The 52,101-nt window shown below is 64.3% G+C and carries 72 protein-coding genes and 1 pseudogene (1 of these 73 only partly in view); 24 read left to right on the top strand and 49 right to left on the bottom strand.

Annotation, left to right across the window (positions count from 1 at the left end; all coding sequences use genetic code 11):
* From GO986_RS18095 to GO986_RS17975, 26 genes are all read right to left on the bottom strand, one after another.
* Positions 1–306, bottom strand: the 5' portion of a protein-coding gene (locus GO986_RS18095) for a glycoside hydrolase family 19 protein (RefSeq protein WP_198170803.1). It extends 396 nt beyond the left edge of the window; the window shows 306 of its 702 coding nt (coding positions 1–306); the start codon lies at positions 304–306; its stop codon lies beyond the left edge, outside the window.
* Positions 293–763, bottom strand: coding sequence for a hypothetical protein (locus GO986_RS18090; protein WP_157460708.1), 471 nt, complete (start codon positions 761–763; stop codon positions 293–295). Before GO986_RS18090 ends, GO986_RS18095 begins: the two co-directional genes overlap by 14 nt.
* On the bottom strand, positions 756–1,217 hold the full coding sequence (locus GO986_RS18085) for a hypothetical protein (protein ID WP_157460707.1): 462 nt from the start codon (positions 1,215–1,217) through the stop codon (positions 756–758). Before GO986_RS18085 ends, GO986_RS18090 begins: the two co-directional genes overlap by 8 nt.
* A gap of 1 nt (position 1,218) precedes the next feature.
* Positions 1,219–1,536, bottom strand: coding sequence for a hypothetical protein (locus GO986_RS18080; RefSeq protein ID WP_157460706.1), 318 nt, complete (start codon positions 1,534–1,536; stop codon positions 1,219–1,221).
* Positions 1,537–1,636: 100 nt separating this feature from the next.
* Positions 1,637–3,880: a hypothetical protein gene (locus tag GO986_RS18075; RefSeq protein ID WP_157460705.1), complete on the bottom strand. Its 2,244-nt coding sequence runs from the start codon at positions 3,878–3,880 to the stop codon at positions 1,637–1,639.
* Complete coding sequence (locus GO986_RS18070) at positions 3,867–4,457, bottom strand: hypothetical protein (RefSeq protein ID WP_157460704.1); 591 nt, start codon at positions 4,455–4,457, stop codon at positions 3,867–3,869. Before GO986_RS18070 ends, GO986_RS18075 begins: the two co-directional genes overlap by 14 nt.
* On the bottom strand, positions 4,454–6,040 hold the full coding sequence (locus tag GO986_RS18065; RefSeq protein ID WP_157460703.1) for a hypothetical protein: 1,587 nt from the start codon (positions 6,038–6,040) through the stop codon (positions 4,454–4,456). Before GO986_RS18065 ends, GO986_RS18070 begins: the two co-directional genes overlap by 4 nt.
* On the bottom strand, positions 6,040–11,781 hold the full coding sequence (locus GO986_RS18060) for a tape measure protein (protein ID WP_157460702.1): 5,742 nt from the start codon (positions 11,779–11,781) through the stop codon (positions 6,040–6,042). The genes GO986_RS18065 and GO986_RS18060 overlap by 1 nt, the downstream gene beginning before the upstream one ends.
* A 43-nt stretch (positions 11,782–11,824) precedes the next feature.
* Positions 11,825–12,265: an Ivy family c-type lysozyme inhibitor gene (locus GO986_RS18055; protein WP_157460701.1), complete on the bottom strand. Its 441-nt coding sequence runs from the start codon at positions 12,263–12,265 to the stop codon at positions 11,825–11,827.
* A 156-nt stretch (positions 12,266–12,421) separates the two neighbouring features.
* Positions 12,422–12,952: a hypothetical protein gene (locus GO986_RS18050; RefSeq protein ID WP_157460700.1), complete on the bottom strand. Its 531-nt coding sequence runs from the start codon at positions 12,950–12,952 to the stop codon at positions 12,422–12,424.
* Between the two features lie 102 nt (positions 12,953–13,054).
* Positions 13,055–13,189, bottom strand: a complete 135-nt coding sequence (locus tag GO986_RS23280; RefSeq protein WP_255449416.1) for a hypothetical protein — start codon at positions 13,187–13,189, stop codon at positions 13,055–13,057.
* A gap of 218 nt (positions 13,190–13,407) precedes the next feature.
* Complete coding sequence (locus GO986_RS18045; protein WP_157460699.1) at positions 13,408–14,319, bottom strand: phage tail tube protein; 912 nt, start codon at positions 14,317–14,319, stop codon at positions 13,408–13,410.
* Positions 14,320–14,363: 44 nt separating this feature from the next.
* A complete protein-coding gene (locus GO986_RS18040; RefSeq protein ID WP_157460698.1) occupies positions 14,364–14,624 on the bottom strand; it encodes a hypothetical protein in 261 nt (86 codons plus the stop codon).
* Positions 14,625–14,633: 9 nt separating this feature from the next.
* Positions 14,634–15,071 (bottom strand): hypothetical protein, encoded by a 438-nt coding sequence (locus GO986_RS18035; RefSeq protein WP_157460697.1) that lies wholly within the window; start codon positions 15,069–15,071, stop codon positions 14,634–14,636.
* Positions 15,068–15,538 (bottom strand): hypothetical protein, encoded by a 471-nt coding sequence (locus GO986_RS18030; protein ID WP_157460696.1) that lies wholly within the window; start codon positions 15,536–15,538, stop codon positions 15,068–15,070. Before GO986_RS18030 ends, GO986_RS18035 begins: the two co-directional genes overlap by 4 nt.
* Positions 15,519–15,902 (bottom strand): hypothetical protein, encoded by a 384-nt coding sequence (locus GO986_RS18025; RefSeq protein WP_157460695.1) that lies wholly within the window; start codon positions 15,900–15,902, stop codon positions 15,519–15,521. Before GO986_RS18025 ends, GO986_RS18030 begins: the two co-directional genes overlap by 20 nt.
* 1 nt (position 15,903) lies before the next feature.
* Entirely contained in the window at positions 15,904–16,278 is a 375-nt protein-coding gene (locus GO986_RS18020; protein WP_157460694.1) for a hypothetical protein, read from the bottom strand.
* Positions 16,275–16,439, bottom strand: coding sequence for a hypothetical protein (locus GO986_RS18015; protein ID WP_157460693.1), 165 nt, complete (start codon positions 16,437–16,439; stop codon positions 16,275–16,277). The genes GO986_RS18020 and GO986_RS18015 overlap by 4 nt, the downstream gene beginning before the upstream one ends.
* Positions 16,436–17,032, bottom strand: a complete 597-nt coding sequence (locus GO986_RS18010) for a hypothetical protein (RefSeq protein ID WP_157460692.1) — start codon at positions 17,030–17,032, stop codon at positions 16,436–16,438. The genes GO986_RS18015 and GO986_RS18010 overlap by 4 nt, the downstream gene beginning before the upstream one ends.
* A gap of 2 nt (positions 17,033–17,034) precedes the next feature.
* A complete protein-coding gene (locus GO986_RS18005; RefSeq protein ID WP_157460691.1) occupies positions 17,035–18,186 on the bottom strand; it encodes a hypothetical protein in 1,152 nt (383 codons plus the stop codon).
* Positions 18,183–18,602, bottom strand: coding sequence for a hypothetical protein (locus GO986_RS18000; RefSeq protein WP_157460690.1), 420 nt, complete (start codon positions 18,600–18,602; stop codon positions 18,183–18,185). The genes GO986_RS18005 and GO986_RS18000 overlap by 4 nt, the downstream gene beginning before the upstream one ends.
* Positions 18,599–19,366, bottom strand: coding sequence for a hypothetical protein (locus GO986_RS17995; RefSeq protein ID WP_157460689.1), 768 nt, complete (start codon positions 19,364–19,366; stop codon positions 18,599–18,601). Before GO986_RS17995 ends, GO986_RS18000 begins: the two co-directional genes overlap by 4 nt.
* A gap of 143 nt (positions 19,367–19,509) precedes the next feature.
* Entirely contained in the window at positions 19,510–19,791 is a 282-nt protein-coding gene (locus tag GO986_RS17990) for a hypothetical protein (RefSeq protein WP_157460688.1), read from the bottom strand.
* Positions 19,792–19,862: 71 nt separating this feature from the next.
* Positions 19,863–20,687: a minor capsid protein gene (locus GO986_RS23510; RefSeq protein ID WP_157460687.1), complete on the bottom strand. Its 825-nt coding sequence runs from the start codon at positions 20,685–20,687 to the stop codon at positions 19,863–19,865.
* Positions 20,596–22,365, bottom strand: coding sequence for a hypothetical protein (locus tag GO986_RS17980; protein WP_157460686.1), 1,770 nt, complete (start codon positions 22,363–22,365; stop codon positions 20,596–20,598). The genes GO986_RS23510 and GO986_RS17980 overlap by 92 nt, the downstream gene beginning before the upstream one ends.
* Positions 22,366–22,437: 72 nt before the next feature.
* On the bottom strand, positions 22,438–23,124 hold the full coding sequence (locus tag GO986_RS17975; RefSeq protein WP_157460685.1) for a RyR domain-containing protein: 687 nt from the start codon (positions 23,122–23,124) through the stop codon (positions 22,438–22,440).
* Between the two features lie 56 nt (positions 23,125–23,180).
* Between GO986_RS17975 and GO986_RS17970 the strand changes: the two genes are divergently transcribed.
* Positions 23,181–23,423 carry a hypothetical protein gene (locus GO986_RS17970; RefSeq protein ID WP_157460684.1) on the top strand — a complete coding sequence of 81 codons (243 nt, stop codon included), beginning with the start codon at positions 23,181–23,183 and terminating at the stop codon, positions 23,421–23,423.
* Here GO986_RS17970 and GO986_RS17965 read toward each other — a convergent pair whose 3' ends face one another.
* The 9 genes from GO986_RS17965 to GO986_RS17925 all read right to left on the bottom strand — a co-directional run bounded on the left by GO986_RS17965 (position 23,424) and on the right by GO986_RS17925 (position 28,289).
* Entirely contained in the window at positions 23,424–24,602 is a 1,179-nt protein-coding gene (locus GO986_RS17965) for a terminase (protein ID WP_157460683.1), read from the bottom strand.
* 25 nt (positions 24,603–24,627) lie between these two features.
* Complete coding sequence (locus GO986_RS17960) at positions 24,628–25,122, bottom strand: hypothetical protein (RefSeq protein WP_157460682.1); 495 nt, start codon at positions 25,120–25,122, stop codon at positions 24,628–24,630.
* Positions 25,119–25,973 carry a terminase small subunit gene (locus tag GO986_RS17955; RefSeq protein WP_157460681.1) on the bottom strand — a complete coding sequence of 285 codons (855 nt, stop codon included), beginning with the start codon at positions 25,971–25,973 and terminating at the stop codon, positions 25,119–25,121. The genes GO986_RS17960 and GO986_RS17955 overlap by 4 nt, the downstream gene beginning before the upstream one ends.
* An 81-nt stretch (positions 25,974–26,054) precedes the next feature.
* Positions 26,055–26,306: a hypothetical protein gene (locus GO986_RS17950; RefSeq protein WP_157460680.1), complete on the bottom strand. Its 252-nt coding sequence runs from the start codon at positions 26,304–26,306 to the stop codon at positions 26,055–26,057.
* 140 nt (positions 26,307–26,446) lie between these two features.
* Entirely contained in the window at positions 26,447–26,671 is a 225-nt protein-coding gene (locus tag GO986_RS17945) for a hypothetical protein (protein ID WP_157460679.1), read from the bottom strand.
* A 6-nt stretch (positions 26,672–26,677) separates the two neighbouring features.
* Positions 26,678–27,061, bottom strand: coding sequence for a hypothetical protein (locus tag GO986_RS17940; RefSeq protein ID WP_157460678.1), 384 nt, complete (start codon positions 27,059–27,061; stop codon positions 26,678–26,680).
* Positions 27,058–27,453, bottom strand: a complete 396-nt coding sequence (locus tag GO986_RS17935) for a hypothetical protein (RefSeq protein WP_157460677.1) — start codon at positions 27,451–27,453, stop codon at positions 27,058–27,060. Before GO986_RS17935 ends, GO986_RS17940 begins: the two co-directional genes overlap by 4 nt.
* A 159-nt stretch (positions 27,454–27,612) precedes the next feature.
* Complete coding sequence (locus GO986_RS17930) at positions 27,613–27,828, bottom strand: hypothetical protein (RefSeq protein WP_157460676.1); 216 nt, start codon at positions 27,826–27,828, stop codon at positions 27,613–27,615.
* Positions 27,810–28,289: a VRR-NUC domain-containing protein gene (locus GO986_RS17925; protein WP_157460675.1), complete on the bottom strand. Its 480-nt coding sequence runs from the start codon at positions 28,287–28,289 to the stop codon at positions 27,810–27,812. The genes GO986_RS17930 and GO986_RS17925 overlap by 19 nt, the downstream gene beginning before the upstream one ends.
* Before the next feature lie 77 nt (positions 28,290–28,366).
* Between GO986_RS17925 and GO986_RS17920 the strand changes: the two genes are divergently transcribed.
* The 3 genes and pseudogenes from GO986_RS17920 to GO986_RS17910 form a co-directional block, all read left to right on the top strand.
* Complete coding sequence (locus GO986_RS17920; protein ID WP_157460674.1) at positions 28,367–28,954, top strand: ParA family protein; 588 nt, start codon at positions 28,367–28,369, stop codon at positions 28,952–28,954.
* A gap of 98 nt (positions 28,955–29,052) precedes the next feature.
* Positions 29,053–29,229 carry a hypothetical protein gene (locus tag GO986_RS17915; RefSeq protein ID WP_157460673.1) on the top strand — a complete coding sequence of 59 codons (177 nt, stop codon included), beginning with the start codon at positions 29,053–29,055 and terminating at the stop codon, positions 29,227–29,229.
* A gap of 206 nt (positions 29,230–29,435) precedes the next feature.
* A pseudogene (locus GO986_RS17910) lies at positions 29,436–29,639 on the top strand (IS4 family transposase); the annotation flags it as partial.
* Between the two features lie 207 nt (positions 29,640–29,846).
* Here GO986_RS17910 and GO986_RS17905 read toward each other — a convergent pair.
* From GO986_RS17905 to GO986_RS17880, 6 genes are all read right to left on the bottom strand, one after another.
* Positions 29,847–31,103, bottom strand: coding sequence for a hypothetical protein (locus tag GO986_RS17905; protein WP_157460672.1), 1,257 nt, complete (start codon positions 31,101–31,103; stop codon positions 29,847–29,849).
* Positions 31,104–31,490: 387 nt separating this feature from the next.
* Entirely contained in the window at positions 31,491–31,679 is a 189-nt protein-coding gene (locus GO986_RS17900) for a hypothetical protein (RefSeq protein WP_369409452.1), read from the bottom strand.
* A gap of 20 nt (positions 31,680–31,699) precedes the next feature.
* Entirely contained in the window at positions 31,700–33,190 is a 1,491-nt protein-coding gene (locus GO986_RS17895; RefSeq protein WP_157460670.1) for a hypothetical protein, read from the bottom strand.
* Between the two features lie 247 nt (positions 33,191–33,437).
* Positions 33,438–33,953 (bottom strand): hypothetical protein, encoded by a 516-nt coding sequence (locus tag GO986_RS17890; protein ID WP_157460669.1) that lies wholly within the window; start codon positions 33,951–33,953, stop codon positions 33,438–33,440.
* Positions 33,950–34,279 carry a hypothetical protein gene (locus GO986_RS17885; RefSeq protein WP_157460668.1) on the bottom strand — a complete coding sequence of 110 codons (330 nt, stop codon included), beginning with the start codon at positions 34,277–34,279 and terminating at the stop codon, positions 33,950–33,952. Before GO986_RS17885 ends, GO986_RS17890 begins: the two co-directional genes overlap by 4 nt.
* A 143-nt stretch (positions 34,280–34,422) precedes the next feature.
* Positions 34,423–34,593: a hypothetical protein gene (locus tag GO986_RS17880; RefSeq protein ID WP_157460667.1), complete on the bottom strand. Its 171-nt coding sequence runs from the start codon at positions 34,591–34,593 to the stop codon at positions 34,423–34,425.
* Between the two features lie 133 nt (positions 34,594–34,726).
* Between GO986_RS17880 and GO986_RS17875 the strand changes: the two genes are divergently transcribed.
* Positions 34,727–35,701 (top strand): tyrosine-type recombinase/integrase, encoded by a 975-nt coding sequence (locus tag GO986_RS17875; protein ID WP_198170800.1) that lies wholly within the window; start codon positions 34,727–34,729, stop codon positions 35,699–35,701.
* A 2-nt stretch (positions 35,702–35,703) separates the two neighbouring features.
* Here the strand turns inward: GO986_RS17875 and GO986_RS17870 are convergent, their stop codons facing one another.
* From GO986_RS17870 to GO986_RS17855, 4 genes are all read right to left on the bottom strand, one after another.
* Positions 35,704–36,015 (bottom strand): hypothetical protein, encoded by a 312-nt coding sequence (locus tag GO986_RS17870; RefSeq protein WP_198170798.1) that lies wholly within the window; start codon positions 36,013–36,015, stop codon positions 35,704–35,706.
* Positions 36,012–36,260 (bottom strand): hypothetical protein, encoded by a 249-nt coding sequence (locus GO986_RS17865; RefSeq protein WP_157460664.1) that lies wholly within the window; start codon positions 36,258–36,260, stop codon positions 36,012–36,014. Before GO986_RS17865 ends, GO986_RS17870 begins: the two co-directional genes overlap by 4 nt.
* Positions 36,257–36,901: a helix-turn-helix domain-containing protein gene (locus GO986_RS17860; RefSeq protein WP_157460663.1), complete on the bottom strand. Its 645-nt coding sequence runs from the start codon at positions 36,899–36,901 to the stop codon at positions 36,257–36,259. The genes GO986_RS17865 and GO986_RS17860 overlap by 4 nt, the downstream gene beginning before the upstream one ends.
* Positions 36,902–37,187: 286 nt before the next feature.
* The gene (locus GO986_RS17855; RefSeq protein ID WP_157460662.1) at positions 37,188–37,553 is read right to left on the bottom strand and encodes a hypothetical protein; all 366 of its coding nucleotides are present in this window, start codon (positions 37,551–37,553) and stop codon (positions 37,188–37,190) included.
* A 59-nt stretch (positions 37,554–37,612) separates the two neighbouring features.
* Here GO986_RS17855 and GO986_RS17850 point away from each other — a divergent pair, with 59 nt between their 5' ends.
* The 3 genes from GO986_RS17850 to GO986_RS17840 all read left to right on the top strand — a co-directional run bounded on the left by GO986_RS17850 (position 37,613) and on the right by GO986_RS17840 (position 39,289).
* Positions 37,613–37,879 carry a hypothetical protein gene (locus tag GO986_RS17850; protein ID WP_157460661.1) on the top strand — a complete coding sequence of 89 codons (267 nt, stop codon included), beginning with the start codon at positions 37,613–37,615 and terminating at the stop codon, positions 37,877–37,879.
* Positions 37,880–38,341: 462 nt separating this feature from the next.
* Positions 38,342–38,635, top strand: a complete 294-nt coding sequence (locus tag GO986_RS17845; protein ID WP_157460660.1) for a hypothetical protein — start codon at positions 38,342–38,344, stop codon at positions 38,633–38,635.
* Positions 38,636–38,695: 60 nt separating this feature from the next.
* Positions 38,696–39,289: a hypothetical protein gene (locus tag GO986_RS17840; RefSeq protein WP_157460659.1), complete on the top strand. Its 594-nt coding sequence runs from the start codon at positions 38,696–38,698 to the stop codon at positions 39,287–39,289.
* Between the two features lie 7 nt (positions 39,290–39,296).
* Here the strand turns inward: GO986_RS17840 and GO986_RS17835 are convergent, their stop codons facing one another.
* Positions 39,297–39,551 carry a helix-turn-helix domain-containing protein gene (locus GO986_RS17835; protein WP_157460658.1) on the bottom strand — a complete coding sequence of 85 codons (255 nt, stop codon included), beginning with the start codon at positions 39,549–39,551 and terminating at the stop codon, positions 39,297–39,299.
* A 153-nt stretch (positions 39,552–39,704) separates the two neighbouring features.
* Between GO986_RS17835 and GO986_RS17830 the strand changes: the two genes are divergently transcribed.
* Positions 39,705–40,277 (top strand): helix-turn-helix domain-containing protein, encoded by a 573-nt coding sequence (locus GO986_RS17830; RefSeq protein ID WP_198170795.1) that lies wholly within the window; start codon positions 39,705–39,707, stop codon positions 40,275–40,277.
* Positions 40,278–40,648: 371 nt separating this feature from the next.
* On the opposite strand, the gene GO986_RS17825 is transcribed toward GO986_RS17830, so the two are convergent.
* Entirely contained in the window at positions 40,649–42,157 is a 1,509-nt protein-coding gene (locus tag GO986_RS17825) for a hypothetical protein (protein WP_157460656.1), read from the bottom strand.
* Between the two features lie 124 nt (positions 42,158–42,281).
* Between GO986_RS17825 and GO986_RS17820 the strand changes: the two genes are divergently transcribed.
* The 14 genes from GO986_RS17820 to GO986_RS17755 are packed head-to-tail and all read left to right on the top strand — an operon-like array spanning position 42,282 to position 50,194.
* Complete coding sequence (locus tag GO986_RS17820) at positions 42,282–42,716, top strand: hypothetical protein (protein WP_157460655.1); 435 nt, start codon at positions 42,282–42,284, stop codon at positions 42,714–42,716.
* Positions 42,713–43,063 (top strand): hypothetical protein, encoded by a 351-nt coding sequence (locus GO986_RS17815; RefSeq protein WP_157460654.1) that lies wholly within the window; start codon positions 42,713–42,715, stop codon positions 43,061–43,063. The genes GO986_RS17820 and GO986_RS17815 overlap by 4 nt, the downstream gene beginning before the upstream one ends.
* Positions 43,060–43,314 carry a hypothetical protein gene (locus tag GO986_RS17810; RefSeq protein ID WP_157460653.1) on the top strand — a complete coding sequence of 85 codons (255 nt, stop codon included), beginning with the start codon at positions 43,060–43,062 and terminating at the stop codon, positions 43,312–43,314. The genes GO986_RS17815 and GO986_RS17810 overlap by 4 nt, the downstream gene beginning before the upstream one ends.
* Entirely contained in the window at positions 43,314–43,460 is a 147-nt protein-coding gene (locus GO986_RS17805; protein ID WP_157460652.1) for a hypothetical protein, read from the top strand. The genes GO986_RS17810 and GO986_RS17805 overlap by 1 nt, the downstream gene beginning before the upstream one ends.
* Complete coding sequence (locus GO986_RS17800; protein WP_157460651.1) at positions 43,457–43,648, top strand: hypothetical protein; 192 nt, start codon at positions 43,457–43,459, stop codon at positions 43,646–43,648. Before GO986_RS17805 ends, GO986_RS17800 begins: the two co-directional genes overlap by 4 nt.
* Positions 43,645–43,977 (top strand): hypothetical protein, encoded by a 333-nt coding sequence (locus GO986_RS17795; protein ID WP_157460650.1) that lies wholly within the window; start codon positions 43,645–43,647, stop codon positions 43,975–43,977. Before GO986_RS17800 ends, GO986_RS17795 begins: the two co-directional genes overlap by 4 nt.
* Complete coding sequence (locus tag GO986_RS17790; RefSeq protein WP_157460649.1) at positions 43,974–44,426, top strand: hypothetical protein; 453 nt, start codon at positions 43,974–43,976, stop codon at positions 44,424–44,426. Before GO986_RS17795 ends, GO986_RS17790 begins: the two co-directional genes overlap by 4 nt.
* Entirely contained in the window at positions 44,423–44,710 is a 288-nt protein-coding gene (locus GO986_RS17785; RefSeq protein ID WP_157460648.1) for a hypothetical protein, read from the top strand. Before GO986_RS17790 ends, GO986_RS17785 begins: the two co-directional genes overlap by 4 nt.
* Entirely contained in the window at positions 44,707–45,423 is a 717-nt protein-coding gene (locus tag GO986_RS17780) for a hypothetical protein (protein WP_157460647.1), read from the top strand. The genes GO986_RS17785 and GO986_RS17780 overlap by 4 nt, the downstream gene beginning before the upstream one ends.
* Positions 45,420–46,049: a DNA adenine methylase gene (locus tag GO986_RS17775; protein WP_157460646.1), complete on the top strand. Its 630-nt coding sequence runs from the start codon at positions 45,420–45,422 to the stop codon at positions 46,047–46,049. Before GO986_RS17780 ends, GO986_RS17775 begins: the two co-directional genes overlap by 4 nt.
* A 5-nt stretch (positions 46,050–46,054) precedes the next feature.
* A complete protein-coding gene (locus GO986_RS17770) occupies positions 46,055–46,255 on the top strand; it encodes a hypothetical protein (protein ID WP_157460645.1) in 201 nt (66 codons plus the stop codon).
* Between the two features lie 56 nt (positions 46,256–46,311).
* Positions 46,312–48,585, top strand: a complete 2,274-nt coding sequence (locus tag GO986_RS17765) for a DNA cytosine methyltransferase (protein WP_157460644.1) — start codon at positions 46,312–46,314, stop codon at positions 48,583–48,585.
* Positions 48,586–48,638: 53 nt separating this feature from the next.
* Complete coding sequence (locus tag GO986_RS17760) at positions 48,639–49,346, top strand: nucleoside triphosphate pyrophosphohydrolase family protein (RefSeq protein ID WP_157460643.1); 708 nt, start codon at positions 48,639–48,641, stop codon at positions 49,344–49,346.
* Positions 49,343–50,194: a hypothetical protein gene (locus GO986_RS17755; RefSeq protein ID WP_157460642.1), complete on the top strand. Its 852-nt coding sequence runs from the start codon at positions 49,343–49,345 to the stop codon at positions 50,192–50,194. Before GO986_RS17760 ends, GO986_RS17755 begins: the two co-directional genes overlap by 4 nt.
* 289 nt (positions 50,195–50,483) lie before the next feature.
* Here the strand turns inward: GO986_RS17755 and GO986_RS17750 are convergent, their stop codons facing one another.
* Positions 50,484–51,233 (bottom strand): hypothetical protein, encoded by a 750-nt coding sequence (locus GO986_RS17750; protein ID WP_157460641.1) that lies wholly within the window; start codon positions 51,231–51,233, stop codon positions 50,484–50,486.
* An 11-nt stretch (positions 51,234–51,244) separates the two neighbouring features.
* Positions 51,245–51,691 (bottom strand): hypothetical protein, encoded by a 447-nt coding sequence (locus GO986_RS17745; RefSeq protein ID WP_157460640.1) that lies wholly within the window; start codon positions 51,689–51,691, stop codon positions 51,245–51,247.
* A gap of 218 nt (positions 51,692–51,909) precedes the next feature.
* Between GO986_RS17745 and GO986_RS17740 the strand changes: the two genes are divergently transcribed.
* Positions 51,910–52,101, top strand: a 192-nt coding sequence (locus GO986_RS17740) for a hypothetical protein (RefSeq protein WP_157460639.1), incomplete at its 3' end; no start/stop codon positions are given.

Genomic DNA, 52,101 nt, shown 5'->3' with positions numbered 1-52,101 from the left:
CCCATTCCCCATCCGCCCGCCGTACACCATGTCGCCCAGCGCCTGCGGATTGAACTGGAAGGGCAGGGCCGCACGGACGCTGGGAAAGCGGCCTGGCCACACCTGCACCAGGCGCGTCGCCCGGTAATTCAGGTTCTCCTCCTGCGGAATCAGGCCGGACTCGTGGGTCAGCTGACCCAAGGCCATGGCTACCACCAGGCGCGAGGTGAGACCGTACCGGGTGAAAGCCTGCTGGAGCTTGGTGGCCGCCACGTCTGGGCGGGGGTGCCGGGGGTTCAGGGCGCGAACAACGTCAGGGGTGATCATGGGTGTCATCTCCTTCCAGGTAAGCCACGCGCGCCCGCAGGCGGGTGTTTTCTTTCAGCAGTTCGGTCACGCGGGCGGCCAGGGCTCGGAGCTGCCCCGTGACGGCCATGAGCCGGGTCGTGATGGTCAGCAGCGCCAGATTCCCCAGGGCAAATGTCAGGGTCAGCGGGGTGCCACTGAAGTGCCCGCGCGCCAGGTTGCCGATCAGGCTCAGCCCCAGGCAGAGGTACGCCAGGCGCTGCACGGGCGTGAACTCCGCCCAGCGCAACTGGAACGCCCGCGCGATGTTCATGACGATCAGGGCGCGCAGCCCCTCCTGCACGATGGGCGGGCCCAGTTCCGTGTCCGCGATGTCCGCCACCCAGGCGCTGTACATGTAGGCCAGGACCATCAGCACGTAGAGCACGGTGATGGCGAGCGCACGCGGCCACCCCCCTTTGAGAGTCGTCTTACGCATCGTCCTCACCGTCCTTTTTCTTGTTCCGCACCTTTGAGGCGTCGTAGCTGATGCTGACGCCTTTGAGTTTGGCCACTGCTTCACCCAGACTGAGCACCACCCCATACCCAGCCTTCAGGACGTCCTGGCCGGCATACGCGCCCAGAATCCCCAGGCCGATGCTGGCCCCGCCGCTGAGATTCCGGCTGGTGAAGTAGTGGAAGACGAAGTCCAGCAGAAGGGGCATGCACATGCCGCCCATCACGCCCAGGCCGACGTTGCCCCAGAAGCGCACCGGTTTGATCGGGCCCCGGTTGGCCTTGCTGGCTTCCTTGCTGACGGCTGTAAAGAGGGAAGCGCCGAACACGAAGAGCAGGCTCCACAGTTCGTCGGTGGTCAGGGGGAGGCCGGTCCCTGGGGCGAGTTCTTTGGCCGCCAGGGTGCCGGCAGTCATGACGATCAGGAGTTTGTCCATCTCAGGGCGCCTCCTTCAGGCGCAGCCAGCGCAGGTACTTGTCGCGGCCTTCCACCCACCAGGAGGCCGGTACCCGGCGGGTGAGCTGCTGGCCGGGCCGGAGGGTGAAGAAACCAGGGGGACTGTCGGGCTGGGTGCCCGTGCGGGACACGAAGCGGACGTAGGCCCGGCCCCCCGGCGGACAGCTGGGCGGCACCCGCACGGTGACGAGGCGGCCAGGAAAGCTCGGCTGGGCCGTGACGCGCGCGAGGCAGGTGGGCGTGGGGGCAGCACTCAGACTGAGCGCCGCCACGAACAAGACAGGAAGAATCAGACGCAAGGGCGCTCCTCCGAGGGCCGGAATGACGCTGCCCCCGGTGGGCAGCGGGGGCAGGGAACGTGGGCATGGCTTCAGGATTGGGCGGCGCGTGACACCCCACTCAGGCCGGTGGAGCGTGCCAGGTCATGTCTACGGTCATGTCGCGCACGCCCGCCACCGTCGTGTCCTGCGCCCCGTTGGCCCAGGCGTTCAGTTGCAGTCGCCCAGACGCCGCCCCGTTGCCGCTGCCCACCACGCGGGCATACATCTGCCGGATGGTCGGCTGGGGGTCAGTCCCCGCCGGGGCCGTCTCATACGCCACCAGGCGCCGCACGATCTCGGCCGGCAGGAACCCCGCGCCGAAGGTGTGCAGCGTGATGTACCCACTCAGCGCCGCGCTGCCCCCCTGAGGCCGCAGCATTCCGAACAGCCGCACCAGGCCGCTCTCCTCTTTCACGTACCGCAGGGGGTCCCCGCCGGGGACATTCTCAAAGCCCTGAATCGCTGGGGGCGCCGTGGGCAGCGGTACCGGCTTGACCAGCCCCATCGTGCCCTGCCCGTTGTCCTGCACCACCGTCCAGCTGCTCGGCACGATGGGGTTCACCGTCGCTCCCCGCCAGCGCATGTTCTTGGTGGTGCTCTCGATGTCCACGCCGATGCTGCTGGTGGTGAGTTGCAGGTCCGGCAGATCCACCGTCATGTCGTCACAGGCCCGCAGGGTGTAGCCCCGCCCGTTGTCGGCCGGCGAATTGTTCGCCTGCAGCACCTGCGAGGTGCCGATGGCGCCGCCGCTCAACACCCAGCCCCGCGAGTTGTTGAACAGCACCGCACTGGCCCCGCTGCTAGTCCCGTACGTGCCCCCATCGGCCGGCAGGATCTTGTTGCCCACAAAGCGGCTGCCACTGTAGCTGCGGGCACTCTGGCCGGCCACGCCGCCTTTGGTGCCACAGTTGTTGAACTCGACCAGGTGTTTACCGTAATTCCCGGCGCCCCCCTCATCCCGGTTGCGGCCCTCCACGTTCAAGCCCTCGACGGTGCACGTCGCAGCGTCCTCGACAATCAGCGCCTGGGCCACCGCGTTCATGTTCAAGCGTTTCAGATGCAGTTGGCTGGCGGCGTCGGTCGGGTTCGTGGGGTCCAGCAGGCTCAGCCACAGGCACGGCACCCCCGTGTTCCCTGCCCAGCTGCCGTCCGCGATGTAGATGCTGTCGCCCAGCTTTTCCAGCCGCACACCGCCCCGCACTTTGGGCGCGATGATGCGCAGCAGGAACATGCCGTTGTTGCCAGTGTTCGTGCTGTAGATGGCCCGCCCGTCCGGATTGGTCGCCACGAACTGGCCGCCGTCAATCAGGACGTCCGCGAGGTTGTCGCTCGCCGTTGGCTTGAGAATCAGCGCGTGTTTGGCGCAGGGGCTGCCCGTGGTCGGCAGAATCGCCAGGTCCAGGAAGCGGTAGCCGTACTCCGTGCTGCTGCCGGGAAAATCCTGTGAGATGCGGCTGGACACCTCCAGAATGCTGGCCGTACCCGGCGTATCGGTGCCGTAGCCGATGTAGCCGCCGTACTGGTTGGCGCCCCAGTCCAGGGTGACGGCCCGGTTCAGGGTCAACAGGATGTCGGTGCGGCCGTCCGGGCGCGTCCAGGGCGCGACGGGCCAGTATTCCAAGGCGCCGCCCGTGGTCTTGCTGCCACCCCGGATGATGGCGCCGCGCGGCGCCGCGTCGAACAGTTTTTGCAGCTGGGGCGCGGTGTTGCTCACCGGCTCCCGGTACCAGTCGGCGTGCAGCTGGAAGGGGTCATGCAGCCGCTGCCAGACGTAGGTGCTGTCCACATGGGCGAAGCGCAGGCCGTTGTCCACCGCACCCGCCACGCTGAGCAGGGCCCGCACGAAGGTGCCGCCCCGGCGCCGGTCGTCCACCGTTACGGTCGTGGCACCAGTGGCCAGCGCGCGCAGGGCGGTGATGTCCGCCACCCGCGCCACGCTGGTGGCAATGGTGGGCAGCATAGGCTGACGGGCGGTGACACTGCTGCCGGACCAGACCACCAGTTCGCCGGTGGCCGCCACCTGATAAGTGCCGGCGGCCTTGCCAGTCAAGTTGCTCTCGGCGGCGACCAGGCCGGTAATGCCCGCCGCCGTCGCCGCCTGCTGAATCGCACTGCTAATAGCCCCCTGGTACCCCGCCAGGCTGGTCCCCAGGTTCTGCAAGCCCGCGTCGACCGCCTGTTTCCTGGCTTCGAGGCCACTGGCCGCGGCGTCCAGTTCCAGGCGGCGCAGGCGCGCCAGTTCGGCCTCTTGATGGGCAATCTGAGCGGCCATATCCAGCTTTTCGGCGTCCACAATCACGCCGACTCGACTAGCTGATGTCATCGTAGTCCACCTCCAGAATTTGATACGTGATGCCGGAGAACGGCGCTGTATACGTGCCGGGCACGAAGCTGTACCCGTCCAGCGGCACCAGGTCCACGAAGTCGTCCCCGCCGCCGATGATCTCGGCGGCGCCCAGCACGTACAGCCCGTCGTCCTGTTCCAGTGGCGTCGGCCGGGGCCGCTGGTCATCCGGCCCCAGGTGGTACAGCGGCGAGAGCAGGTCGTAGGTCATGCTCAGCTTCCAACTCTGGCCGGCAAAGCCCTCTTCCGGGGGATCAAACACCGAGAGGCGCAGCACCGGCAGGAACCGCGCGCCGTCGTAGAGGCGGGTGGCCAGCCGGAAACGGCGCTCCATGATCGCCAGTTGCTCGCGGGCGTCCTGGGCCGAGACCCCACGCACCGTCGTCGTCACCGTCACCTGCGCGGGGGTGTATTGCCCGGGAGTCCCGGTGGCATACGGCCGCCCGGTCACCGGCAGCTGCTGCACGTCACCGGTGGCCTGCCGGCGGGGCAAAGGAATCCGAGTCTCTTGAGGCACCAGCGCGATGGCGCCGTTCACCATGAGGCGGTGCCTCATGGGCCGGCCTTCGCCGCCCGGATGGCGGTCAGGGTGGCTTCATCCAGCGCACGCCGGGCCAGGAAGCGGGTCGCTGCACTTTCGGCGGACTCCCGCTGCCCGGTTTGCACGACACTTACGCCCGGTTCGCCCAGTTTGATCATCAGCCGCACCACCTCCACGGGCGCCTCATACACGTCGCCCAGCAGGCGGCGCAGACTGAGTGTCGGGCGCGGCGTGACAGGCCACGGCACCCGCACGCTCGCCGGGTCCCGGCTGGGCAGGATCAGGTGGTAGGTGGCCAGTTGAGCCAACAGGCCAGTGTCAAGGACCTCGGGGCGCAGCTCGGCCAGGTTAAGGAGGGTGTTTTCAGGGATATAAAACCGGAAGGCGGTGCCGGCAGGCAGCGGCTCGCCACGCGTTTCCACCATCTCCTGCAAGGTGGCTTTCCCTGTTGCTCCGTTGTAGCGCCCGAAAGCGTTCTGCACGAGCGCGCTGCCTGGTACTCGGATCTCCAGTTTGCAGCCGGCCTGCTGGGCCTGATCCACGTCCCACACCGCGTCAATCACCAGGCGCTGCATCGGGGCCTGTGTCACCAGTTCTACCCAGGTTTCTTGGCCAGGAGACGTGGTGTAGGCGTCCCAGCCGGCACGGGTGCCACTGGCATCAGCCGTCAGGCGGTCGGTGAGGAGAGCCAACTGGGCCGCCGTGGGCTGGGCCACCCGCAGCAGGTTGAGGGTGAACGGCACGGTGGCCCAGCTCGGCACGCTGGGGTCCAGGGGCACCTCTTTCCAGGCCACGCCGTACCGCGCTTCGTGCTCGGTCTGGACCTCGTGGGTGATGGGCGTGCCGTCGTCCCAGGCGCCGACGTTGAAGAGCACGCGGGTGACGAGGGCCTCCGCGTCTGCGTCTTCAAAGGTAGCGGTCACCGCGCGGCCGGGCGTGGTCACCGTCTCGGTCAGGCTCAGCACGTCACCCGTGCCCGTGGTCAGGGGCCGCCAGAAGAGAAAGCGGTGTTCGTTCACGCCCCAGGCCTGCCCCCCCTGCGCGGAGAGGTAGTCAAGAACGGCCGTCAGCGTGCGGTTTTTGGCCTCCACTTTCCCCAGCGGCACGCCCACGTCAGGGATCAGGGCGGGGTCCAAGAGAATCGCCTGCCCGAGCTGCCCACTGTCAAGGACCGCCTGAATGGCCTGCCGGGCCTGGGCCCCCACATCGCCTTCCGCGAGGTCTACCGGTACCCGCACTTCCCCACAGCGCTTCTTCAGACCCGCCGCCTTGAAGTTGGTATGGCCCCAGCTGACCATCGCGTTGCCGCTCTTGACCACCACGCCCGCCCAGCGCCGCGTCCAGACGCCGGCGGTGTCCTGGGTATCCAGTTCCAAGAGGTCGCGGCCCTTGGCCCCCAAGGTGGGCCAGATGGCCTGAAAGGTCAGCTCTAAGCAGTCACCGTACCCGTTGTGTGAGGCTTCCAGGCCGTCAGCGGGAATGTTGACCTGCTGCGCGGCCGTGGCGTGGCTGGCAGAGCGCTCGTGGCGGAAGGTGCCGTCCCAATCACGCACGGTCAGGCGCCAATTGATCAGGGGCAGAGTGCTGGGGGCGATCATCAGCGGCTACCCAGCGTGCCGGAGTTGTGGGGGCCAGCGAAGCGCTCAGCAGCAGCGTACTGAAGTTCGGCGGCGCGGTAGCTCAGCCGGGCCGCGTCCATCATCAGTCGGGGCGCTTCGTTGGCCCCTTTCAACAGGTCGCGCGCCGTGTTCAGGATGTCGAGCGCCACGGTCGGCACGCCCGCCTGCACAGGCCCGGTGCTGTAAGCCGGCCCACCGGATGAGTTACCACCACCAGTGGTGGGCGTAGGCGGCAAGGCCTTGTCAATCGCACTTTTGATGGGCTTCAGAACACCTTCCAAAGTCTTGGCAATGCCAGGCAATGCCGCCCCGATCTGGCCGATGATGCCGGTCACGTCCCCACCGCTAGCCAGGGTGGTGGTCAGGTCGGTCAGCAGTTTGCCTAGGGTGCCCTTCAGCACCGCGCCCTGAATCAGCGCCTGGGTGACAGCGTCGATCAGCGCGCCGCGCACCCCTTCCCGGATGCCGGTCAGCAGATCGCCCGTGCCAGAAAGAAAGCTCCTGATGCCATTCTGGAAGCCGCCCAACACCCCAGATTCGATGGCTTTCGCAATGCTGGCCGCTGTTTCGTTGATGGACTTAATCACTTCAGGGCCGCCCCCAAACACATCGGCGAGCAAGCCCCGGCTCCGGGTGGTGAAGCTGCTGAACGCATCCGCATTGATCAGCGAGAACTGCTTCTGGAAGTCCTCGCGGGCCTTGGCCGCCTCTGCCTTCGCGCGTGCAAAGCCGGCGAAGGCGTCGATCAGGCTGCCCAGCACCTTCACGGCCGCGCCCACCCAGTTGCCCTGGGCGATGTCCATCGCCACGCCCTTGACCAGTTCGAAGGCTTTGACGGCGCCGTTGATGTTGGCCGCCAGGTTGCCGTTCCCGCTGGCTTCGGCCAGATTCGCGAGGCGCCCGGCCAGGTCGGTGGCGTACTGGCCGTAGGTGTTCATCTTGTCAAGGAATCCAGTCAGTTTCAGATTCGGACTCATCCCGCGCAGCTCTGTGGCTAAGGCGCGGTAATGGGCGGCGAGGTCTGCGCGGCCTGCCAGTTCTGCCACCTTGGCCAAGGCCTCCAACTTGGGCAGCGCCTCTACGGCGGCCCCCAGGAAATCCCGAAGACCCACACTGCCCTCTTGATAGCCCTGCATAAGCTTCAAAAGGTTCACGGTGGTGTCGGCTGCCTGCTCATCAGCAGAAGTGCCCACCTCGTCCAGTGCAGCGCTGACAGTTGGCGCCGAACTGAGCACTTCTTGCGCAAAGGCCCGCCACCCAGCTGCCGCGTCAGCATCATTGGCCCGCTCAGCAGCCTGCGCGTACTGTTCCAGCACCAGCACCAATTCCAGTGCGGCTTCGGCGGCCTCCCCCGCTCCTATACGGCCCTGTTCGTACCCCTCCACGATTTCTCGGGCGCGCTGCACGGCATCCGCTGCCTGCTGGTCTACCTCGCCGGTTGCTGTGGCACTGGTCACCACCAGATCGGTGACGGCCTGAATGCGGGCACGAGTAGCCTCCAGATAGCTGTTGGCCAGTCCATCCAGATCGGTACCGCGCGCGAGGCTGGCCAGACGCTCTAGCATTGGCAACTCTGCTTCTAGAGCCTTGATATAGGCCAGTGGGTCACCGCCCGCTTCGTAAGCGCCATCAGCCGCACTGAGGACACCCGCTACTTCTCCTACGCGGTCATTCAGGCTACGAGCGCTTAAGGTGTCGCTCAATTTAGCCCGTAGGATGTCCCAAACGGGATCGTCGGCTAGAGCGCCGATAATCTCGCGCGCCAGATCAGAGCCAATGCCACCCAGTTCGGGGTCGTTCACTAGGGCGTCAAACTGCTCCCAGAATTGCTCTCTGCCCTCAGTGCCAATGTCATTAAAAGCGTTGCTGCCTACCGCCTGAATGACCGCGCGCAACTTTTCCTCAATGGCCCCAGGCTGATAAAACACCTCGTCCAATAAGCGGCCCGCCGCCTGTCCCGCCAAACTCTGTTCCAGGGTGGGGTCTGTGTTGACTGGCGCCTCATTCTGCGCGCGGGCCTCTTGAAGGGCGCGGCGCCCCCGGAAGGCGATAGCGTCCAGACTGTTGCCGCCCAGATCTGCTTCCAGCTGGGTCAAATTGTCACGCACATACTGTGCGGCTACTCCCGCTGCCCCACCCTTCTCAATCAATTCATCCAGCAGCTGTACATATCCGGTTTGGTGCGGGTCAAGGTCCTGGGCAATTAATTCCGACAGCATCCCGGTCAGACTGGTAACAGAGGTCTCTGCTGCGGCTGACGCGGCCTGGTCGGCATCAGCCTGTTCTTTGATCTGAGTAATGCGCTCGGCGCTCGTGCGGATCATGGTGGCTGCCGCTACGCCCTGATTCACCAATGCCCAGGTACTGCGGCGGGCCGCTTCGGCGTGGTCGTTTTCATAGAGGCCCGCCTGCCGGGCGGCAGCGCCCAAGGCATTGAAGCTCACCAGTGCTTCTTTGCGCCGGGCATCGTCAAACGTCCCGGCGGCCACCTGGGCCCGGATACCGTCAGCCAGCTTGCTGTACTCAGTGCGCAGGCGACGTACAGCGTCCGTTTCAGCGGCGCGCGCCGTGTCCACCCGCGCGTCTTGCTGATTGCGCGCTGTGGCCAGATCGATGTGGTATTCATCTCGGCTGTTGTTCAGGTCCTTGTTTTTCAGAGAGACGGGCAGACTGCGGTTGTTGATAATGCCGGCGTCCCGGTCGGCCTTCTCGCGGTCCAGTACAACCCGCTTGGCATCCAGAATGAGCTTGGCGTAGTAGGTTTCCACGGCCAAGCGCTTGGCGAGGTCCCCGCCCGCCTTGCGCAGATCCTCGTCTCGCAGGCGTTCCAGCTCTTTCAGCTCCAGCTTGGCGTCCGTGAGGCGCCCCTGACGGCTGGCCGCATTGACGGCGGCAGCCCGCGTCTGCGCCTCAGCCGTCCGGCGGTCCTCGGCTTCGTCCACCGCCCGCAAGACTTGCCGTGCCTGAGCCACTCGGCTCATAGCGTCAATCTGAATTTGGCTGTCCTTAGGTGCGCTCTGAGCGACCTTCTCCTGCTGGGTGATGAATGCTTTGAGTCCCGCAATGTACTCGGGCAGACCCTTTTTCCCAGCATATTCGTACTGGGTGTTAAGCGCCTGGAGCACGTCCACTGTGCTTTTCGTGCTGGTCTTGACCCCATCAATGGCGCCGCGCGCCGTCTTCGCCAGCGCAGCGTAATCTTCCCAACCCTTGCCCTGACGGCGGGCAACAGCGATGGCCTGATCCTCAATGGCCTTGAGGTCACGAATAGCCTGCTCGCGGTTGATCAGTTTCAGATCCAGACGAGCCTGGATGGCAGTCACTTTGGCGGTCAGGTCCTTCGCGATGTCGGCCACCGAAGGGGGAGCAGCTGTGCCGCCGAACCCAGCGAAGTCAGTCGGCGCGGGTTTGGTCGGGGTTGACGGTGGAGTAGACGCGCCCCCAGGCAGCGGCTTACTGCCCAGAGCCCCGCCCGCACCGGCCGCCGATCCGAGGACCGGGGTGGACGGAGTGGACGTGGCCGCCGCTGCCATGAACTTCCTCCAGATTTTCTCGGCGTACTCGTCAGGGGTGGGATAGCCAGGTCCAGCATTTCCGCGCCCATACCAATCTTTTGCAGCTTCTTTGATGGCCTTTTCGAGGTCGCCTCCGGCTTCGCTGAGCCGCTTCTGGAGATTGGCCAGCATGCGCGTCTGCGAGATGGCCTCCTGAATTTCAGGGCTTCGCATGAACTGCGCAGGGGTTACGTCGCGGCCCAACGCCATGAAGTCCCAGCCTTCCCCCTTCACGCCCCTGTTGTCCATGTTGCGCTTGGCCCACGCCGCTGTGTTGCGGCTCGGGTCATACCGCGCGTCGCTGTAAAGCAGATGCTGGGGCATGACCTGGTACTTACCCAAAGCTCCCGAGTCGGGATTGAACGCCCCATAATTGCCTGCGCTTTCCTGGCCAAAGATGGCCGTCAGGAGTGCTTTCAGGGTGTCATCCGTGGTCATCTTGCCCAGCACGTCTCGCGCTGAGTTGGCGGCTTGACCAGTGGCGGCTGCATCTCGCGCCGCGTTGGCAGCGAGGTTGGCCCTATAGAGTCCTTCTGAAATACCCAAGCGATCACGAATGCCTTCGGGAACTGCGGCCACCATGCCCGCTACCGCCTCGCGCACCGTCAGGATCAGATCGGCAGCGAGATTACCCAGCGCACCCATGATGCCGTCGCGGATGCGGCGGCCCAGAACGGCGCCGGCCTCCATGAGCTTGGCTCCAGAGTTCTCAAAGGTCTCAGCCAACGCCTTTAAGGCGGCAACCGTATCGGTTTTAATGGTGTCCCATGCCCCCTGCCAGTCACCCTGCAGGAGCTTGCCTGCCGCACTAAAGATGGCCCCCACCATATCCATGCCTGCTCGCACATATCCAGCTACGAGCTCAAAGACGCGATGTACCACGGGCCAGATGGCTTCCCACGCCGGGATGAACACTGTTTGAACCAGCCAGCGCAGAGCATGGAAGGCACCCTTCAGGAATTCACTGAAGCTGGTCACCAGCGGCATGACGCCGCGTAGAACGTTCTGGACCGCCGGCTGAATGCTCTGCCAGGCCGGGAGGGCCACCCGCTGCCACACATCCCGCACCACGGTCAGGGCGTCGCGGATACCCGACTGGATATTGGCCATGACGGGCGCGAGGCGCTCGCGCAGGCCCTCGGCCTCGCGCCCCGCCCGGTCCCGCAGCACTTGAAAACCCTGGACCAATTCAAGGGTGAACGTCCGGACGTCCTCAAAGGTGACGCCCAATGCCCCGAACGCGGCACCGATGGCAGTTGCCACGCCGATAACGGGCAGCGCAGGGGCCAGCAGTGCCACCAGCGCTGCCCCCCCCGCCACCAGGGCGCCGATCAGCACACCGGTCAGTGCGCCGCCTACGATCATGATGGCCTGCTCGTTGTCACGTGCCCAAGCCTTCAGGTCAAATCCCTGAAAGTAGGATTTGACCTGCGCGAGGCCTTCGTTGACCTGTCGCATAACGCCCTTGAGGTCAAAGCCTTCAATCAGACTGTTACCAATACCCACCATGGTCTGATCAAGGTTGTCTTTGAAATTTGCCCACATCCCCAAGAGGGTCTGAGACTGGCGCTCCATCATTCCGCCGTATTTACTTTGCATTCCGCTTAGCAGTGCAGGAATGGCTTCGGCAGCGCTCAGGGTGCCCCGTTCAGCCATCTTCATGGCCTCTGGGATGCTCACACCAATCTTGTCGGCCAGCATCTGCCAGGCCGGAATCCCCGCCTCTGCCAGCTGGCCGATCTCTTCGGCACTGACCTTGCCCTTGGCGCGAATTTGCCCCAGGGCACGCGTGATGCGCTCGATTTTCTCGCTCTGCCCGCCTGCGGCGTCCCCCACGGCAGTCAGCAGGGGGATAATCTGCTCGGCACTGAACCCGAAGGCCAGCATCTGTTGAGCGCTGGCCTGAAGCCCTTTCAGTTCGAAGGGCGTATTCGCAGCAAAGTCTGCTAGATCTTTTAGGAAGGCACCAGTCTTCTGACTGCTACCCAAGAGGGTTTCAAAGCTGGCGGCGGTCTGTTCAGCCTGACCAGCGGCCACAACCGCTGAGGTGCCAAAATTCAGGGCCGCTTGACTGAGTCCCTGAAGCCCTTGCGCCAGCATCTGCACATTGGCCGCGCCACTGACAACCGCGTTGATAGAAAGAAGGATGCTGTCCACGGTGGCCATGCCTTCAGGGTCAGGCAGGGCGTGACACTCACGGGGTCAATCCTCAGCGCAAGCGGGGCACACTCCCGCCATAGAAATTGATGATGGCCCGCTGGAGGTCTTCAGGATAGGCGCGGGGATCCATGAAGCGCCCTTCTTCGAATGACATGTACCGGCCTTTGGACTGGATCATCACCACCAGGGCGTCACGCTTGACGTCATAGGCCAGGATGGCGGCTTCAGACCCGCCCAGATGTGGAGCGTTCCCTGTCAGGTAATACACCGTCCGATTTTGGTCGCTCATGATGGGGCCGCTGACGGTTAAATTCTTTTGTAGCAACTCGTATAGCCCTGGAGTAATGAGCGCCTGCACGCGAGCCTTGAACACAGGCTTCTGGAACAGTTTCACATCAAAGGCGTACTGCCCTGTATTCCTAGTAAGGTCAGCCAGCTGGGCGGCATGGGCAACAGGCAACAAGAGTGCCAACAGCAGCAGAAGGCGCATCCTCGCACGGTACATCGCGCGTCGCGCCCCTGCTACTCATTTGCCGCAGCCTACCTCCGGCCTGCGTTCATCTGTTCCTGTGCCCGGCGCCACCACTCATCCATGGCGGCCTCGCCTCTGGCGTAGTAATACACCCCCAGATTCAGGTCCCAGTCTTCAGGGCTCATATGCATCAGATGGGCCGGTGTTACTCCCCAATGATGCGCCATCTGATCCAGCGGCACTGCCCAATTCCTCAGGAAATCGGACGTTAGAGGCGGCATCGACCTCGGTCACCGGCTTGACGCCGCTGTGCTCCCGGATCGCGTTGACCAGCACAGTGAAGTCCGGTCCCATGCCGAACGTACGGTGGGTTTCTTTGCCCCGGTAGCGCGCTAGCAGCTCTTCAAACTCGGGCTCGACCAGAGATTCACGCACCAAATCACGGTTTCCTTGCTCACTGGCTTGAGCGATAAGCGCCAGCGCCTCGGGAGTATCCTCGTCGCTCAGTTCATTGGGGCGGCCTTGGCTATTCATGATGCTTTTGAGCAGTTCGCCGCCCTTGTTGGCATGTTCTGCCCCAGCCTGCGCGTACCGGCCCGCAAAGGCTGCAAGGGTAGCCCCTTGCATGATGGCCTGCATGTCAGCTTTACGAATTGTGACTGTCAGGTCCATTCCAGGAAGAAGGACATCCTTGAAGAAGGTCATACACCCAGTTTTGAAGGGGGCGTGACACGAGAGACCCTGAAGCACAGAACCCCTGCTTTTGAGGGCAGGGGTCCACGGCGTCTGGGTCCAGGGGCGAGAGGCTTAGTTCAGGGCTGTCAGGAGTGCCGCGATACCAGTGAGCAGACCGCTGAGTGCTGCAATTAAGGCAGCGATTTCAGTGGGTGTCAATGGCTTTCGACGGCGTTTTGGTGTATCCTTGCGTTGCTTTTGACGCATAGGATCACCTCCTTTCTGAACGCCCCGGACCCTACATCCGGGGCGTTCAACGCTCGAATGTGATGTCCTCTCGTCCTGGATTGTCATGCGCCGCGTCCTCTCGGACGCCCACAGCATAACACGATTTAAGAAAAAGATTGACCAGGCCGAGCTTTTTAAGCTACAGACTAAAAAGCCTCTTGGCACGAAGGCGCAAGAGGCTTCTGTTCACGTCGTGCTCAGGCAGGCAAGGTAATTGAGTATTCCGCCAAGGTGTCTTCGCTGACGCCCACAGCCTCATAGGGCACCACAATACGGTCAGTTCCCGCAGGCACGTTCACGCTGTTGACCTCAGCCGTGTTCACTGTGAATTTCAATGTCTTTGGTGTGCCACCAGGGAGTGTGAAGCCACTTTCGACCTTGACCAGCGTGTTCTGCTCGTACGCATCTCGGAGAGCTGTGACGAGCGCCGGCAAGCTGAATGTGGTCGTGATCGTCGGGCTGTCAGTCCGTTCCCAGCCAATTGGGTAATTGGCCTGGGCGGCCGTCCCTGAGGCACCGTTGACTGTCCCGTTGGCACCGTCCACCACAGCCATCGGAACCTGAATATTCACGCCGCCCAGTTCAGGCTTGTACAGCACATCGTTGACTTTGAGCCAGAAGTGCTTGTACTGGAGTTGATCGTTTGGTGTGACTGGCAGCGCAGGCGCGGTGCCCAGGGCCTGGCTGCTCGTGACCATGAAGCTGATCTGCGCTGTAACGTTCGCACGGGCTCCTACCGTCAGCTGAATACTGCCGATCTGTACGTCTTTCGCCACACGATCCCCAGTAGGGTGTAATTGCCAGACTGTCAGGGGAATCCCTGGCGCCAACGCCTCCCAGTTGGTATCGGACGGCGTAATGACGCTCGTCGCCACTGGCCCGAGCACTTTCAGCAGCTCGCTCAGCGCGCTCATTGTCATTTCGACAGTGATCGTGCGGGCATCCGCCTGGACTCCCTGCACGCGGCTACGACGGTTGCGAATGCTGCCAATAGTGCCGGCATCTTTCGTTCTCAGCAACTGTTCGAGGGGCGGCATGTACTGCGTGGCCTTCAAGGTGTGCGTGGGCGTGGTGGCCGCCGTGCCGACTGCCGTTTGCAGGGCGATCATGATGGCACCGTACTGCCCAAGTCCAGGGCGCTGTGTCCAGGGCATTATTTACCGTCCTTCGCGCGCTTCTCAGGCGCTGGGGCATCTGGAGCCAGTGTCTGCCCAGCCTTCGCATCATCTTCGCTCTCAGGGGTGTCCAGCTTGGGGGCTGTGCTGGCCTTGTAGTAGCCCGTCGCCTTCAGGGCTTCAGCGTGCTCCAGACTGCGAGCGAGAACTTTTACACCAGGCCCCACCTTGCCCACGCCAGGGATTACCCCTTCGGGGGCGTCGGCCTTCCCTTCAAACCACTGTTCTTTGTCGCTCATAACACTCCTTTAAGCGGGTTCGTTCCATTGAATGACAACCTGCGATTGACTGAGGGTGCAGCCCTTCACTTCGGCTTCCTCCTCGCCGCGCCAGATGGTCGTGAGTTGAGGCGGGGCTTCTCGAAGCACACGCTGAATGGCGCGCACGATGCCCACACGGGCGTCGAAGGTGCTGAGGTAGTGGGCATTGGTTTCGCTGATTTCGAAGGTGGCGTTGACCAGGATCAGGGCCGAAATCTGCGCAGTCTGGCCGAGATCTGCTACCAGGTCTTTGTCGTCAAGCGGCCCCACGATGGTGAAGATCATCCAGGGCCCCAGGTCGTTCGTGGTCACGGCCCTCACGATGGGCGCGCGCCACTCGGCAATGGCGCCGGCGCCGCTCAGTTCGGCGTGCACCTCGCGGCCGATGTTTTCCAGCAGGATCTTGACGTTCTCGCTTGGCCTCATGGAGCAATCCTCATGCGCGCGGTGACAGCCTGCCGGGTCAGGCGGGGAATCTGCGCCCGCGTGCGCTCAATGGCCAGGCGGTCCCAGTCACGAGCGGGGATGATCACGCTGCGCTTGCGAAAGAAGCGGTTGCCAATGCGGAACACGAGGTAGGGAACATTCTTCGCCTCAATCTCCATGCCGCGGGCATTCACTCGGCCGTAGAACAGCGTGTAGAGCTCGACAGTGGCCCCATTAGGCGTGTCCCGGGCGAAGGCGCGCGTGTGCGTGATCAGGTTGCCCGAGCGGCGGCCTAGGGTACGGGCACTCTGAAACTGTAGGTTGGCCTTGGCCTCACGCGTGAGGACCACAGCCGTCTGCTTGGCGAGTTCACGGGCCACTTCCACCGGCACTTCGCCCAAGCGCTCCAGACGGCGCCGGAGGGTAGGGTTGCCGTAGAGGTCCAGGCTAGCTGTCAGACGCAACATAGGGCAGTCTCTGACCGGTGCGTGGGGGGTCGTCGGGTTGATCCGGCTGATAGGGAGCTTCACCCTCAGCGGGGTCAGCGGCCAGATAGACAGTGGCACCCGCCGGTTCGGTGGCCACCTGCAGCACCCGGTACCGGCCGGGGGGCGTGGTGTCGTTCAGCGTCACCGCGGCGTTGACGACCAGGTCACTGGCGAGGGGATTGAAGACCATCACCGTGTGGGTGGCCACCACGCTGACCAGGCCCTGCGGCCCAGTGCCGCCCCCAACGCCCACGCTGCGCCCATTAAAGTCAGGGCGCAGGCATTTGGTCACGGTCCCGGAGGGCGTGACCAGTTTGAAGAAGGGGCGAGCATCCACCCGCACGTCAGAACACCCCGTCCGTTGCCACACTGCCACTGCGGGGCGGCCAGCTCGTCTCGTCCGTCCGGGGCAACAGGTGCAGGATGCCGGCGATTGCGTCGGCCTGCATCTGCTGCTCTTCCAGGCCACTGAGCTTGCGATCAATGCGGGCGTTCAGGCCCTTGCTGACCTCGTACTCCGTGTTGTCGGTGATGAGGCGGGCGGCCGTTGCCCAGGGCCGGGGATGCACGGCCGTGTCCACCCGCAGCGCGTCCACGGACAGAGCCCGGGTGAGGGCGTCAGTGTCCAGGTTGCCCCCATACCCCTCGCCTAGGGCGTCCTGCAGGTGTTGTAGGCCTGCCGCCAGGCTCAGAGGGAATTCGGGGACGGTAAGGGTCATTTCCGGCCCGCCTTGGGTTCCTGAACGATCTTGACGACCTGGCGCGCGGCGTCAGGGGTCGGCGCCGGGACGGGCTGGCCGGTCACGACCGAACGCAGCCGGGCGTCCAGGTTCAGGACCTGGCCCAGCAGCGTTTCGGCATCCCGGCGCGCGCTGCTCATGCGGAAGCGTCCCCAGTGGGCACGATGCCCAGAGCCGCGCGGAAGAGATCCATGATCTCGTCAGCCTGGCGGACGCTCACGCCCTTGAGACCGGCGATCTGGTCGCGCAGGCCTTCGGGGAGAGTGAGAGGCGCAGGGGCGACCTGGGCAGTGTTCTGCGCCTCCGCCAACTGCACTTCCAGCGCGCGGAGTTGCTCTGCCCCCTGATCAATCTGCTCCACCAGGGCCGCGCGGTCGGTCTCCCACGCCGCCTTCTTCGTTTCGTACTGGTTGCTGAACTCAGCGTACCCTTCACGGGTTTTCTCGTGCTGGGCCTGCTCGTGTTCGAAACGCCGCTGAGCTTCTGACCCTTCGCGCTGGGCTGTGTCCAGATCGGCCTTCAGCCCAGCGTTGGCGTCCAGCAGTTCCTGAATGTCCACACCTGGCTCGGCAGGTGCCTGCGCCTCGTCATATACCGGGGCGCCGCTCACCAGTTGAATGGCCGCCGGCACCTCGGTAAACGGCTGCTCCGGCGTGGCCACGAACGGCCCGAAGGCCTCGCCCCGGTGCCGGTACGTCTGGCCCAGGGCCGTCACTTTCACACGGTCACTCATGCTCAGGCCTCGCTTTCGATGATGACCAGACGCTTGGCGTTGCGGATGACGGGCAAGCCGTTCTCTGTCCCCTCCGCCACCAGCTGGTAAGGATCGCCTTCTGGGCTGAACAGCCGCCCCCAGCGGCCCAGCGGCTCACCCCGCCAGGTGCCTTCCACCGTGGGAGCCACGTGGTAGTACCCCAGCGCCTGCTCCGGAATGGGCGTGCCCGACAGACTGACCAGTTGCCCGGTGGTGTTGCGGCCAATCACCGCAATCACGTTGTTGGGTGCCATCTGCACCCCGATGGTCTCGCCGGGCGTGGTGGGATCGATGACCTGTCCCTCGCGGCCGTACCCGATCAGGGTGGTGGACTGCGCCTGGTCCCCCGTGCTGGCGATCACGAAGCCGCCGTTGCCGTCGCTTTGCAGGCTCTGCGTGCGCCGGATCTGCACCGTGCGGATGTTGCGCTCCGGGCTGTACACATCGCTCACGATCTGAATGCGGTGCACGGGGTTGTCGATGATGACCTGCAGCGTGGCCTGACTGCAGACGATGCCCACGCTGCCCTTCACGATCTTCTCGGCGTCGCTGATCGCCTTCCAGAAGCCGGACGTGGTGCCACTCAGCTTGTTGGTGCCCGTCAGGCTGATCTTGTTGCCCGCCGGCACCTTGTAGTCCACCAGCAGGCGGCGGCCATTGAAGGTCCAGTCGATCTTGCCGCGCATCAGGGCCTGCATATTCAGGTACTCGGCGCTGTCGTCCAGCGACTGCACCACGCCCTTGGTGTAGAGGTTCAAACCCGCTTCGCCCATGAAGTCATTCACGCTGCGGCCCTGCGCCTGGCCCGCCGTGGCCAGCAGCAGCAGGCGCTGAAGGTTGCGGGCCGGCGCCTCGTCCAGCACCACCGACTGGGCCAGCTTGGCGGTCTTGTGGTTGAAATTGGTCAGCTGAATGGCGCTGCCCTGCGGGTACTTGCTGTCCATCCCGACGTGGCCGGCCATGACAGTCTGCACTTCCATCAGGCCGCCGTCGATGTCGTAGTCCGGCATCTGCACGCGGGGCAGGAAGCGGCCCGACAGATACTCGGAGGCCGCAGGCGGGGTGTTGGCAATCTGAATCAGGGCGCGTCCGGCGGACAGCGCGGCAATGACTTGAGCCCAGGTGAGGTTCATCGTTTGTCCTCGTAGGTCATGAACACGAAGCGGGTGGCCAGGGCGGTGCGGACGGTGGCGTTGGCCAGGGCACGGGGGCTGCCGCTCGCGTCGGGCAACAGGGTTTCGTACACCACGCCGCCGGCGTAGGCGCCGTAGCCGCTGGCCGCGTCCGCGCGGCTGTCTTCTTCCGCGTCGGTCTTCAGTAGCAGCTGGGGCTTGCCGGCCGTACCGGCGGCGGGGCCGCACAGGTAGACGCCCGTGGTGCCGTTGCCGGTGGGCTCAATGGCGGTGCCCGCCGGAATGCGGCGTGAGCCGGCGGTGCCGTACTTGGCGTCCGTGAACAGCGCGAAGTTGATCTGGACGCCGGTACCGAAGGTGTCCATGCTGCTGCGATCGGCGACAAAGGCCGGCAGCCCGTAAATCTTGAGGGTCATGCGGTTCCTCCAGGAGGGGTGGGATTGGCGGCGGCCTGCCGGTCGGCCAGCACCTTGGCGGCGTAACTGGAGAGGCCTTCGCCAGCGCCCGTGGCGCCGGCTTGTGGGGTCACGACCATTCCTGTGGTCTGGGTGGTCGCGGGGAAGAGGGACGTGAAGTAGTCCCCCCAGTTGGCCTGCGCGTACTCCCTGAGCACGCCCCGGTCGGTGTCTTGGCCGCTGACGGTCTCGATCACCCGCGCGTCGCGGATGACGTTGCCCTGCGCGTCCTTGACCGGCTGGCCGTTTTCGGTGCGGTCGCGCAGTTCAACCCGCAGGTTGGTGCCGCGCAACCGGTCTTGCAGCACGCTCAGGCGAGCGCCCGAGGCGTCGGTGATGGTGCGCAGCTGCTCACGCTGGGTGGCCTGTACCCCCTGGTCCAGCCGTTCCCAGACTTGGGCCGGCGTCAGGGTCTGCTCACCGTCGCGCAGCAGCGGCTGCACTTGCTCCCAGGTCGCGCGCTGCTCAGCCGTCAAGGCGAGGCCCCCCTGGGGCACGCGGTTACTGGTGTCGTTTGCGGCGTCCAGTCGCTCCATAAGCAACGTGGCGCCCTCACGGGTCTGCGGAATGTCGAGTTCCTGCAAGACAGACTCGAAGGTGCGCTTGAACGTGCGCGCCGCGCCGTTCTCACGCTCACGGGAGGCCACATCGCGCGCGGCGGCCTCGCCGGCAGCGGTGGCGTCATTGTTGTGGTCTTCGAGGTACTCCGTCCAGGACTTCGGCATTCAGGTCACTCCTTGAGTGGAAGAGGTGGGCCCGCCCTGCGGGCGTGGGGAAGGGGCGCCCTTGGCGCGTAGAGATAGGTTCAGGCGACGCGTGACACCCAAACAAAAACCGCCCCGGAGGGCGGCTCAACTTGCAAAGAGCATCATATAGAGCGGAGACTTGCAGCGAAATATTCCTTTGGGCTGCTGTTGTATTCATCTTTAAGAAGGCTAACTATATAGCTCTTGCCATTAAAATTAACTTTCGGCGAACCAAGATTCAGCTCCAAGCTTTGATACATCTCAAGGCCAGGGAAACCAATGAGTCCTACAATTGGTGGGGCAAATGAACCGATTGTAAGATCTCGTATCTCCTTTGGCGTGAGTGATGAAGGATCAAAATTAATACTCTTGCCGTTATAAACAAGTGTGGACTCTGCAATCAAATCGTAGCAGGGTAAGGAAACTGAAGAGGCTGGTAGAACTCCCGGCTCCTGTAATTGATACATGATTTACATTACCGCGCCCTCGGCACGGGCACCGCGCGGCACCGACACCTGATGGCTTGACCCGGCCACTCGCCTTCCTTCCACCGGCGCACCTGGCCATGCAGCAGCTGGTGGGGCCGCCGCACCCGATTGTCGAGGCGAGACCACCACACGTAGCTGGTCAGCCCTAGGGCCTGCTGACGGTCAGCCTCTGCGCGGGCCGCCGCAGTCAACAACTGGTCCTCGGCAATCAGAAGCGCCCGGTTCCGGCCGACCCCCAGGCGCTCTTCCAGCAGTCCGGCGGCCTGCTCAACGCTCAGCCCCTTCCGAATCGCCTCCCGCACCGTTTTGGCCGTGTCATCCCGGAAGCGTTTCTGCTCTTTCGACCAGTACCCGTTCATGTCTTTACGCTGGCGGTCCACCGCGCGGGCCTGCAGGGCTTTCGAATCATTGAAGGCTAGGCCAGGGTCGCTGATCCTCGCCAGCTCATCCACGCTCAGCACCCGGTCCCGAACAGCGGCACGAATGCTCCGGTAGACCTGCTCCGGCGGCATCCTGGTGACCGTACTCGCCTTGCTGATCAGCGCCAGCACCTTCGGCAACTGCACCCGCCGCTGCGCCTGGGGCAGGGCCAAGACCCGCTCCAGTTCCGCCTGGGCGTCGGCCAAGAGGTCTTTCCGGTACTGAGCCAACACGGCGCTGCGAGCGCTGGCCAGGTGCTGGCCTTCCTTCGCCCGGGCCAGCTTCAGGAGCCGGCGGTGCTCAGGTGTCAGGGCGGGCATCAGGGTCCAGGTCGGGGTCGGGCTCGTCGTCTGGGTCAGCTGGCGCGGTGGGTGGCGCCAGATCCAAGTCACGCTGGGCCGCCACATCGGCGTCCGAGATACCCAAGGCCGGGAAGCCAAGTTGCAGCGCCCGCGTCGCAATCCACGCCGCCGGCGCTGATTCCACAATCCGCAGGGCAATGGCCGGCGTGATGCCCTCTCTGGCCCGCGCGGCCCGCTCCGCCTCCACATCTTCCACGCCAATCCGCTGCAGGAAGTTCTCTTCGCTGATGGCGCCGGTCTCATGCAACTTCAGCGCGGCTTCGACTTCCTGGGGTGTGGGCTGCACCGCCGAGGCCCGCGCCTGCGCCCGCACCCGGTAAGCTTTCCCTTCGTCCACCCGCCCGGTGAAGTGCAGCCCCAGGGCCAGCACCGTGCCCAGCAGCCACCGGAGCAGGGCTTCCAGAGCGATCCGGGTCGGCTCCAAGCTGGACATGAAGTCGTTCACGGCCTGCTGCCGGCTGATGCCGTTGGCCGCCGCGTCCCCCGTGATCAGGACGTGCAGCTGCCGGGCCTCGTCATAGATCATCTCGCGCGCGGCGTACCCGGTGTCGGCGAAGACCGTGAAGGGCGTGGGCGCGCGGTGGTCAATGCTGGGTGTGGCCAGGCCGGCGTCCACAAGCTTGCCCGTACTCTCATCCACCTTCTTCATGACCGCGCCCTGCACGTAATTGATGGTGCCGGGGCCGCGCAGGTGTGGCCGCGCCTTCTCCCAGCGTTTTCCGCCCGGCGCGTCCTTGTCTTTGACCCACTCTCCATCGGGCATCTGGGCATTCAGCAGCGTGGTCTCAGTAAAGCCGCCCAGGTCAATGTTCCGGCTCCCCATCGTCAAGGTCTTGTCCAGCATCAGGTTCAGGCGCCGGATGCTGTCTGTCACCAGCTGGGGCAGCGTGACCTCGTACACCAGCAGGTCAGGCACGGGGTAGGTCACAGCCGGGGCGCCGTCCGCATCCGTCCCGCCGGTGAGCAGCTGAGGGTGAATCACCGCGCCGTCGCGGGTGCGTTCCTGCACCTCGTAGTGCGTCTGATTCCGGTCATCCGTCCAGCTGTGCACCGCGCCCGTGCCCTGGCCGTCCGTGGTGCGGGTCAGGGTGGTTTGCGCGTATTCGGTGGCATGGACCTTGATGCGCTTCAGGGCGTCGGAGAGGGCTAGGCCCGCCCGGATGCCCCGGCGAGCGCGGCCCCGCTCATCGGGCTCCAGATCATCAAGCGCATCCGCCGGGATGAACAGGCGCAGGTGGCCCTTGCCACTCCAGAGAGCGGTGTCCAGGGCCTTGTGGATCTGGAGCCACACCGCGCTTTCCTCCCACCAGTCCGTCAGGGCGGCCGTGTACTCGTCAATGTGAGCCACTTCCGCTGCCGTGGGCTTCTCGTCGGGCTTGAGCGCCCGCTTGGGGATGAAGTTCCACAGGGGCTCACGGCCTGCAATTCCGTTGCGGTGGCGCTCGACGACATCGCGCAGCAGGTTGCGGCTGACGAAGACGCGCTCGATCTCCTGGGCCACCTGCGCGCCGCCCTGACTCCCAGGGGCGGGCAGCGGGCCGCGCCAGCCCAGGCCGCCGAACCAGTGGTCGCCACGGAAGAGTTGATCGGTCAGCTTTAGGGTGGCGTCTCCGCTGCGTTTGTCAATCAGGGCCTTGCCGGCCTCCAGAATGCGCGCGGCCGGCGACGGCTGGTAGCCCGGAGGCAGGTGCAGGGCAGGCGCGGTCATGGGTCAAGCATCAGGGGCGGCGTGACAGCAAAAACCCCGCACTAGGCGGGGCTTCGGCAGTCAGGTGTCGATTTAAACGCGCTCTGGCCAGTGCCAAGTTCCGGGAGCGCGAGTGTCCTCGTCTTGATGTGCACTGCCAACAGTCAGCACACCGGGAATACGGTTGTTGGCACCCGGCGGAACCAGGAACGGATGACACTTCCCCGAGGCGGGCTGCGAAGCATCCGCACAGTTCAGGTCATTGCAGCCATCCAGGTACACAGTCAGGTTGCAGATGGTGTTCTGAGCGCTGGTTGGCCAAGCATTGACAACTGTGGCCGCGCGATGCTGGCCGTCAGCAAGAACGTAATGGACTTGGCGGCCGATGCTGGGCCTTTGCAGGGAAGCAGTAGTTGCCCTGGGTGTCAGATCGGCGGTGAGTGCCCCATGCGCCGCCTTCACCACCGCGCTGTACAGGTGGTCCTTGCGCTTCTGATCGTCTGGTAACTGGTCGTAGGGCACCAAGCAGGGGTGCGTCTTGGCATCAGGGTCTTTCGCGTCGCCGTAGACCCAACCGGTGGCCACCTTCTCCGCCATCCAGCTTTCGTGCTGCTGCGCGGGCGTGTTGCCAGCCAGGGCACCTTCAATCCCCTTAACGGCGCTGTCTTTCTGCCAGTCAGGGGCGGCGTCCCAGGGCACTTGAGACGTGTCCCCAATGCTCGCGCAGTAATGCCGATTGGCCTCATGCGCCAGGGCAGCCAGGGTCAGGATCAGCGTCATGTTTTTCACGCCTGCATCGTTCGCCCGAGCGTGACAGGAGCACGCTATAAAGGGATATGGCAAACGGATACTACGCAGTGGCTTTCGACGAACAGGAGCAATACAGGGGCGTGTGGCACGGACGCACACGTGAGGAAGCGATTCAGAACGTCAAGCTGCACTTGCTGGATACACGGATTTACGGCGACGTCGCCTTAGGTGATGCCGACGTAATGGATACACCAAATGATCGCGCTCAGTTCCCGGTGGGCGATAAGACTTGGTACTTAGAGCTAGGCCCCATCGACTTCGAACGCTGATCAGTACTCCCCGAGCCCGTAGCCGCCCCCACTCGGCGGCGGTGGCGCGTCCAGCTCCGGCAGCGGCGCAAAGGCGTACATCAGCGCCTCGGCATAGTCCGGCGAGCTCGTGCCTTCCCCGTACTTGTTCACCACGATCTTGTCGCTGGTCCCCATCTTCTTGAACGTCGGCTGGGACAGCTGCGCCATCAACTTCTGGAGCTCCGGGCTCTCTCGCAGGTGGTACAGGCTGATGCACTGGTCATCCTCCCAGGCCTCACCCTTCACTGACCGCAGCCACGTCCGCTGGAAGCGCAGGCGCAGGCGCCACCACAGCTCCGCCGCATAGTTCGCAAACCGCTGGCGGGCTGTGAGTTCCGGCCGGTCCTCGTACTCGGTGCCGGTCGGCTTGTTGCTGTTCGCCAGGCCCTGAATCGCAAACGGCAGCTCGGCCTTGTCCCGGTTCAGCGTGCGCGTAATGCCCGCTCCCACGCCCAACTTGTCGTATTGCAGGGCCAAGATCTGATCGCGCGTGGCCTCCTCGCGCACGTCGTCCTCGACACTCCCGCCCAGCATGGCCTGCACCTTCAGCACCGCTGGCCCAGCCGCCAGGGCGTACACCGTGCGGTCCCCTTCCTCACTGCCCACGTCCAGGCCCGCCTGCCGGGGCTGCTGCGGCGCCAGTTCCAGCTTCACGGCCGCCTGCACCCACTTCTGGGGAATGACCACGCCCGTCACGCTGGCCGTGTAGTCGATATCGATTTCCTGCGCGATGATCACGGGGTCATCAATACGCTCGACGGCCCACTCGTACCAGGGGTGCATGGTCTGCACCTGGCCCTTCTCGTCCAGGTACCGGGCCGTGAAGTTCTTGTCGGGATTCGCCCGCCAGGAGAAAGTGAACACGCTGATCTTGCCGCTGAAGCGCTTGCGGAAAAACAGATTGCCCACGCCCTTCGGGGTGCTGCCGTAGATGATCGTGCGGGTGTTTTCCGACAGGGCGCTGTCCACCGATTCGGCGCGCTCGATGGCCGCGTGTTCGTCCACGAAGTACAGCGTGTTGCGGCCCCCGCGCCCGATGTTGTCGCCGCTTTCACCGGTGACCGTGTTGCCGTTCTGGGGATTAATCAGGCGCATGAAGGGCGCGTGGGCCTTGCGCTTGTAGCCCCGGGGCTTGAGCCATTTGGGCAGCTTCTCCACGATGAAGCGGATCTTCTCGAAGATGCTAGATGCTGTCCATATCGCCCAGGCGGTCCACCAGCACTTCCTTACGGGACCCGATGCCGCCTTTGAAGTCTTTCCAGAAGAGCCAGTGGTGCACGTAGTAGGCGCAGAGCACCCAGGTCATGCCCTCGTCGCGGCTCTTTTCCGTTAGGCCGTTCTGCCGTCCGCGCACGCGCTCATCCAGCCAGGCCACGTACTCTTCCTGCCGGGGCCGCAGGCGCAGGGGGAGCACGCCGGGCAGGCCCTCCGCGACGTTGCGGGGGTCTAAGGTCCAGCAGAAGAGATTGATAAACCAGACGGGATCACGGCGGGCCTTCTCAATGGCGGCCAGGCGGGCTTCGGCGCTGGTGTTCAGGGTGCGCAGGGCGCGGGCTCGGCGGATCATCTCCGTGCGAATCAGGGTGCCGCGCACCGTGGCCCGGCGGATCACCGCTTCAGCGATAGCCGCCGCCCGTGAGGGGTAAATCAACTGCTCGTCAATCAGCGCGGCCGTCATTGGGCGTCCTCGCCCAGCAGGCGCGAGAGTTCGCCGGCCAGCTGCTCGTCGGACGCCTCTTCCAGGCCGGTGCCTTCCGGGAGGCCAGGGGGCGCGTCGGGCCCCTCTTCGTCTTTGCCCCAGAGGCCGTGGAACTTGCCCATCAGCTCCCGCGCGTGCTGGCCATCGTAAAGCTCGACGGTCAGCGCACCAGACGGGGAATACTTCGTTTTGCGAATGAGGTGCGAGAGGCCGCGGTCCCGGGCCACCGCGATGTCAGCAATGGCCACCTCTCGAATCTCAGGCGGGCCCGGCGCCCAGACTTCGGCCTTGGGGTTGCGCTCGAGTTGAATCTCGTAGCGCAGGGCCTGGTCCCGGCGCCGGACCTGGCCAGCGGCGTGCGCTTTGAGTTGGTCATCATCCAGCAGCGCCCTGTTGGCGTACTCCTCCTCAAAAGCAATGTCTTCTTGGAGGTCGGTCAGCAATTTACGGACGGGCACCCAGGTCATCGGCCGGTGCAGCTCGCGCTCGAAGCGGCACACATCAGCCAGGTCCGCACGCATGACCTCTTCTGTACGCGCACGCACTTCCTCGGGGCCGGCCCCGCTCTCGATCCAGCCCAGGCGCAGGGCCGTTTTGATCTCAGGTTTATTCAGGTTTTCGGAGCCGATGGAGTACGCGGTTTTCTTGCTGTAGCCGGCTTTCTGAGCGGCCCGTGTGGCGTTGGGCCGCTGCAGGTAAAAGGACACGAATTTTCGCTGCCGGGGATTCAGCAGCGCGTAGGCCTCGGCAAAGGTGGTGGGTGGAGCTGGGCTGCCGGTGGCCGGGGCAGCGCCCCCCGTGGGTGCGCTTGTGCGCGCCTTGCGCGTCATACCCCTATCGTGGGGCCGCGCGTGACGCAAAAAAGCCGCGCTGGACGGGCGCGGCGGGTGAGCGGTATCAGGCGGAGCGCTTTACTCCTCATCCCAGTTGATGGGGCTGACCACCGGCGTCTGCTCGCGTTCTCGCTGTTCGGCCAGCAGGCCACTCTGATTCCGGTTGGCTTTACTGCCCGTGGCCAGGGCGCGGCCCGACTTCAGATAGCGCTGGCAGGTGGTCCGGGGAATACCACTGTGCTGCGAGAGCCAACGGGGAAAGTCCAGCGTCAGGCCGTGCCGAAGGATGTCCAGGTACAGCGCAAACGCCGCACGCGCCCGAGCCTGCACCCCCGCCCGTCCAGGACCTCCAAGGGACGCCCAGGCCTCCGCCCGTTTTTGCAGGGCCGCAATGTCTTCAGGACTTACCCGCCGGCGCTTCGCTTCCTTATTCAGGCTTGGCCCACTTTGGGCCATTGTGTACCGCTGACTCAAGAGGCCCCACTCACCTGCATCGGGTGACGCTTCTTGACCGCGCGCCGGGCCTTCTGACCATTCGCGGCCCAGAACCGGGCGTGCTGCCCTTCCAGCATCGCCGCCCACTCCTCTTCGGTCCGGGCCCCCGCTTCGATGGCGGCATGCGGCGAGCTGTGCGCCGTGCCTCGGAGGAACGCGCGGCGGGCTTTGTCGGGATGCGTGGCAGATTTTCGGGCCATAAAACCTCAGCGGCGGCGCGTGGCCGGAGAACGAAGGGGGCGGCGGTCCAGGGTGGGCAGAGAGAGCCGGGCCGGCGTGCTCAGGGCCAGGTGCAGGGTGCAGGGTTGCGACTGGGGCACGTGCTCAGAAGGCACGGGGCGCAGTGAAGACAGCCGCTGGCGCACCGCCACGATCAGCAGATGCACGGCCTGGGCCACACTCCGCCGGAACGCGTCAAGGGCTTCGTAGGCATCCTCAAAGAGACTGATCGCCCGCAGCGCGCCGCCCTCGAAGGCCACCCGGCCCCGGCAGGCGCCACACCGGGCCTGCTCGCCGTTCGGAGTGCAGGCGTGCACGCTCAGGGTCACGCCGCACTGGACATGCGGACAGGGAATTGGCATCAGGGTCATGGGTTGTCCTTCGGGGGGCGGCTGCCACCCCTGGGGTGCGCGCGGCGCCGGAAGTGCTCGATCTTGCGCCGCGCCCGGCCTTTGAGGGGCATGGGTCTGGGCGTCAGGGCCGTGATGATCAGCTCCCGGTCCAGGTCATAGATCAGCTCGGTCCAGCGGCCCAGCACGGGATAGATCAGGAACACGCGGCGGCCGGTACCAGCAACCGCGTCCAGCTCCAAGCGGGGCAGGGCCACCACAATCGCCTGGCAGAGGCGCAAGTATTCCGCGGGCGTCAGGTGCAGGCGGTAGCGCACCCGCAGGGCGGCAGCCGTGTGCTCGTAATGGTGCGACGCACCGGCCGCCCACAGCCGCGCGTCCTCTTCTGGGGTGAGGGCCAGCGGCTTACTCACCTCGGGCCACCTTCCCCGTTCCCTGGCAGGCGGGGCAGCGCACACACCCGTACACCGTGTCTGGCAAGGCGCCAGGAAGAATGCACAGGCCCCCGCACACAGGACACGCCTCCGAAGCCCAGGCCTCCAAGAGAGCCCACAGCCGATCCAGCCAGCGTTTCACCTCTCCCCTCCCCCGCTGGGCAGGCCCCGCAATTCGCATAGCCAGTCCCGCAGCGCGTCCAGGGCGTGGGGCGCCAGACGGTTGAACTGGGTGCCGGCCCCCGTGGCCAGCAGGTCGGCCCCTCCATCGGGCGTGGCGCGCAGGGTCACCGTGCCCTGAAACTCACCGGGCAACGTCAGGGGCGCTGGAACGATCAATAGCTGGGTGCGCACAGTTCCTCCTGGGCCGCGGCCAGGGCCTGGTCAAGGGTGTAGGCGACGGTCACGCGAAAGCCGGCGAGACGCAATCGGGCATGGGCAGCCAGTTGGGCCTCACTCGGCTTCTTCCCCGGCTGCTTCAGTTCCAGGAAGAACAGCCGGCGGGGGGCGCGGTACACCTGTAAGTCGGGCCAGCCGGGCGTGTAATACACCGAGCCATTGCCTGCGCTGCCCAGCAGGGTCTGTTGCACGGCCCACCCGAAGGCGGTGAGGTTGCGCACCACGTCCGCCTGGAACAGGGCTTCGGTCAGGTAACCGTTGCTGTGGCTGGCCGGCAGATAGGTGTCGGGCAGGCTGGCTGGCCCCGTGGGGAGGCCCAGGTCCTGACGGGCCTGCGCGCGGCGGGCCGGGTCTTTGACGCGCTCCAGATACGCCTCAGCGTCTGCCCGCGTGCTGAACGTCCCGTAGCGGCTCATGCTCTCGCCTGCCGTAATTTCACACAATCACATTTCTGGTTTTCTGGACTTCTGTGTTTGTGTAAAATCACCGATGTATGAAAACCATCAGCGTGCTGAGCAAGAAGGGCGGGGTGGGGAAGACCCTGACCTCGATTGGCGTGGCCCAGGTGCTGGGCGAGGCGGGGCATACCGTGGCCCTGCTGGACCGAGATCCGGAAGGCACGGCCACCAGCTGGGCGTACAACGCTCAGGAGGCAGGCACGGCCCTGCCCTACCGCGTGGTGGGTCCCATGCAGGCCACAACCATCGGCGCCGTGGACTTCCTGATCGTGGACACCCCGCCGAATGACAAGCGCACGCTGCAGGACACAGCTAAGCAGAGCGAGGTGTTGCTCGTGCCGCTGCTGCCCGGCTCGGGTGAAGTGGACCGCCTGGAGGAAACGGTCACGGCCCTCAGCGAGGTCACTCTGCCGGATGGGGTGCAGTTGGGCTTTGTTCTGAACCGTCTGGAAAACGACGGGGTAAGCCGCGCGATGCCCGACGCGCTGGCCCAGCTGGGCTACCCAGTGGTGGCCCACGTGCGCAAGTCGGTGGACTATCAGCGCAGCTTTGGAGGCCTGATCCCCGGGCACTTGCTTGCGCCCTTCCGCGAGGCGCTGAACGAACTGGGGGTCAAGGCATGAGCAAGAAGGGCAACGATGCGAACAGCATCCTGAAGGCCGCGCGCCGTGCTCAGGACGTGCCGCGCCCTGTATCCACAGAATCACACGATCACATTTCTGTGACTCGGACACCTGTGCCGCAGGCTGTGGCCGCGCCAGAGACCGAGAAGCGGGTGAACGTGGCGCTGCCTGCCAGCACTCACCGGGCCCTAAAGATTCGGGCAGCAACGGAAGGATGCAGCGTGCAAGATCTGGCCGACCGCGCCATTCAGGAGTTTCTGGGTCGCCCGAGCTGAATTGAATTTCTGTCATTGTGTGACCTCACATTTCTGTGGGGTCACACTTTTATGGTCTCTCCGCCTGCCTCTCTGGAGCGCCTGATGGACGAAGGCGACGCGCTGCTGAAGGAAGAAGGAGGTCATGCCCCCAGCCTGCCCGACTCATCATTTACTCATGTTACAATGGACACAGGATTGAGCGGTGCAATTGGGGCACCCTCACCGCCTTTATCTGGGCCTGTGTAACGGGCCAGGTCCTGGCCATCAAGCAGCCCATGGAATGGAAGAAACACGGACACCGTGCAATGTCCGTGTTTCGACTGGGTCTCGATCAGCTCCAGGAGCTCCTGCTCCACCCGTCGCCCTCGTTTTGGCGGGCCTTACAAACCCTCATGCCGAGTTTTGACTCTTCACAAGGCCTCCAGTAACCTCTAGGTCGAAATTTCCTTTGGCGTTTTTATAAGGTTTAATATCAGCGTTATGATGTTAGCTAGAATTATAAGGGACATCATGACAATAGATGGGAATGGGTCGATTTTTTCTATCGCGTAAATAAAATATGAGTACGATCCTATGAATATCAGCTGTAAGATCATCATTTGAACAGTTTTGATATTCATGATTTCCTCCTTAGATTACGCGCGATGAGTTCTGTTTTTCTGAAGGCAGATATTGTATGCGGCGACAGCTTTTCTCTTGTCATCTTCAAGATACTTATAATTGGGAGCAAAACTCAAGAAGGTTCCTCCTGCAACCGCACCTCCTCCAATGAATGCCATCCAAGCCATCGGACCACCCAGAATAACTGCTCCTATGGCAAGCCCGCCAGCCGTTGCCGAGGCCCAGATGCCGAAACGGCTGGTCATTAAAGCGGTTTCCGCTCTATCGACAGCGTATTTTTCATTGGCACAACTATTAAGAGCATACTCATAATTGTACTGTGGCTCTTCGTTGTAAACGAATGGAGGTTCAATGACAGGGCAGACAACGATGCTCTGCCCAGAAATACCACCGACAGTGTTTGAGCTTAGTGTCCCTGCGGTTTGACATCTTGGATCAGTAGGAGTAACAACGATGGCCAGACTCGAGAGTGACTGGGCGGTAATTTGACCTTGCGATCTCACCTTCATAGTTGTGAGCTTTAGAGCGCCTAGTCCAGCCCCAGCATAATGAGACATTATATTACCATTGCCATCAAAAACAAAGCTATGTTCTTGGGCTGATTTGGATTGCAGAACAGGGTCAGGAGATGTAATATTGGAACTCACGTCTGCGCCACTGTACAGCAATTGTCCCTGAGAGAATACGTGCTGAGTAATTACAACTGAAGTAACTCGCTGTCCATTGTCGATATTATTGAATGTACCCGTCCCCATTAGATAAAGACGCTTAACTCCTTCCACCATCCACGTTTCATATCTGTGATTTTTTGGACTAGACAGCGTCACGGTTACATTCATAACTGCGTTATCAGACAAACGATATTTCAGGACTAATTTAGAGACGTAGTTTTTAGTTGTGAGTTTTCCAGGTCCGCAGTTTTCTACATAGGATTCAACCGTTTGTGCGCTATTACCTAGGTCGGCCTGCCCAAGAACATCACTAGTCAAGCCGGACGCGACAAGAGCTGACTTAATCCATTGACTGCTTCGTACTGATCTCTGAGTGACTGGATCCAGACCAGTAGTGCTGTCTTGCGAACTGGGGACATTTTCCAAGCAGTCGGTTATGTAATCTACAGGCTCGCGAATCGCTGGAACGACTCTTTGTGTGTTTAAGTTGGTGCTCTTAACTGCAACAGGATTTGGCTGCACTTCTGGCTCCCTGAGATCACCGCAACTCATGAGTAGTAAGGCAGAAACTGTGGCTAGTCCGTAAAGTTTTGGTGACATAGTAATACCTCTCAGAGACTCTCCACATGGAGTAAAATCCAAGTGTTGAGTCCTAATCTATTAGCGATTTCCTCTTACAATCATTCGACTGCTTGAAAGAGAATTTGTAAGTGCACAAACTAATGTTGCGCCTCACTTCTAAATCTATCAGCCTACAAATTCTCATATTGCGCAAGTCTGCAAGATTAGATTTTGATTAAGAATAAATTAATATTGGGATTTTCGCTGATTCAAAAGTGCTCTTCGCAGAGCTTCAAATCGTGTCGTGGCCCTTATCTCGTCACTGTCACCAAGGCCATCACTTTTACCGCATTTCGCTCGATACATCGTCTCGCCGTCCGTACGGCTGACCTTCCAGTGTATCCGGCAAATGCTGACTGCCCAGGCTCACAATGCTTGCTGACTGGGCGATAACAGCTCAGTCTCTGAACGACGGAAGAGGCCTGTCAAGCGCTCACTGTTCGCGGTCTTGATCGTCAGCAGGGCCACCACCTGGCCGGTGGGCTTCAAGCCTTCCGCCTTTAAGGCATCGGCCGTTGCCAACTCCGCCGGATGCGTGCCCACATACTTCGGCACCGGTTCCCCTTTGCGACCCATCAGTTCACCCGCTTAAAATCTTTGTGCAGCAGGAAACTCAGCATCCGTTCCCCCGTGTGCAGTTCCACATGGCCACCGTCCAGGTGCACCACGGTCACGATGCGGTCCGCGATCTTCTTGTGTTCCCAGCGAGTCCCGACGCCTACCGCATCGCTGGGCGAGGCCGGCTCCGGTTCCGGGGTTCTTACCTGTGGGTGATTCACGGGCCCCACTGGTGTGGGTACCGGGCTGGCCTTCACCGCGCCGATCAGCCGGTCTAAGCCCCGCACCGCCAGCGTGATCATGTTCCCCTGCATGGCCTTGGCCTCGTGCTGCGCCGTCGTCCGCACCAAATCGACCTCAGCAGGGTCCAGCTGCAACCACAGGGTGCGAGGCAGGCTACCCGTCCGGGTCGATTCCTTCAGGAGAGTGGGCAGGCTGTTGCCTACCAAGGCCTTCAGGCCCCGGTAGGTCGCGCTCTCCGGCAAGGCCACCGGACGTGCCGCCAGCGTGGCCCGGCTCAGGGGCCGCAGGGTGTCCACCGTCAGCCCGCCGGCCGCCGCGCTGCCGCCCGGAACATGTTCGGTGTCCGTGGCTTGATCTGATTCGCCTGCTGGTGGCTGGTCTTGAATCTGTGGCTGAATCAAGTCGCCTTGCCCGGCCGCGTGAGCGGCCCCGCCGTCAGGCGGAGAGGAGGTCAGCGGCTCGCCCGGCAGTGGCCCAGCTTCATGGGTTTGAAGCGCAGCGTTTCCTGAGGAGGAGTGCGGCGCGGAGCTGGCCTGGCTTGTCCGGCCACGTACTCGGCTGCGCACCGTCGCTTGCCCAGCAGGGTCTTGTACTCCTCCTCTCTCTGGAAAAGTCTTTGGGGAAGTCTTTGAAGAACTCTCTGTATATGTATGGGAAATAGACCCCATATACCCCTCGTTTATTTGGGGGAGGGTATGTGGTTTATTTGATAGGTATATGTCGTTTATTTGACATACCCCCCCCTGGGCCTCCGCCCCGCCCTTCCTTTCGTTGAGCTTCGGCGGCTCGCTGACCCACTGCACCCCGGGGGCGCCCGGCTCGTCAATCTGAAGCAGGCAGCGCAGGGCACTGACGACAGGTTCCACGAACATCACGTTAGGGACTGAGCGGCCGTTGCGGGCCTTGACGGTGCGGAACTCCTGGCGGGTCAGGCCCCGTTGAATGTTGTGCTGTACGGCGGCCTTTGCCATGGCTTTGGTGACGCCGAAGAGGTTGGCGTAGTACATGTAATCCCGCTGCAGCAGGTCAGCGTCGAACTTGCGGGTCACGTGGGTGACCTGGCCGGTGCGCTCGTCGCGGTGCACGGTGGGGCGGTACCAGTACAAGTCATCGGCGTAGATGGCGATGGCCAGGAACTGGACTTGCCCTTTATCGCTCTTGAACTCGCGGCGGGTGTAGAAGGTGTGGGGCGTGATGTTGCCCTCGAAATGCAGCTCCCCAACGGCCTGCACGGTGGGCGTGGGGGCGAGGTCTTTCCGTGTCATGAAGGGACTCCTGACGCTCCTGGGGTGTGCTGACCCCGTTCGGTACGTTGACCGAACACCGCCATGCGCGTAACATGGCGATAGGCGAGAGCCTCCTTTTCCAACTGGAAAAAGGACAATCTTCGGAATCGGAACCCTCTGTGGACTATGGGCTGGCAGGCCCCCACGGGGGGTTTCCCTTTGGTCTGTTGCTCGGCGACCTCCGGGACAGGATTCAGCATAGCGCGTAGCGCTGGCTTCGTGACGATCATCCCGATTCACTTCCTTTCCGTGGATTGGCCCGCAGGTCATCCAGAAACCCCTGCAGGCGGCTGTAGGCCCCCTCCCCGTGGTGCGGGCCACGAATGGTGCGCCAGCGGTACTGGTCCTGGGCACATTGCAGGATGGTCACCCAGTCTCCGGCCACGGCCAGGCCGCAGAGCGTGTGCATGGGCAGCTTGCGCGGCAGCTCGTGCATGGGGCGCCCTGGGCAGAAGCCGGTGGTCGGGGCCACTGCCTCACGTACCAGGAGGGCCCGCAGCCCATTCTCCAAGGCGTCTACGACCCGAGGCCCCCACCAGTTCAGGGCCTGCCCACAGGTGGCCGCTTCGACGCGACTCGGCGGCGTCAGCGCGTCACGGGTGAGGTGCAGCACTGGGGTCTGGTCTTCAAGGCGCACGGCCACGATGAGGCCTTCCTTGAGCTTGAACGGGGCACTAGCGTGCACCGGCAGCCGGCGCGCATCAGAGATCAGGGTGCTGAGTACGAAGCTGAGGCGGTTCATGCGGCCTGCCTCCAGAGTGGTGGGGGTGAGAAGGTCAGCCCTTCAGCCGCCAGATCGTCGAGCAGTTCTTCGCCAGCCGGTGTCAGGACATAGACCTGCACCCAGCGCCAGGCGCGGGCCACGAAGAGGCGCACGCGGGCGGCGGCCAGCCACCCGGCGCGGCAAAGGCGGCAGGCCGCTTGCAGGGCAGCAGCGCGGCTGGCCGGCTGAGCCCCGTGCCGGCGGGTGACGCGGTTGGCCAGGTCGCGGACAGGGAGGGGGTGCGCGCAGGCCATGCTCAGTAGCAGGTGGGGGAATTGTCCGGGTCGGATGGCAACTTCCTTCATGCGAGGTCTCCAGGGCCAGAGGGGCTAGCGCTTCTTGCGGTCGCGGCGTTGCTGCCGGTTGGTGGGGATCTTGGGCTTAAGGACCTGGATCTTGCCGGGGAGGACGTTGGCGAGCCCCAGGCGGCGCAGGCGAGCGCGGCGCATCAGGCGCGGAAGGTGGCCCTGGCGTTTGGGCTGCGGTCGGGGGTGTACCAGGGCTGGCTTTGGAGATTCTCAACGGAGGCGAGGGCTTCACGTTCGGCGGCGCGTTCGGTGCGGCGGTGTTGGAGGAAGGCGCCAATGGCCAGGCCGATCAGGAAGATCAGGAGTTTCATGGGGACCTCAGGGCTGGGAAGTTGAGAGTTGGAAGTGGGATCAGATGAAGCGGCAAAATGTCTCTTTTGAAGCCAGTTGTGCTCTATGCACTCTTCTGGCCCCCGGCGGCCCTCTTTCCAGTACCCTGCCCCTATGGGCTCCGAACTCGCCTTGATGGCCGCACGCCTCACGCTCACCGCGGCGGCTGAGCAGGCTGCTGGCATGCCCGTGGAAGAGAGACGGCGCCGCATGTTCCAAGCGCTTCAGTCCCGAGACCTCGACGCGGTCTGGGCTCTGGTCCTGAGCCACCTGGTGCTGTACGGCCGCCGCGGTGCCCAGATCAGCCCGGGCACCATCGCCCAGTACCGGGGCGCGGTCACCGCCTTCTGGACCTGGGCCGAGCCAGCCGGCGTGACCCTGACCCGCCCCCATGCCGATGTGGGCCGGGCCTACCTGCGCCACCTGGAAGGCAGCGGCAAACGCCACAGCACGGTCGTCTGGCACTTGGCCGCCGTCAAAGCCTTGTATGAGGCCCTGCGCTGGTGCCACGTCACGGAGGCGGACCCCTGGCGTGACGTGCGGCCGGTCGCCGACCGGGTCCCGAGGCATTTGAAGGGCCGGCTCTACAGTGCCGATCAGGTGGACGCGCTGCTGGCCGTGGCCAATCCCGAGGAAGCCGTGGCCGTGCTGCTGGGGGCGGACTGCGGGCTGCGCGCGGCCGAGATCATGGGCCTGCAGCGTCAGCAGTTCCGGCTGAACGAAGAACCGCCGGTCGTCACCGTGGTGGGCAAGGGCGCGAAGACTCGGGAAGTCGGGCTGAGTCGCCGGGCGGAGAAGGCCGTTCACCGCTGGCTGGAGATGACGCCGCGCTGGGGCCCGGCCCTGTTCGGAGCCACGAGTACCGACTGGGTGCAGGACACCCTCAGGCGCCTGTGCGAGGCGGCCGGCATCGAGCACACGGGCCGCGCCGTGCACGGGCTCCGGCGCACCGCTGGGACCAGGCTCTACGAAGAGACCAAGGACCTCTTGGAGACCCGAGACTTTCTGGGGCACCGCAACGCCAATACGACCGAGGTGTACGTGGCGTACGCGGCCCAAAGGAAGAAGCCGGCGAACCGGGACTGGTGAGATCATGGCCGCTGCCTTTGAGCCGCAATCTGACAGGGCACGGGCGGGTACCGGCCCTCTCGGCTGACCAGCTGGTAGGCCACGTCGAAGGGGTAGCCGTGGTGTTCCATCCAGCCTCTGACAGCGGTGCGTTCGAACTGAGAGAGCGAGAGCATCTTGACGCCCTTCTCGTACTCTGCGAAGGCGAGAGGCCGGCTGTCCATCAGACCGATCAGCAGCAGGTTTGGTGGTGGGATGTAACGTGGCGGCATGGCGGGCCCTGCAGCCTGCGCTCCCGCTTTCCGCAGCCGGTTCAATCGGGTGCGCCGCTTCATGACTGGGCCGCCTGATCCAACGCCACTTCACCAGCGGGCGTCAGCGCCCAAGTGGTGTCCGGGTGTGTGCCGTCCTTGGCGGCCCAGCCGTTGCGCTCGCAGCCCATCAGCAGCCCCAGCACGTTCGCGTTTGCAATCCGGTACCCGCGCTTCATGACCCGCCGCGCCACCTCAGCCCGCGTCTGCGGCTCGACACTCAGCACGCTCAACACCAGGCGTTGCCTTTCCTCTGGCACGCGGGTCACGCCGCCACCTGCTCAGGCGCCTTGAGCCGCGCCAGGGCCTGATACCGGGTCTCCTGATGCACGGGGTTCTTCAGGCCCCGCAGCGGCCCGGTCAGGTAGGCCAGCACATCGCTCTCCCGCCAGTACCAGTACCCGCGCTTGGTCTGGCCCGCCTTCAGGCCGTCCTTGCGCCAGTTGTGCAGGGCGTTCTCGGAGACGCCCAGCCGGGCGGTGAGTTGCGGGGTGCTCAGGGTGCCGGCGGGCGCGCGCTCCAGGGCCACGGGGCGCCCAGCGGCGTAAGCGGCCACCTGGCCGGGGTGGTAGCGCCAGGCGGCGCCCAGGCTACCCGGTACACGGCGGCGCTCGATGGCGTACTCGCCCCGCTTACGGCGGCGCAGGAAGACCTCCCAGCAGCAGCCCAGGAGCCGCGCGGCCTCCTGGCCGGTCAGCCAGCCGGTCGTGTCCCCGAAGGCCGCGTAGCTGGCGCGCAGGCGCTCCGCGTCCTCGGCACTGACCGTCTGGTGGCGCCGGTTCAGGACGACTTGCGGGCGCAGGACAAGGCCCAGGCTTTCGGCCTTCTTGTGGACGGCAGAGGGGGTCAGGCTGAACTCGGCGGCAATCTCGCACAGGGTCACGCGCGGGATGGGGTGGGGGCGGCTCATGGCTGGCCCCGCTTGGCTTTCGCACGGCCCAGCAGCAGGACTTTGGCGGGTACAGGGGGAGCAATTAGTTCAAAGCCGTAGCCGAAGTGCTTGCCGGTCACCGTGAACACAGGCGCATCGCACAGGCAGTCGGACGCCGGGCCGCCGCAGCTCGGGCAGGTGCCACACCGGCAGCGGCTGTCATGGCGCCCGCACACCGTGCACCAGGCGCAGTGGCACTCCCTGACCAGTTCCAGGCAGTACGGGCACTGCCCACGGGCATTAATCGGGAACGTCTGAGCGCCCGTCATGCCCCAGCACCTGCCTCCGCCCGGCACCGTTCCAGTTCCGCTGTCCAGGCGGCCCGTTCGCGCAGCACCGTGGCTTCTTGCCGCAGCACGCCGTGCAGTTGCTTCAGCGGGTGCCAGGGGCCGCCCCGCGTGGGCGGGGTGCTGGTCAGCTCGTCAAGGTAGGCAGCGGCCTGGGCTTCCAGGGCGTCGGCCTGAGCGCGCAGCTGGGCGGCTGTGGTCGTGCGGCAGAACGCGAAACCTTCCTCAGCATCGCAGTGGGCGGTCCCGACTTCGCCTCGCTGCTGGGTGTGCCCGATCAGGCGCAGCAGCAGAGGCTCAGGCAGCGTGACGGACCGCACGGCCTGGTCCTGAGGCCTGCTCATACCAGGCCCTGTGGCATCTGCGTCCGCGTCTCCCGGTACAGCGTGATAGGACAGAGGGCATGATGCCCGCCCCATCCCGGCAGCACGCGCCCTGGCTTGCCCTTCTGGGCACGCTGTACCTTCTGGCGGTCCTGGCCGACGTGCTCCTGGTGCCGGACGGCGACCCGGACTGGGCCTGGATCAACTACGCTCTGAACGTCGTGAAACTGGGCTCGGTCTTCGCCCTGGTGTACCTCAGTTACCGGCGCCGTTGGCTGCTGATCGGTCTGGTGGTGGTCGGCCTGGCCATCAGCCTGCTGACCTTGCCGAGGCCGTACAGCCCTTAAATGCTCGCCCGCCTGGTCTGCTCGCGTCTGGCTCGTATGCAGGCCTGCGCACGCGCTGGATCTCAAGGAGATGAAGACGGACCGAGGCCAAATCGAGGGCTTCTCCTGAGGTGTCTTGAGAGGTCGAGAGCGGCGCGGGCCCACACGAGAGCCGCTGAATTGACACGCTGCAAAGATGCCGGATGACCCCAACCGCGAACGGAACTCAACCCGCCCAGTGATCTCAGGCCCTGAGCCGCGAGAGCCGGAGCCGTCCGAGAAACCGGCGGAGGACCAGCCGGGCGTGCCGGCACAGGTGCCGGTCTGGGGTGAGGCGCCACCGCCACCCCGCTGGTAACCGTCTCGCCCGCTCATGCCGGGTGCCTGCGCGGGGTGAAGAGGGCGTTGCGTATCCAAGAACTCCAAATAAGTGCTCAACGGCACTCCGCTGGCACGTCTGGCTGCCTCCGTCACACTGTGGGTGTGCCCGTGTCTCACCCTCCTTCGCCTGAAACCGACGCCCTGGAGCGCTTGGTGGCGTCCAACGGTCAGGAGTTGGCCGAGTGCGTCCGTACATTTGGCCCCGTGCTGTACCGATTGGCTCAGCACGAGGGCCTGCCTGATCCAGAAGAGGCGACCTACCTGGCGTTGAGCCGGGTGCAGGTGCACTGTGAAAGTTGGACACGTTCGGGACTGCCGGCGCGGGTCTGGGTGTTGGGCGTGGCGCGGCAGCTGTACCGGGGCTTGACGCACCACCGGGACTTGCAGGAAGGCTGACCTGCCCCCGCTCATGCAAGGGCCTGCGCGGGGTGAGGAAGGGCTGTGGTTTGATGAGGCATGTACCTGTATGGTTTGGCCGCCCTGGCCGTGCTCCTAGGCGTTGTCATCGTGGCGGTGCAAACCCGCAACGGCCGGGCAACGCCCGAGCAGCGTGTCCTGGGGCTGGTGGGCGGCATTCTCGTTGCGCTGCTCGGCACTGGCCTCAGCTTGGTGGCCCAAAAAGCGGTGACGAGCGAGCAGGCGCAGGCAGAGCGCCAGGCAGCACGCGACCATGACGCGGCGGTGGCCGAATCGTCCAGCTTCTTCGGCACGTCACCCACCCCGACCGCTTCGGCCCCGGCAGCCCCCAGTCCGGCCAGCACCCGCACCGACGCGCAGAACTTGGCCATCGTGGCCGGGCGAGATCCGAACGACTCGGAGATCGCCCAGAAATTGGCGCGGCTGGATGCGGCCTGTCCGGACGAAAATGCCAGCGCCGGCGACATGGTCGTGAGCGTGCGCAGGATTGTGAGGGAACAGTCCGGGCGCGACTTGGACATCGTGAATGTGCTGGACCAGTTCATTACCGCGCAGGAAGGTGGCGCCCAGGCGGGCATGAAGTGCTCGGAGACCGGCGGCATGTTGGCCGAACTGATGGTGAAGGGCATGTGACCCTGCCTCATGCCGACGCCTGCGCAGGGAGAGGCATGGGGGAGAGACCTTTTTCAGGAATCTCGTGCAAAAAATCCAGAAGGCTGCGACCGTAGAAGCGCGCGAGACGTTCCAGCTTCAAGGCCCAGGCGTCCTCAGCAGCTCCGCTTTCCCAGGCGGCCAGCGTCCGCTTGTCAATTCCAACTTGCTCTGCCAATTTTTCCAGAGACAGGTCTTGCTCGCGCCGGAGCTGGCGAATCAGATCGGCGTTGAGACAAATCATGCAAGTATTGTCTCAGCCTGAGACATAAAGTTCAAGTGTCTCAGGCTGAGACTCTCCAAGAGGCCTCTTTCTATAGCTGGCATCAGAGTTGAAACGCGGTGGCGCAGCGTGAGACATTACATGCAAGAGTTGTCTCAGCCCAGGAGAATGTTAATGCCGACCACGAAGCGCCCCGACCCTGTTGCCCCCGCATTGATCCTGACCCCGCAGGACAGAGGGCAGGCGCTCAAAGCATGGCTCAAGCGCAAAGACATTCCTGTCTCGGATTTCGCTGCGGCTATTGGCATCGGTCGCGCCACGCTGAACCGCTATATCGCTGGCACCAAAGATCTGGCCACAGCTGAGCAGTCCATCGCTGACCGTTTGCTTCAGGCGATGGGCATTTCAGACGGCGAAGCCTGGACACTACTCAGCATCCCTGAAGACAACCGGAGAACCTTTCGCTCTTTCCGGCCGCCCCCTTTGGGTCACGGCACTGTGACGCGCACGCTGTCCGATATTCGACTGGAAGAGCCGCTTTTCGGCAGCGTGGCACTCCCAGCCGGCACGCTCATTCGTGTCTCCCATGAGGGACCCGCACTGGAACACAGTGTCGTCCGTTTGCCAGATGGCCGACTCTATGCCGCCTCCGCTGGTGTCATTGCGGAGGGCGAGCAGTTGGGCTATCTCGTCAGCGCTCACTTCGCCATTCGTCTAACAGACGCTGAGCCTCTTCAAGATCAGTAGACGAAACGAACGCCAGTTGACAGGTGCGGCCAGTAGGCAAACGCGTCCGCCAGCATGGAAAATCTTCGGATAATCGGTCGGCTTCAGCGATGGTGACGACGGCAGAAAGTGGGAATCGCTGGATCACGGTGCACCTCGTGCATGTGAATCTAGCAATCCCCAAAATTATGTGTGTAACAAAACCGTAACAAACAACCGGTCAGTTAGCAGGGCGGACAAGGCTCATACACTGGCGGCCAAGCGGCAGGCGGTGCGACCTTTTCAGTCATGGTCGCAGATGCGCAGGCGAATGCGGTGAGGGTGAGGAGCAACGCCAGCAAACGCTTTAGTTTCATGACGCTAGCGTATGGTGTTCCTTAAAGAAATGCCAATCATGTCTTGCGTGATTTGCTTTGCCGAATCGCTGTTTGCAGGTCGGTGCTCAGCATGTCGAAAACTCGCTGGTACGAGGCATTCCATGCTGCCGCATCATTCAAGTGCCCCAACCTCTCGGAAGCGTCGGCCAGCTGGGTATATGCGCGCAGAAGCCAGCCTGCGTTGATACACGGCTGTCCCAGCTCCCCGAGAATCTGTTTGTACCGCTTAGCCTCCGAGCGTTTCAGATCATCGTAGGGCAGTTCCAGTGCCTGCAAGACTGCTACGCGGCCTGTGCGGCCTGGCAATTTGTGTTCAGCTCCTCCCAGCACAATATGTTGCCCAGTAATAAGGCCGAGGCCTTGAAGGCCAACAGGCACAATTTCGTCCCCAAGGGGGCTGAAGGCCAACAGTGTGAACTGGTCAGGCCCCAGACGTCGCAATAAGCGAAGCACATCATGTGGACGTCCCAACCGAAGAACACTGCTTCGCAACTGCTCTAACAGGGGGATGTCACGGCCTGCTAATGCGCCGCCATGTAGCTGCGCGCCCTGAGCCACCGCCCAGAAGAGCACCACAAGTCTGTACACGCTGAGATCAGCCGCCGTGAACGTCAAGCGGCTGAGGGTTCGCACTGCTTGCTGAGCAAGGTCACCAGACCTGACCAAGGCAATGGACTCCAAGATGGTGGCATAGGCGCGCGTGGGCTCCCCATCCACATTCACAAGTGAAAACCCATAGTCAGACCAGTGAGCGCGGGTTAGAGCGGCTGCCAACTGCGCGTAAGGCAACATTGGCGCGTATTCCACCAAAGGGGGCAGACCATTGAGGCCGTGCAAAAAGTTGCGCAAGGCCCGGTCCAGTGGCAGGTCAATATCGGGCGTACCCATAGCCTGAAGAGCGTCGCCGTAGCACCCCATTGCCATGTACGCCTCCGCTAGGGTGCGCTGTCCCCAGGCGCGGCGCTTAGCTGGCATGGCCTGGCGCAGCTGGCTTTCGATAGCGGCAGGTTCGGGGCGACCACGCAGAGAAGAAACGCGTGCCCACTCCAAGGTCAAGTTTTGCACCCTATTGGTCAGACCAAGAGCCTGGGCAAGTGTTCGAGCGACAAGAAGATGGGCGGCAGCCTGCTCGTAGTCACCGAGCATGGCGTGAGCCACACCAATGGCAGCAGCCTCGTGGCAAGTGGATTCCAACTCCAAAGGACTATGCCCAGTAGGGCGCAATTGGGCCTGGGACACGCTCTGCGCGTCGCCCAGTGTGACTCGCAACAGCAGTTCAAGCCCTCGCGCTGGCGGCACATTCGACTCAGCGAGATCTTGAACGGCCTGCTCCATCTCAGCCCGAGACATTTGTAGCAGAGACATATGCGCGCGCCGTACGCGCGCAAGCGCGGTAGTACCCGAAGGTACGAAGTCAGGCTCTGCATAGGCGAGCTGGTCGAAAGCGCTGGGGTTCTCAAGTTGAGACACGGGACCCCTCACGTTAGCAGTTAAGGCACCCTCCTCTTGGCGCATCTTCTTCATGTCCCAACTATAGACAAAACTTGCAGGTTATGTCTCAGACTGATACATTTAGGCCAAGCCCAAAAGGCGATCCCCCACCCGGACGCCTACGAAGCAATCCAATCGAGTGGGGGAACCGGAGACCATGATGCCCGAAGCGACCCCCACCCGCAAGACCCGCCGTCAGCGCAAAGCGAAGCCCAGCACCGGCCCCACCTGCGTGCGCTGCGGCGAGCGCCATCTCCAGAACCCCGTGCACAGCATCTTCGGCGCGCTGGGCACCACCTGCGAGACCCACGTGGCCGGCGCCCTGCTGACCCTTCAACAGAACGGCCTGATCGAGCTGGCCACCACAGGCGAGATTCGAATTCAGGCCGTACAGCAGCCGGATGGCTTCTGGCGCGTGACCGGCGAGCAGCTGGCCCCCTATTACGACCGCGCACACCGCCTGAGCCTGGACCTGGCCCGCAAGATCGACGTCACCACGAAAGAGATCGTGCTGACCCTGTCGGCCAAGAGCGTGCGCCGCCTCCTGAACCGGGGCACGAACCGGGAAGACGTGAAGGCGGCAGCCGCATGAGCCTGCTGCCCTTCCGCACGGGCTGGGGCGAGGTGCGCCCGGTCATGGCGTCCAAATATGGCCTGACCTCTCTGGAGCGCCTCCAGCGGCTGCACCACCTCTGCCAGGCCAGTGAGGTGGCGGCTGACCCCTGCACCCCGGAACGTGCGGCCCGTGCCCGCCGCGCGGACCGGATTGCTGACGCCTGCCGCGCCGAGGTGGCCGCCCAGCAGGGCCTGACCGAGCCCTGTGGCGTGTGCGGTCAGCCCGGCCGCCTCGAGACCGGCCTGTGCGAGGCGTGCCACGAGAGCTACGTGCACACGATGGCCCAGGACTACGCCTTCTGGGTATTGAGGGTCGGGGCGTGACCGCCCCCAGCACCCCTGGCCCCTGGTTGCCGGCGAGCGCCAGTGCGGACCGGAAGGTCGAGGACCTGCGGGACCGGGGCTATGACGTGCGCTGGGGTGGGCGGGGCCGCGACGTGACCCTGACCGTCACGGCCCCCGGTGAGACCGCCAAGACGCATACGGCCGCCACCTGCACGGCCTGTGCGCGGGACGCTTATGAATCTGCCCAGGAAAACGCGGGGCAACGGCTGAAAGACGAGGTGAACGGCTGATGCCGCGCACCTTGCACGCCACGCGGGAGGCCCTGCGCACCGCTGAGCGCCTGCTCGCGCGCACCCAGCCGCACACGCGGGCGTACTGGCGCCTGAGCCAGCGGGTGCAGCGGCTGTACGCGCATGCGCTGGTGGTGGATCTGTGAGCGACAAGCCGCTGACACCCGCGCAGATGCAGCACCGCTTGATGAACCGTGTGCTCGGTCAACGGCAGACGGGAAGCGTGTTCTGCCGTATCTGCCAGGGCAATGACTGGAGTGGCCGCTTTGCGCATATGGACGGCTGCCCCGTCGCGCATGTCCTGCCCCCAACACGCACGGACGGCTCGGCATGACCCTGCCCTTCCCCCGCTTCCCCTCCCTGCTCCTGGCCTTGGGCCTGCGCCGGCCTGCTCGTGAGGCGGGGGTGCGGCTGGCCGAGCGGGCGCTGCCGGACGCTGTTCCCAGCCCGCTGTCAGCCCTCACCGCCGAGCTGCGCGAGACGCAGGCGGCCCTGAGTGCCCCGGACACCACGCTCGCCCAGGCGGCGCTGCTGTTTGACGACCTGATGCACCTCAAAGCCGAGCGCCTGGCCCTGATCGAGGGCCGGGACCTCGCCCCGTTCACGCCCCTGCCGCCGCTGCCGATGACCCCAGCGCGCGAACTCGTGGAGGACCGCCGATGACCCTTCGCCCCCTCACCCCTGGAGATCCCACCATGACGACCCTGCCTGCTCAGCCCGTGACCGCCGCCGACATCCTCGCCCTGGCCCCCGGCTTTACCGGGCCGCTGTGGTGCCTGAAGAACAATGACGAAGGAGACTGGGCTGGCCCGTTCCAGACGCTCAACGACATCGTGGGGCAGGCGGCGGCCCAGTGGGGCATGACCCGTGAAGACGTGCTGGAGAACGGTGACGAGCCACAGGTCGTGGTGTTGGCCGAGGATGCAGCGCTGCTGACGCTGGTGGCGGCCCTGACCGAAAGCGGTGTGGAGCAGGCCAAGGCCGAGGGCTTCGCCGCAGATCTGCGGGAACGCTTGAGCGCCACCATGTCGCAGGATGCCCAGTCATATGCCGGGCATGTGGTGGTGTATGACGTGGCGCCGGACGGGTCGCTGACCCCGGTGGGCGCATGACCACCGCTGCCCCAGCCTTGACCCATGCCCGCCTGCCCCACCGGCCCCGGCGATTCATGCGTCGCCTGCGGGTGTTCGCTCGCCGCACCCTGCGGCCGTATGGCGAGGCCTGCGCGGGCCTGGGCGCGACCGGCGTCCTGGTGTTCCCTGTGTGCCTGGTGGAAGCGGGCCGGCCCTGGCTGGCGGTGAATGCCTCGCTGCTGGTGCTGAGCGTGCTGGTCTGCCTGCTGGGCCTGGGGACCATGCCCGGCAGCGTCGAGAAAGGCCCGGTGAAGGCGCTGTGACCGGCACCTTTGACCCACACATTGAGCAGCGCCAGGTGCAGGAGCGTGAAGCGGCTCAGACGAAGCTGACGGCGCTGCTGGCCTCGCCCACCTTGCGGGTGGTCGCGCTGGCCACCACAGGTCTACGGAACGCCGTGCCGGTGCAGTTCGTGGTGCTGGACGGCCAGGGCGGGGTGCTGCTGGACACGCGGTGCTTCACCACGCAGCCCATTGAGCCGGACGCGCAGGCCATGCACAGCGTGAAGGCCGCCGATTTGGAGCACGCGCCGAGTCTGGCCACGTGCCTGCGCCAGTTCGAAGATTTGACCAGCGCTGGACACGATGTGGTGCTGTTTGCCGCGCCATGGATGGTCGAGAGCATCGTGCGGGCGTGCCGGGCGGAGGGGGTCGAAGCCTTCGGCATGGGGCACTGGCAGAGCGGGCAAGAGCTGCTGACGCCGATCTGCGGCACCTACAACTGGACCAGCGGGAAGTGGCGGCCCCTGAAATTGACGGACGCGATTGGGGACCTCGCGGTGCCAGGGGACTTTGCGGCCATCGGGACGGCGCTGGGGAATGCGCAGCGGCTGGCCTTCGTGCTGCGGCACCACGGGGCAGGACAGGTTGCAGTGGCACCGGAAGAGGTTCAAGAAGACCTGGGGAACTGGGGGGCGGACGAGTGTGCGCGGTGCGGGTGGCCGGTGCAGGCCTGTGTGTGCGTGGTTGACGCATGAGCCTTGTGGCTCCAGTCCTCCGCTGGCCGGGCGCGAAGTGGCGCATTGCCGAGTGGGTGGTCAGCCACCTGCCGTGGCATGACGCCTACGTTGAGCCGTTCCTGGGCAGCGGCGCCGTCTTTTTCACCAAGGAGGCGAGTCGTGTCGAGGTCATCAACGACCTGGACGGCCACGTGGTCACCCTCTTCCGGGTCTTGCGCGAGCAGGGGGCCGAGCTGGCCGCGCTGCTGGCCCTGACGCCCTGGGCCCAAGAGGAATACGACCGCTGCTGGGCCGCCCTGAAGGCCGGCGGGCTCTCCGATCTGGAACGGGCCCGCTGCGTGGTCGTGGTGACCTGGCAGCAGATTGGGCGGCGCCCGGTGGACGTGCGGACGAAATGGCGCTTCCGGGAGCTGGCTGGGCAGAGCCCCGTGACGGCCTGGCATACGTTGCCCGACCGCGTGCACTACGCCGTGACGCGATTGGCCGGCGCGCAGATCAGTCAGTTTCCGGCCGTGAAGCTGATCGAGCAGGTGCAGGGGCCGGAGGCGCTGCTGTACTGCGACCCACCCTACCTGCGCGAGATCCGGAGCGGTACTCGCATGTACGAGCACGAAATGCGAGCCGTGAACAGCATGACGAGCTGATCGAGGTGCTGCGCGCCCACCTGGGGCCCGTGGTGCTGAGCGCCTACGCGAACGACTACTACACCCAGCAGCTGCCCGGCTGGCACACCGTCAGCACTGGCGCCCGCACGCAGACGAATGCGCACCGCGCTGAAACCCTGTGGCTGAACCCCGTGGCTTGGCGCCGCCTGACCCATGTGAGCCCCGTGCTGCTGGAGCGCATGTGACTGTGCCCCTCTGCCCGGGCCTGCGCCCCCATCACCCCAAGGTCGCCTGAGGTCCCATGAAGAAGACACCCAAACACGCCACCAACTACGCGCCCCTCTTCCCCTACCTTGGCGGCGAGCTGGGCCAGGGCAAGCTCGTGATCGACAACTTTGCCGGTGCAGGCGGCGCCAGTCTCGGCATCGAAATGGCCATTGGCCGCCCGGTGGACCACGCCATCAACCATGACCCCACCGCGCTCGGCCTGCACCGCCTGAACCATCCCCACAGCCACCACAGCATCGAGGACGTCTGGCAGGTCAACCCCCGCAAGGTGGCGCGCGGTCAGGACATCATTCTGGCCTGGAACTCGCCCACCTGCACCCACTTCAGCAAGGCCAAGGGCGCCGCCCTGCTGGACCGCAAGATCCGTGGCCTGGCCTGGGTGCTGCTGCGCTGGACGGCGCTCACCAACGTCAACATCGCCATTACTGAGAACGTGGAGGAATTCCGGGACTGGGGCCCGCTGCTCCCCGATGGCCGCCCGGACCCCAAGCAGAAGGGCCGGACCTTCAACAGCTGGGTCAACGCGCTGCGCCGTCAGGGCTACGAGGTCGAGTACCGCGAGTTGCGCGCCTGCGATTACGGCACCCCCACCATCCGCAAGCGCCTGTTCGTGATCGCCCGTAAGGACGGCCTGCCGATTGTGTGGCCGGAGCCCACCCACGCGGCACCGAATGATCCCAGGGTACAGGCGGGCGTGCTCAAGCCCTACCGCACGGCCGCCGAGTGTATCGACTGGGACCTGCCCTGCCCCAGCATCTTTGACCGCAAGAAGCCCCTGGTGCGCAACACCTTGAACCGGGTCGCCCAGGGCCTGCGCCGCTTCGTGCTGGAAAGCCCACAGCCTTTCCTCGTGAATAAACAGCACCAGAACCCGCCCCGCTCGGTGGACGCGCCCCTAAGCACCATCACGACCAACCACAACAAGAACGAATTGATTCAGCCAGCGCTCGCGCCCGTGCTCTCGGACCGGATGTTTGGCCGGGCGGGGCAGGCGGCCAACACGCCGCTGCCGACGATCACGACCACGCACAACAAGACGGAACTGCTGGCGGCCCACCTGACCAAGTTCAACACCGGCAGCGTGGGGCAGGGGGTGAGCGACCCCATTGCCACGATCACGGCGGGCGGCACACCCGCGCGGGAGAGCACGGGCAACACCCACGGCCTGGTGGCGGCCCAGCTGGTGACCTACTACGGCCGCAAGAGCGAGACCGAAGTGCGGGGGCAGGACGGGTCAGAGCCGCTGCGCACTCAGACCACCGAGAACCGGCACGCCCTGGCCACCGCCCACCTGATTCAGCACAACGGAGGCACGCTGCCCCCAGCACACGCCAATTACCCCGCCACCAATCCAGCGCGCACGGTGCTGGCCAGCGGTGGGCCGCAAGGCTTGGTCAGCGGCGCCCTGATCAAGACCGATAACCAGCGCAGCCGGACGAGCTGCACCTACCCGCTGACCGGCCAGGTGCCCACCATCGTCACGGAGAACAATCAGGCGCTGGTGGCGGGCACGCTCGTCGGGATCGACAACGCCAGCAGCACGGGCAGCACCTGGCCCGCTGGGCAGCCGCTGACCACCATCGTCACCGAGGCGCGGCACGCGGCGGTTAGTGGCGCCCTGGTCGCGTGTGGGGGACGGGGCGCCCAGGCCCGGCCCAAGGCGCTGGACGAGTGCATGCACACGATCACGAGCAAGGCCGATATGTGCCTGACTTCGGCGCACCTGACCGCCTATTACAGCCGGGGTGGCCAGCACGATGACAGCCGGGACGCGGATACCCCGCTGGGCACGGTGCCCACGGTGGACCGGTTCAGCGTGACGGCCGCCACCCTGATGCGGCAGTTCGGGACCAGCACAGCGGCCGACATCGAGGCGCCGGCGCCCACGGTGATGACGGAGGGGGCAGGCAAAACGGGCGTGATTGCGGCGGACTGTGTGCCGACGTTGACGGCCGCCCAGTTCGCGCGGGCGCGGGAGGTGCATGACTTCCTGGCCGAGTACCTGGGGGATGCCCTGTTGCCCTACAGCCACGGCGGCCTGGTGGTGCTGCAGGTGCGCGGCGAGTGGTATGTGCTGGCCGATATTGGCATGCGGATGCTGACGCCCCGTGAGCTGGCGCGGTGCCAGGGATTCCCGGACAGCTACGTGCTGGACCGGACGCCGGAGGGGCAGCCGATTCCGAAGTCGAAGCAGGTACGGGCGATTGGAAACAGCGTGTGCCCGCAGGTGGCCGAGGCCTTAGTGCGGGCGCAACTGAGTGCACAACTCCCGCAAGCCGCCGACTGACCCCTCACCCCCTGGGGCTAGCCGGTGCGCTGGCCCCAGCACTGGAGACCGACATGACGAAGATCACTGATCAACCCACGTACTGGTATTACGACCCCGAGAACCGCGCCGCCCCCGTGCGCCAGCTCCCCTGGGGCACCGCCGACCAGTGCAACCTATCCGCCCCCTTCCAGACCCAGGAGGCCGCCGAACTCAGCCGCCAGGCCGCGCACCTCGCCGCCCAGCCCCAGGCCTGGGCCCGCGCCGAGGAAGCCCGGCGGATCAACGCCGCCAACGGCTGGGGCCTCGGGTTCGAACTCAGCCACATCCCCCGGTATCTGGCCCTCATTCACAGCGAGATCACCGAAGCCGCCTGCGAAGCGGAGCCCGCCAAGATCAATCACGAGCTCGGCGACGTGATCGTGCGCGCCCTGGACCTCGCCCACCTCACCGACCCGCAGGCCACGCGCCTCTGGTTTGCCGACCCCCTGAACCAGAGTGCTGTCGGTACCTGGGGCCGCAATCACCCGCAGCACTTATGGCCCACTGGGGCGCTGCTGTACCTGCACACGATCACGAGCCGGGCGCTGGAGGCCTACCGCAAGACCGAGGATGACGGGCGCCTGCGCCACAACGTGGTGACCGAACTGAAGACCCTGGTGGCGTATGTGGTGGCCTGCATGCGGGTGGTGCAAGTGGATGCGGACCCAGAAGCCATCGTGGGCAAGATCCTGGCGGCAAACGCCACACGCGGCCACCGGCATGGGGGGCGGCGCGCATGACCGACGCCCGAGGCATCACGTTCGGCGATCACATGGTGCGCGCCCTGCTCGCCGGCAAGAAGACCGCTACCCGCCGCCTCGTGGCCACCACAGGCCTGTCGTTTCTGGGCGGCCGTGGGGACGATCAGCACGATCCGCTGAACTTCGGCTTCGAGGATGGTGACGGCGACTTCCACGTCCTGGCCCGAGCAGACGCCATTCCGGCTCATGCCCGGTCGAACACCAGCAGCATTCCCTGCCCCCTCGGCGCCCCTGGCCAGCAGCTGTACGTGCGCGAGGCCTGGCGCGTGGGCAGCTGGGATGAGGGCGTGATTGCGGTAGATTACCGGGCAGATGGGCACGCCCGCCGGGAATGGTTGCCGCTCCCGGATCATCAGTGGTTGCGCCTGGCTCATCAGAGCGCGGATGACTGCGAGAAGGTGGGGCTGACGATGGATGCTGAGGGCCGCTACCACTGGCCGATGGGTGAGGCGCCCACGCGCTGGCGTTTGCCGCGCTATATGCCACGGGTGGCGAGCCGGTTGACGCTCGAAGTCACCGACGTGTGGCCCGAGCGCCTGCACAGCATCACGGAAGATGAGGCGATCAGCGAGGGGATGACCAGCTTGCCCGACGCGTGGCTGGCCAAGCACTGGCCCGACTGGTGGGCGGAACACGAACGGGTGCGGGCGCACAACGCGCGGCTGACCGCCGATGGGGCGCGGTTTGGCTTCACGCGCATGCCGCTGGGCCCGTCTCCTCTGACGCGCTTCAAGGCACTCTGGGGTGAGCTGCACACGGCGCCAGGCACCGATTGGGACAGCAATCCGTGGGTGTGGCGTGTAGGCGTCCGGGTGGTGGCCACATGATCCGAGGCCTGACCCTGACACACCCGTGGGCTTACTGCGTGGCGAAGGGCGGCAAGGACGTGGAGAATCGTCGCTGGCCGCCGGAGCGCCAACACGAGCGCGTGGGCAGCGCGGGGGCAATATCACTGGCTGCTGGCGGACGTGCTGACGTTGCCCGAGCCGATTCCGCATAAGGGCGCGCAGGGGCTGTGGTCGATGGAAGCCGGGGCGCTGGCGCAGGTGCGGGCGGCGTGGAAGGCTAATGAAAAACGCCCCGCTCAGCGGGGCCAAAGTTCAGGTTGATAGCGATTCACGCCTTCATACCGGTACCTATTGTTGGTGCAATTCCCGAATAGTGCGAGTTCAGACGAGTGCGCATTTCAGCTTCGTGCTCACCTTCTCTGCTCAAATTCATACGTAAGAGGGCGGCGAAAATTCTCCACCCTGGTGTGCTCAGAGAGGCCTTCCGCCCAGACCCATCAGGTAAATCCTCAACCCTCATGATTGCGAAGTCATTAAAACTCACCACATTAGCAATCACATCTTCTGGGTCCCCAGGCAAGGGGGGCAAATACATGTAATGCCGTTCTCGAAAAGAGAGCAGGGCGCCGAGCTGATTCTTCAGCCTCGCGCCCTGCTCTTCGGTAGTAGGTTTGTAAATAGGATGAACTTCCAGGAGTAGGGCTTTGGTTTTCTTACGACCAGGAATGAGATCACAAGTGGAATTTGCCACTATGAACTTCGGGCGCGGCTCATCGGATTGATCCGATGTGACTCGCTCTCCTAATGTGAATGCGGCATCAGTAGAGACAATGTCCCCAGCAAGAACCCAGAAAGTATCTGCGTCATTTGGGTACCCTTTGATCTCCTTCGCCTCGGCACAATCGATAGGCCGGGTGACGAGCGCTCCTGCGCTGTTCAACAACTCTGCGCGCGCCTTGGTGTTCTTCAAGTCTTTGACAAACGAACGGATGGCATCCAGAGCCTGCATGCCATGCGCGTGCGGTCGCAAGGCGGTTTCAAGTTGGTCAAGCAGCGATTCAGGTTGAGCGGTCGTCACGGCGGGCCTCCTTAGAACGGACGCTTGATATCGTTGAAATCGAAGGAATCGTCCGTGTCGCTCTCGTCAACTTTGATGTCGTCAAGAGTGAAATCCTTCGAGGGGATGCGCGTAGGCAGGACAGGGCTACGACCCAGGGCCAAGGCGGCCTTTGTCAGAACACGAACGGCGGACTCATTCTGGTTCTCCTGTACCGAAACAGCGGCGGCGATAATGACTTCAATGCCGTCACGCAAGCGATCAACTTCTCTGGCTAGGCCGTAGAGAACTTGAAAGTCCTCATCGCTTAAAAGACGGATGGTTTTGTTGTCCTTGGTCATCAAGGTGCCAACTTGCCCCCTCTCAATCAGGCGGAGATTGTCTCCTAGATTTTTGCGAAATTGCTCGGCTGAACGCCAAGGCTGGAGCGGGTGCAGCGCAAGCTCTTTGCGGGTGACTGGTCGCGTAATGTTGCTCATTTTGGGCCTCCGAGTGGGGGTGGGGGGGAATTACTCTTGGAGTCTACGAGTTTTCCAACGGAATCGCAACGCTTTCCGTTGGTTATCTAGCTTAATATCGTTGGCTTAGACGCGGGTTAAGTTCTCAGTCAGATTGGACCGAAGGACACTCAGATCGACAGAGCCACCTCTTTGAGCCATCCATCGCGGAACATCGGCATGAGCGCCATCATGCCCCTATGCCCCACGTCCTGATCACCCACGCCGACTCGGGCGAGGTCTTATGCCGCCTCGGCCCCTTCGCCACCGCCCACGCGGCCCGCACGGCGGCGGGCGAGGATGCTGGGCAGGTGCTGACCTGGACCCGAGAGGAAGAAACCTGGCAAGCCGAAAAGTGGCCGCAGCGGTACAGCGTGGATGCGGACGCGCCG

The sequence above is a fragment of the Deinococcus arboris genome (assembly GCF_009755355.1).
GTDB classification, from domain to species: domain Bacteria; phylum Deinococcota; class Deinococci; order Deinococcales; family Deinococcaceae; genus Deinococcus; species Deinococcus betulae.
Note: the sequence above shows the minus strand (reverse complement) of the source record. Positions and strands in the feature narration are given on the sequence as shown.

What these genes read in the sequence shown, in the direction of transcription:
- GO986_RS18020 (WP_157460694.1), bottom strand. Translation starts at nt 16,278, where the DNA reads ATGACCCTTACCGTCCCCGAATTCCCTCTGAGCCTGGCGGCAGGCCTA.
- GO986_RS17855 (WP_157460662.1), bottom strand. Translation starts at nt 37,553, where the DNA reads ATGAGCAGGCCTCAGGACCAGGCCGTGCGGTCCGTCACGCTGCCTGAG.
- GO986_RS17790 (WP_157460649.1), top strand. Translation starts at nt 43,974, where the DNA reads ATGACCCTTCGCCCCCTCACCCCTGGAGATCCCACCATGACGACCCTG.
- GO986_RS17860 (WP_157460663.1), bottom strand. Translation starts at nt 36,901, where the DNA reads ATGAGCCGCCCCCACCCCATCCCGCGCGTGACCCTGTGCGAGATTGCC.
- GO986_RS17815 (WP_157460654.1), top strand. Translation starts at nt 42,713, where the DNA reads ATGAGCCTGCTGCCCTTCCGCACGGGCTGGGGCGAGGTGCGCCCGGTC.
- GO986_RS17840 (WP_157460659.1), top strand. Translation starts at nt 38,696, where the DNA reads ATGTACCTGTATGGTTTGGCCGCCCTGGCCGTGCTCCTAGGCGTTGTC.
- GO986_RS18030 (WP_157460696.1), bottom strand. Translation starts at nt 15,538, where the DNA reads ATGTTGCGTCTGACAGCTAGCCTGGACCTCTACGGCAACCCTACCCTC.
- GO986_RS17805 (WP_157460652.1), top strand. Translation starts at nt 43,314, where the DNA reads ATGCCGCGCACCTTGCACGCCACGCGGGAGGCCCTGCGCACCGCTGAG.
- GO986_RS17955 (WP_157460681.1), bottom strand. Translation starts at nt 25,973, where the DNA reads ATGACGCGCAAGGCGCGCACAAGCGCACCCACGGGGGGCGCTGCCCCG.
- GO986_RS17920 (WP_157460674.1), top strand. Translation starts at nt 28,367, where the DNA reads ATGAAAACCATCAGCGTGCTGAGCAAGAAGGGCGGGGTGGGGAAGACC.
- GO986_RS18060 (WP_157460702.1), bottom strand. Translation starts at nt 11,781, where the DNA reads ATGGCCACCGTGGACAGCATCCTTCTTTCTATCAACGCGGTTGTCAGT.
- GO986_RS17940 (WP_157460678.1), bottom strand. Translation starts at nt 27,061, where the DNA reads ATGACCCTGATGCCAATTCCCTGTCCGCATGTCCAGTGCGGCGTGACC.
- GO986_RS18010 (WP_157460692.1), bottom strand. Translation starts at nt 17,032, where the DNA reads ATGAGTGACCGTGTGAAAGTGACGGCCCTGGGCCAGACGTACCGGCAC.
- GO986_RS17960 (WP_157460682.1), bottom strand. Translation starts at nt 25,122, where the DNA reads ATGACGGCCGCGCTGATTGACGAGCAGTTGATTTACCCCTCACGGGCG.
- GO986_RS18070 (WP_157460704.1), bottom strand. Translation starts at nt 4,457, where the DNA reads ATGAGGCACCGCCTCATGGTGAACGGCGCCATCGCGCTGGTGCCTCAA.
- GO986_RS18055 (WP_157460701.1), bottom strand. Translation starts at nt 12,265, where the DNA reads ATGCGCCTTCTGCTGCTGTTGGCACTCTTGTTGCCTGTTGCCCATGCC.
- GO986_RS17885 (WP_157460668.1), bottom strand. Translation starts at nt 34,279, where the DNA reads ATGAAGGAAGTTGCCATCCGACCCGGACAATTCCCCCACCTGCTACTG.
- GO986_RS17925 (WP_157460675.1), bottom strand. Translation starts at nt 28,289, where the DNA reads ATGAGCCGCTACGGGACGTTCAGCACGCGGGCAGACGCTGAGGCGTAT.
- GO986_RS17820 (WP_157460655.1), top strand. Translation starts at nt 42,282, where the DNA reads ATGATGCCCGAAGCGACCCCCACCCGCAAGACCCGCCGTCAGCGCAAA.
- GO986_RS18075 (WP_157460705.1), bottom strand. Translation starts at nt 3,880, where the DNA reads ATGACATCAGCTAGTCGAGTCGGCGTGATTGTGGACGCCGAAAAGCTG.
- GO986_RS17835 (WP_157460658.1), bottom strand. Translation starts at nt 39,551, where the DNA reads ATGATTTGTCTCAACGCCGATCTGATTCGCCAGCTCCGGCGCGAGCAA.
- GO986_RS17970 (WP_157460684.1), top strand. Translation starts at nt 23,181, where the DNA reads ATGGCAAACGGATACTACGCAGTGGCTTTCGACGAACAGGAGCAATAC.
- GO986_RS18045 (WP_157460699.1), bottom strand. Translation starts at nt 14,319, where the DNA reads ATGATCGCCCTGCAAACGGCAGTCGGCACGGCGGCCACCACGCCCACG.
- GO986_RS17890 (WP_157460669.1), bottom strand. Translation starts at nt 33,953, where the DNA reads ATGAACCGCCTCAGCTTCGTACTCAGCACCCTGATCTCTGATGCGCGC.
- GO986_RS18090 (WP_157460708.1), bottom strand. Translation starts at nt 763, where the DNA reads ATGCGTAAGACGACTCTCAAAGGGGGGTGGCCGCGTGCGCTCGCCATC.
- GO986_RS18050 (WP_157460700.1), bottom strand. Translation starts at nt 12,952, where the DNA reads ATGACCTTCTTCAAGGATGTCCTTCTTCCTGGAATGGACCTGACAGTC.
- GO986_RS18065 (WP_157460703.1), bottom strand. Translation starts at nt 6,040, where the DNA reads ATGATCGCCCCCAGCACTCTGCCCCTGATCAATTGGCGCCTGACCGTG.
- GO986_RS18000 (WP_157460690.1), bottom strand. Translation starts at nt 18,602, where the DNA reads ATGACCCTCAAGATTTACGGGCTGCCGGCCTTTGTCGCCGATCGCAGC.
- GO986_RS17795 (WP_157460650.1), top strand. Translation starts at nt 43,645, where the DNA reads ATGACCCTGCCCTTCCCCCGCTTCCCCTCCCTGCTCCTGGCCTTGGGC.
- GO986_RS17785 (WP_157460648.1), top strand. Translation starts at nt 44,423, where the DNA reads ATGACCACCGCTGCCCCAGCCTTGACCCATGCCCGCCTGCCCCACCGG.
- GO986_RS17765 (WP_157460644.1), top strand. Translation starts at nt 46,312, where the DNA reads ATGAAGAAGACACCCAAACACGCCACCAACTACGCGCCCCTCTTCCCC.
- GO986_RS17850 (WP_157460661.1), top strand. Translation starts at nt 37,613, where the DNA reads ATGATGCCCGCCCCATCCCGGCAGCACGCGCCCTGGCTTGCCCTTCTG.
- GO986_RS17875 (WP_198170800.1), top strand. Translation starts at nt 34,727, where the DNA reads ATGGGCTCCGAACTCGCCTTGATGGCCGCACGCCTCACGCTCACCGCG.
- GO986_RS18085 (WP_157460707.1), bottom strand. Translation starts at nt 1,217, where the DNA reads ATGGACAAACTCCTGATCGTCATGACTGCCGGCACCCTGGCGGCCAAA.
- GO986_RS17830 (WP_198170795.1), top strand. Translation starts at nt 39,705, where the DNA reads ATGCCGACCACGAAGCGCCCCGACCCTGTTGCCCCCGCATTGATCCTG.
- GO986_RS17895 (WP_157460670.1), bottom strand. Translation starts at nt 33,190, where the DNA reads ATGACACGGAAAGACCTCGCCCCCACGCCCACCGTGCAGGCCGTTGGG.
- GO986_RS23280 (WP_255449416.1), bottom strand. Translation starts at nt 13,189, where the DNA reads ATGCGTCAAAAGCAACGCAAGGATACACCAAAACGCCGTCGAAAGCCA.
- GO986_RS18015 (WP_157460693.1), bottom strand. Translation starts at nt 16,439, where the DNA reads ATGAGCAGCGCGCGCCGGGATGCCGAAACGCTGCTGGGCCAGGTCCTG.
- GO986_RS17760 (WP_157460643.1), top strand. Translation starts at nt 48,639, where the DNA reads ATGACGAAGATCACTGATCAACCCACGTACTGGTATTACGACCCCGAG.
- GO986_RS17880 (WP_157460667.1), bottom strand. Translation starts at nt 34,593, where the DNA reads ATGAAACTCCTGATCTTCCTGATCGGCCTGGCCATTGGCGCCTTCCTC.
- GO986_RS17775 (WP_157460646.1), top strand. Translation starts at nt 45,420, where the DNA reads ATGAGCCTTGTGGCTCCAGTCCTCCGCTGGCCGGGCGCGAAGTGGCGC.
- GO986_RS18035 (WP_157460697.1), bottom strand. Translation starts at nt 15,071, where the DNA reads ATGAGGCCAAGCGAGAACGTCAAGATCCTGCTGGAAAACATCGGCCGC.
- GO986_RS17980 (WP_157460686.1), bottom strand. Translation starts at nt 22,365, where the DNA reads ATGACCGCGCCTGCCCTGCACCTGCCTCCGGGCTACCAGCCGTCGCCG.
- GO986_RS17975 (WP_157460685.1), bottom strand. Translation starts at nt 23,124, where the DNA reads ATGACGCTGATCCTGACCCTGGCTGCCCTGGCGCATGAGGCCAATCGG.
- GO986_RS18040 (WP_157460698.1), bottom strand. Translation starts at nt 14,624, where the DNA reads ATGAGCGACAAAGAACAGTGGTTTGAAGGGAAGGCCGACGCCCCCGAA.
- GO986_RS17945 (WP_157460679.1), bottom strand. Translation starts at nt 26,671, where the DNA reads ATGGCCCGAAAATCTGCCACGCATCCCGACAAAGCCCGCCGCGCGTTC.
- GO986_RS17995 (WP_157460689.1), bottom strand. Translation starts at nt 19,366, where the DNA reads ATGCCGAAGTCCTGGACGGAGTACCTCGAAGACCACAACAATGACGCC.
- GO986_RS17870 (WP_198170798.1), bottom strand. Translation starts at nt 36,015, where the DNA reads ATGAAGCGGCGCACCCGATTGAACCGGCTGCGGAAAGCGGGAGCGCAG.
- GO986_RS18005 (WP_157460691.1), bottom strand. Translation starts at nt 18,186, where the DNA reads ATGAACCTCACCTGGGCTCAAGTCATTGCCGCGCTGTCCGCCGGACGC.
- GO986_RS17745 (WP_157460640.1), bottom strand. Translation starts at nt 51,691, where the DNA reads ATGAGCAACATTACGCGACCAGTCACCCGCAAAGAGCTTGCGCTGCAC.
- GO986_RS17755 (WP_157460642.1), top strand. Translation starts at nt 49,343, where the DNA reads ATGACCGACGCCCGAGGCATCACGTTCGGCGATCACATGGTGCGCGCC.
- GO986_RS17825 (WP_157460656.1), bottom strand. Translation starts at nt 42,157, where the DNA reads ATGAAGAAGATGCGCCAAGAGGAGGGTGCCTTAACTGCTAACGTGAGG.
- GO986_RS17905 (WP_157460672.1), bottom strand. Translation starts at nt 31,103, where the DNA reads ATGTCACCAAAACTTTACGGACTAGCCACAGTTTCTGCCTTACTACTC.